Origin of the sequence: Pseudomonas sp., assembly GCF_050739775.1 — a bacterium.
Taxonomy (GTDB): Bacteria; Pseudomonadota; Gammaproteobacteria; order Pseudomonadales; family Pseudomonadaceae; genus Aquipseudomonas.
Genome location: NZ_JBOICA010000040.1, coordinates 1 through 41,441, shown reverse-complemented (window position 1 = coordinate 41,441; position 41,441 = coordinate 1). Strand labels below are relative to the sequence as shown.

At 61.4% G+C, this 41,441-nt stretch carries 38 protein-coding genes and 2 pseudogenes; 18 read left to right on the top strand and 22 right to left on the bottom strand.

Annotated elements, in window-relative coordinates; all coding sequences use genetic code 11:
- Positions 1–81: 81 nt before the first annotated feature.
- Positions 82–240: pseudogene (locus tag ACRESH_RS19525) on the bottom strand (IS5/IS1182 family transposase); the annotation flags it as partial.
- Positions 241–592: 352 nt separating this feature from the next.
- Between ACRESH_RS19525 and ACRESH_RS19520 the strand changes: the two are divergent.
- Positions 593–763: a DUF2986 domain-containing protein gene (locus ACRESH_RS19520; protein ID WP_431743513.1), complete on the top strand. Its 171-nt coding sequence runs from the start codon at positions 593–595 to the stop codon at positions 761–763.
- A gap of 237 nt (positions 764–1,000) precedes the next feature.
- Complete coding sequence (locus tag ACRESH_RS19515; RefSeq protein WP_431743512.1) at positions 1,001–1,447, top strand: NUDIX hydrolase; 447 nt, start codon at positions 1,001–1,003, stop codon at positions 1,445–1,447.
- A 57-nt stretch (positions 1,448–1,504) separates the two neighbouring features.
- Here ACRESH_RS19515 and ACRESH_RS19510 read toward each other — a convergent pair whose 3' ends face one another.
- The 6 genes from ACRESH_RS19510 to ACRESH_RS19485 all read right to left on the bottom strand — a co-directional run bounded on the left by ACRESH_RS19510 (position 1,505) and on the right by ACRESH_RS19485 (position 7,773).
- Entirely contained in the window at positions 1,505–2,569 is a 1,065-nt protein-coding gene (locus ACRESH_RS19510) for a lipocalin-like domain-containing protein (RefSeq protein ID WP_431743511.1), read from the bottom strand.
- Complete coding sequence (locus ACRESH_RS19505; protein WP_431743510.1) at positions 2,559–5,021, bottom strand: FtsX-like permease family protein; 2,463 nt, start codon at positions 5,019–5,021, stop codon at positions 2,559–2,561. The genes ACRESH_RS19510 and ACRESH_RS19505 overlap by 11 nt, the downstream gene beginning before the upstream one ends.
- The gene (locus tag ACRESH_RS19500; protein ID WP_431743509.1) at positions 5,021–5,686 is read right to left on the bottom strand and encodes an ABC transporter ATP-binding protein; all 666 of its coding nucleotides are present in this window, start codon (positions 5,684–5,686) and stop codon (positions 5,021–5,023) included. Before ACRESH_RS19500 ends, ACRESH_RS19505 begins: the two co-directional genes overlap by 1 nt.
- Positions 5,687–5,769: 83 nt before the next feature.
- Complete coding sequence (locus tag ACRESH_RS19495; protein WP_431743508.1) at positions 5,770–6,057, bottom strand: DUF3303 domain-containing protein; 288 nt, start codon at positions 6,055–6,057, stop codon at positions 5,770–5,772.
- A gap of 198 nt (positions 6,058–6,255) precedes the next feature.
- Complete coding sequence (locus tag ACRESH_RS19490) at positions 6,256–6,897, bottom strand: LysE family translocator (RefSeq protein ID WP_431743507.1); 642 nt, start codon at positions 6,895–6,897, stop codon at positions 6,256–6,258.
- 99 nt (positions 6,898–6,996) lie between these two features.
- A complete protein-coding gene (locus tag ACRESH_RS19485) occupies positions 6,997–7,773 on the bottom strand; it encodes an MBL fold metallo-hydrolase (protein WP_431743516.1) in 777 nt (258 codons plus the stop codon).
- 1 nt (position 7,774) lies between these two features.
- Here ACRESH_RS19485 and ACRESH_RS19480 point away from each other — a divergent pair, with 1 nt between their 5' ends.
- The 4 genes from ACRESH_RS19480 to ACRESH_RS19465 all read left to right on the top strand — a co-directional run bounded on the left by ACRESH_RS19480 (position 7,775) and on the right by ACRESH_RS19465 (position 13,325).
- Positions 7,775–8,833, top strand: coding sequence for a GlxA family transcriptional regulator (locus ACRESH_RS19480; protein WP_431743506.1), 1,059 nt, complete (start codon positions 7,775–7,777; stop codon positions 8,831–8,833).
- An 80-nt stretch (positions 8,834–8,913) separates the two neighbouring features.
- On the top strand, positions 8,914–9,420 hold the full coding sequence (locus ACRESH_RS19475; RefSeq protein WP_431743505.1) for a GNAT family N-acetyltransferase: 507 nt from the start codon (positions 8,914–8,916) through the stop codon (positions 9,418–9,420).
- Positions 9,421–9,761: 341 nt separating this feature from the next.
- A complete protein-coding gene (katG, locus tag ACRESH_RS19470; protein WP_431743504.1) occupies positions 9,762–11,966 on the top strand; it encodes a catalase/peroxidase HPI in 2,205 nt (734 codons plus the stop codon).
- A 420-nt stretch (positions 11,967–12,386) separates the two neighbouring features.
- Positions 12,387–13,325: a Ppx/GppA family phosphatase gene (locus tag ACRESH_RS19465; protein ID WP_431743503.1), complete on the top strand. Its 939-nt coding sequence runs from the start codon at positions 12,387–12,389 to the stop codon at positions 13,323–13,325.
- 29 nt (positions 13,326–13,354) lie between these two features.
- On the opposite strand, the gene ydiJ is transcribed toward ACRESH_RS19465, so the two are convergent.
- A complete protein-coding gene (gene ydiJ, locus ACRESH_RS19460) occupies positions 13,355–16,375 on the bottom strand; it encodes a D-2-hydroxyglutarate dehydrogenase YdiJ (RefSeq protein WP_431743502.1) in 3,021 nt (1,006 codons plus the stop codon).
- A gap of 152 nt (positions 16,376–16,527) precedes the next feature.
- Between ydiJ and ACRESH_RS19455 the strand changes: the two genes are divergently transcribed.
- Positions 16,528–17,430, top strand: coding sequence for a LysR substrate-binding domain-containing protein (locus tag ACRESH_RS19455; RefSeq protein ID WP_431743501.1), 903 nt, complete (start codon positions 16,528–16,530; stop codon positions 17,428–17,430).
- A 38-nt stretch (positions 17,431–17,468) separates the two neighbouring features.
- On the opposite strand, the gene ACRESH_RS19450 is transcribed toward ACRESH_RS19455, so the two are convergent.
- The 6 genes from ACRESH_RS19450 to ACRESH_RS19425 form a co-directional block, all read right to left on the bottom strand.
- The gene (locus ACRESH_RS19450) at positions 17,469–19,463 is read right to left on the bottom strand and encodes a peptidase U32 family protein (protein WP_431743500.1); all 1,995 of its coding nucleotides are present in this window, start codon (positions 19,461–19,463) and stop codon (positions 17,469–17,471) included.
- A 139-nt stretch (positions 19,464–19,602) separates the two neighbouring features.
- Entirely contained in the window at positions 19,603–20,748 is a 1,146-nt protein-coding gene (locus ACRESH_RS19445) for a PQQ-dependent sugar dehydrogenase (RefSeq protein WP_431743499.1), read from the bottom strand.
- A gap of 30 nt (positions 20,749–20,778) precedes the next feature.
- On the bottom strand, positions 20,779–21,069 hold the full coding sequence (locus tag ACRESH_RS19440) for a hypothetical protein (RefSeq protein WP_431743515.1): 291 nt from the start codon (positions 21,067–21,069) through the stop codon (positions 20,779–20,781).
- A gap of 111 nt (positions 21,070–21,180) precedes the next feature.
- Positions 21,181–21,636: an aminotransferase class I/II-fold pyridoxal phosphate-dependent enzyme gene (locus tag ACRESH_RS19435; protein ID WP_431743498.1), complete on the bottom strand. Its 456-nt coding sequence runs from the start codon at positions 21,634–21,636 to the stop codon at positions 21,181–21,183.
- A gap of 129 nt (positions 21,637–21,765) precedes the next feature.
- The gene (gene speB, locus ACRESH_RS19430; RefSeq protein ID WP_431743497.1) at positions 21,766–22,728 is read right to left on the bottom strand and encodes an agmatinase; all 963 of its coding nucleotides are present in this window, start codon (positions 22,726–22,728) and stop codon (positions 21,766–21,768) included.
- A 22-nt stretch (positions 22,729–22,750) separates the two neighbouring features.
- Positions 22,751–23,830 carry an extracellular solute-binding protein gene (locus ACRESH_RS19425; protein ID WP_431743496.1) on the bottom strand — a complete coding sequence of 360 codons (1,080 nt, stop codon included), beginning with the start codon at positions 23,828–23,830 and terminating at the stop codon, positions 22,751–22,753.
- A 100-nt stretch (positions 23,831–23,930) separates the two neighbouring features.
- On the opposite strand from ACRESH_RS19425, the gene ACRESH_RS19420 reads away from it, so the two are divergent.
- The gene (locus ACRESH_RS19420; protein WP_431743495.1) at positions 23,931–24,821 is read left to right on the top strand and encodes a LysR family transcriptional regulator; all 891 of its coding nucleotides are present in this window, start codon (positions 23,931–23,933) and stop codon (positions 24,819–24,821) included.
- Positions 24,822–24,852: 31 nt separating this feature from the next.
- Here the strand turns inward: ACRESH_RS19420 and ACRESH_RS19415 are convergent.
- Positions 24,853–25,050, bottom strand: a pseudogene (locus tag ACRESH_RS19415) (TonB-dependent receptor domain-containing protein); the annotation flags it as partial.
- A gap of 116 nt (positions 25,051–25,166) precedes the next feature.
- On the opposite strand from ACRESH_RS19415, the gene ACRESH_RS19410 reads away from it, so the two are divergent.
- Complete coding sequence (locus ACRESH_RS19410) at positions 25,167–25,655, top strand: LEA type 2 family protein (RefSeq protein ID WP_431743494.1); 489 nt, start codon at positions 25,167–25,169, stop codon at positions 25,653–25,655.
- Positions 25,656–25,666: 11 nt separating this feature from the next.
- On the opposite strand, the gene ACRESH_RS19405 is transcribed toward ACRESH_RS19410, so the two are convergent.
- Positions 25,667–25,921: a hypothetical protein gene (locus ACRESH_RS19405; RefSeq protein ID WP_128326314.1), complete on the bottom strand. Its 255-nt coding sequence runs from the start codon at positions 25,919–25,921 to the stop codon at positions 25,667–25,669.
- 131 nt (positions 25,922–26,052) lie between these two features.
- On the opposite strand from ACRESH_RS19405, the gene ACRESH_RS19400 reads away from it, so the two are divergent.
- Both ACRESH_RS19400 and ACRESH_RS19395 read left to right on the top strand, forming a co-directional pair.
- Entirely contained in the window at positions 26,053–26,373 is a 321-nt protein-coding gene (locus tag ACRESH_RS19400) for a DUF883 family protein (protein WP_431743493.1), read from the top strand.
- Positions 26,374–26,620: 247 nt separating this feature from the next.
- Entirely contained in the window at positions 26,621–27,628 is a 1,008-nt protein-coding gene (locus ACRESH_RS19395) for a FecR family protein (RefSeq protein ID WP_431743492.1), read from the top strand.
- 29 nt (positions 27,629–27,657) lie between these two features.
- Here the strand turns inward: ACRESH_RS19395 and ACRESH_RS19390 are convergent, their stop codons facing one another.
- Entirely contained in the window at positions 27,658–28,977 is a 1,320-nt protein-coding gene (locus ACRESH_RS19390; protein WP_431743491.1) for a Na+/H+ antiporter family protein, read from the bottom strand.
- 259 nt (positions 28,978–29,236) lie between these two features.
- Between ACRESH_RS19390 and ACRESH_RS19385 the strand changes: the two genes are divergently transcribed.
- From ACRESH_RS19385 to ACRESH_RS19365, 5 genes are all read left to right on the top strand, one after another.
- Complete coding sequence (locus ACRESH_RS19385) at positions 29,237–31,384, top strand: methyl-accepting chemotaxis protein (RefSeq protein WP_431743490.1); 2,148 nt, start codon at positions 29,237–29,239, stop codon at positions 31,382–31,384.
- A gap of 481 nt (positions 31,385–31,865) precedes the next feature.
- Positions 31,866–32,882 (top strand): ABC transporter substrate-binding protein, encoded by a 1,017-nt coding sequence (locus tag ACRESH_RS19380; RefSeq protein ID WP_431743489.1) that lies wholly within the window; start codon positions 31,866–31,868, stop codon positions 32,880–32,882.
- Positions 32,879–33,745, top strand: coding sequence for an ABC transporter permease (locus ACRESH_RS19375; RefSeq protein ID WP_431743488.1), 867 nt, complete (start codon positions 32,879–32,881; stop codon positions 33,743–33,745). Before ACRESH_RS19380 ends, ACRESH_RS19375 begins: the two co-directional genes overlap by 4 nt.
- A 46-nt stretch (positions 33,746–33,791) precedes the next feature.
- Positions 33,792–34,658: a LysR family transcriptional regulator gene (locus tag ACRESH_RS19370; protein WP_431743514.1), complete on the top strand. Its 867-nt coding sequence runs from the start codon at positions 33,792–33,794 to the stop codon at positions 34,656–34,658.
- A 110-nt stretch (positions 34,659–34,768) separates the two neighbouring features.
- A complete protein-coding gene (locus ACRESH_RS19365) occupies positions 34,769–35,686 on the top strand; it encodes an AEC family transporter (protein ID WP_431743487.1) in 918 nt (305 codons plus the stop codon).
- A gap of 52 nt (positions 35,687–35,738) precedes the next feature.
- Here the strand turns inward: ACRESH_RS19365 and ACRESH_RS19360 are convergent, their stop codons facing one another.
- The 5 genes from ACRESH_RS19360 to ACRESH_RS19340 form a co-directional block, all read right to left on the bottom strand.
- Complete coding sequence (locus ACRESH_RS19360) at positions 35,739–36,839, bottom strand: polyamine ABC transporter substrate-binding protein (protein ID WP_431743486.1); 1,101 nt, start codon at positions 36,837–36,839, stop codon at positions 35,739–35,741.
- Between the two features lie 108 nt (positions 36,840–36,947).
- Positions 36,948–38,264: a sensor histidine kinase gene (locus ACRESH_RS19355; RefSeq protein ID WP_431743485.1), complete on the bottom strand. Its 1,317-nt coding sequence runs from the start codon at positions 38,262–38,264 to the stop codon at positions 36,948–36,950.
- Positions 38,261–38,929, bottom strand: a complete 669-nt coding sequence (locus ACRESH_RS19350; RefSeq protein ID WP_431743484.1) for a response regulator transcription factor — start codon at positions 38,927–38,929, stop codon at positions 38,261–38,263. The genes ACRESH_RS19355 and ACRESH_RS19350 overlap by 4 nt, the downstream gene beginning before the upstream one ends.
- A complete protein-coding gene (locus ACRESH_RS19345) occupies positions 38,929–39,243 on the bottom strand; it encodes a PepSY domain-containing protein (protein ID WP_431743483.1) in 315 nt (104 codons plus the stop codon). The genes ACRESH_RS19350 and ACRESH_RS19345 overlap by 1 nt, the downstream gene beginning before the upstream one ends.
- Positions 39,243–39,551 (bottom strand): PepSY domain-containing protein, encoded by a 309-nt coding sequence (locus ACRESH_RS19340; RefSeq protein WP_431743482.1) that lies wholly within the window; start codon positions 39,549–39,551, stop codon positions 39,243–39,245. The genes ACRESH_RS19345 and ACRESH_RS19340 overlap by 1 nt, the downstream gene beginning before the upstream one ends.
- 159 nt (positions 39,552–39,710) lie before the next feature.
- On the opposite strand from ACRESH_RS19340, the gene ACRESH_RS19335 reads away from it, so the two are divergent.
- Both ACRESH_RS19335 and queD read left to right on the top strand, forming a co-directional pair.
- On the top strand, positions 39,711–40,790 hold the full coding sequence (locus ACRESH_RS19335; protein WP_431743481.1) for a patatin-like phospholipase family protein: 1,080 nt from the start codon (positions 39,711–39,713) through the stop codon (positions 40,788–40,790).
- A 52-nt stretch (positions 40,791–40,842) separates the two neighbouring features.
- On the top strand, positions 40,843–41,199 hold the full coding sequence (gene queD, locus ACRESH_RS19330) for a 6-carboxytetrahydropterin synthase QueD (protein ID WP_010226613.1): 357 nt from the start codon (positions 40,843–40,845) through the stop codon (positions 41,197–41,199).
- The last annotated feature ends 242 nt before the right edge of the window (positions 41,200–41,441 follow it).

Below are 41,441 nucleotides of genomic sequence, written 5' to 3'. Positions count from 1 at the left end.
TCGGAGCGTCCGAAGCGCCCTACCGATAGCGCTACGCAGAGGAACAATGCACAGGCCGGCGCTGGAAAGGAAACTGTCGGGATGGTGTTTGTCGTCGACAGCTGTTTGTACGTTGTAGCCAACCGTTCCGGTGCCTCGGCCGCTCGTGGCCATTGAGCGTGCATCTGGGTCTGTGAGCGAGATCTGCTGGTCTGGACTTTCGTGGCGCAGCGTCTCGATTTCCTTGAGTTTCTGCATCTGGCCGTGAGCGGCCCTCCGCGAAGGGCCGCTTTGGGCCGGAAGCAGCCGCTCAGACCCGGACCATTGACGAAGGCCTACGCCTGCACCAATCAAGTGGCGCGTCTCCCCGCTCACTTCCACCAAGGCATCAGGATGGCGCTCAGATCAAGGCAAGCATGCGTTACAGATTTTCCTTCGATATACCGGAGGAAGCTGGGCTACATCCAGTGCTGGGAGCCCGATCACGAAAACGCGTGGCGCAACGATCTGGAACGACACCGGAACCGACAGCCAAACCTACCTTCGCTATGAGCGCAGGGTATGATGTCCTGGCCGTGATCGCTTCCAGAGACGGCCAGCCGAGTGGGAAAACATGAATCGTCGTAAAAAAATAAAGCAGCTATTACAGGCTCACGCCAAAAAGGCCAGTGCCAAATTGGCACCGAAAAGCAAGCCTAAATACATCAGTAAAGCTGACCGATTGAAGCTGGCGACTGAATCCAGTCCGGACTCAATTATCTCCTCTGAGAACTCATCTATATAACTTTGAGCACCACCAGACCTGGCCGCTCATGGCCGATGGTATTGAGGATGAAATGGTGGAACGTCGAGCACAGACAAAGCAAACCTGATCCTATTCAAGCAGCATCGTACTGGGGCCGCAGGCGCGGCCCACCACCAACAAGCACCACGCTAACCGCATTTGCCAGCACAAGCATTTGCCTATGTGCATCCACGAACGTGTCGTCGCGCCCCTCCACTCACAAAGGGAATTTGACTCGTGTCACAGCAACGCATTCGCGCCCTCGCCCTGTGCGTCTTTCATCATCAAGGAAAGATCCTGGTCAACCAGTTTTACGACGCTGAAACGAAGCAAACCCTGTTTCGCCCTATCGGCGGTGGCATCGAATTCGGCGAGCGAAGCATTGATGCCATTGCCAGAGAAGTGCAGGAAGAACTGGGCCAGACGATCAACGAAGTTCGCCTGCTCGGTACCCTGGAGAGCATTTTCACCTATGCCGGTAAACCAGGGCACGAGATTGTCCAGGTCTACGACGCAAGGTTCAGCGACATAAGCCTTTACCAACAGCCCTGGTTGATTGGTCACGAAAGCGATGGCGCGTCATTCAAGGCCATGTGGTGTGATGGTTCAAGCTTCACGGATACATCACCCCTGGTTCCTGAGGGGCTTCACGATCTGCTCAAGGCAGTTTCACTGTTGAAATGAGATTCTGGGGCCGTTGCACGACCCATCGCAGGCAAGCCAGCCCCCACAGGATTCGCGCTAGTACCCGGTCATTTCCAGATAGCCCCTGCCGCCCACGCTCCCGCTGATACGCACCGGCCCTTCCCAATATGGGAAGCTGGTGTGCATCCACGCTTTCGGTTCCAGTGCATCGACCTGCACATCGACACCATGGCTCGGCACCTGCACCCGCCAGCGAGTGGGCATCTCAAGTCCGTTTTCCTGCTGCGTCCAGACCAAGGCCTGGAGCTGGATCTGTTCACCATGCAGCGCCTGGGCTTGCCCTTCTGCGCTGATCCAGGTGCCTGCGCGGTAAGGCATGCCATCTGTCTCACGCACGCGAAACAGCATCAGCTTCGCACCGCTGTCCAGATGCAGGGAAAACCAGTCCCACCCCGATTGCCCGGCAGCCAGCGGCTGGCTGCTCCACTCACGGTCAAGCCAGGCGTTGCCGGTGACCGCAACCCGCTGGCCTTCGCGCTCGACCTCACCGCTGACCCGGTAAAAAGGCTGGCTGTAATAATAGGACGCTTGGCCCTTGCCGGACTTTTCGCTGTAACCCTGTGCGCCGTGCAGCACCAGCGGGCCAGCGCTGAGCAGATTCAAGCGATAAGCAAAGCCCTCGCCGCTCGCGCTCATCTGCAATTGCCCGATGTCATCGCTGCCCTGCAGCGACCAGTCATTTATCCAGGCACGGAACGGCTGGGTTTCGACCCCCGCCTGACCGATGCCACCCCGCGCCAATGTTTCGCTGGATTGATGGCCGCCGGGTCCGGTCAGTGCCGCATGCCCCATCCACAGGTTAGGGCTGCTCCAGTCGGCTGTTTCCGGACCGGTTCGCAGCGCTGAACGGAACAAGGTCCACTGCGCCCCCCACTCACGTCCCTGGCTGTCCTTGAGATTGGCGGTGACGTACCACCACTCGATGCGAAAACCATTGTGGGCACCGTGATCGAGGGGAAAGACCAGCACATGATTGCGCGTCACCTGCTCGAAGGCGCCAGCGTCCTGACCTAACCCGGCAAAACTTTTGCGTGCTGGCTCAGGCTGATCACAGCCGCCCAGCAGCAACAAAGTAATTAGCACGCAGGTTTCAGGCTTCATCGGCAAATTGCCTCAACAGTTCGCTCGGCTGGCGCCGCGCCAGTTGCCACAACGGCCAGGCGCTGGCCAGCAGGCTGGTCAACACCCCGAGCAAGGCCAGTTGCAGCAGTTGCCCGGGAAACACATGCAGCGGCAAGCGCCAGCCAAACGCCTGCACGTTGACCACTGCCACCAGGCACCAGGCGAGCAGCAACCCCAAGGGTATCGCCAGCAGCACAGTAAGGCTGCTCAACATCAGGGTTTGACCGAGCGACAGCCAGACCAGTTGTGTGCGCCGCACGCCCAGCGCCCAGAGCGGCGCCAATTGGCCCAGGCGGCTCTGGCTCAAGCTCAGCAGGCTGATGAACAACGCGATGCCAGCAACCCCGAGGGTCAGGCTGTTGAGTGCGGAGGTGGCGGCAAAGGTGCGGCTGAAGACTTCAGTCGACCAGCGCTTCAACGTGGACTGCTCGACAACGCGACTGTCGTCCAGCGCAAAGCGTTGTTGCAGTTCAGTCTTGAGTGCCGGTACACGCTCGGCAACCAGGCTCAGGCTTATAGTACTCAGGCGCGCCTCTGGCCAGTGCCTGCGTAGCCAGTCGGCGTTGACCAGCAGATGGCCCCTGGGATTGCCATAGTCGGCGTATACACCCACCACGGTCATGGCTTGCGCAGGTTCGCCAGGCAACTGCAGGCTGTCGCCCAGTTGCACGCCCAAGCGCCGGGCCAACTGTTCACTGAGCATGACCGCGCGACCGCCCGCCAGTTGTTCCCAGGCCTGCGTGCTTTGCTCCAGCAACGGCCAGCGTGTGCGGTAGCCGGGATGATCGATGATGCCTTGGACCTGTACCGGCCACTCCTGCAGCTGTAGTTCAAGACGCCAGCTTGGCAGCACCGCGGTGATTGCCGCTTGCTCGCCGAGCCAAGCGCTGATCTGCAAGGCCTGCGTGGTATCCCGGGGGGTGACATAGAGGTCGGCTGCCAGGCGCTGGTCGAGCCAGCCGGTAAAGGTCCTGCGAAAGCCCTCGGTCATGCTGCCCACGCCGACACTGGCGGCCAGGGCGAGCAGCAAGGCCATCAGCGCCAGACTCAGCGCGGGCAATTGTTGGCGACTGTCGGCGATGAACCACTGCGGCAATGGCCGACGGCAGAAGCGCGCCAGCCAGGCCAGCGCGCCATCGAGCAAGGCCGGCAACAACAGCGCTGACGCCAGCAGCAGCGCAGCAAGCAAGATGAACGCGCTGGGCAGGCTGGCGCCAAATCGCCAACAGGCGAGCGCCACCAGCAGCAAAAGCCCTGCCGCAATCGCCTGGCGTCTCAACCACGGTCCTTGGGCCAACCGCCAGGCCTGGGGTTGCGCCAGGACCAACAGCGGCAGACGCGCAGCGCGCAGCACACTGCTCACCCCCGCGAACAGGGCACCGAGCACACTCACCACGACCCCCGCCAGCCACCACCAGGCCGGCAGGCTCAACTGCCCGGCGACCTGCGCAGCATACAAGCCGCGCAAGCTGGCAGCGAAATCAGGCAGCAGCAAAGCCGCCAGTACATAACCACTGGCAACCCCGGCCAAGCCGCCGAGCAGCGCGAACACGCCCAGCTCCAAGGCCAGGCCGATCAACACGGTTTTCAAGCTGACACCACAGGCACGCAGGGTCCGAATCAGTCCACGGCGCTGCTCCAGTGCCAGGCCGATGGCGGCGTGGGCGATAAACAGCCCGACGACGAAGGCCAGCAGGCCGAGCGCCGTGAGATTGAGGTGAAAGCTGTCGGTCAGGCGCTGCAGGCCACCGTCGTCGCTGGGCGGTTGCAGTTTAAGGCGGGCGGCAACATCGGCGGGCAATGGCGCCGCATCACCCGCCAGCAGCAAGCGCGACAACTGCCCTGGTGCGTGCAGCAGCGCCTGGGCATGACCGATATCCACGACGATGACGCCCGGGGCCAATTGCGCCTTGAGGACGAAGGGAGGCAACACCTGCCCTTCACTGCTGACGGCTTGCTCCGCGGCGCTCATGCCCAGTTGCTGCAGCGTGTCGGGGCCAATCCAGGCTTGCCCTGGAGTGCCGATAAACGCCTGCAGGTCGAAGGCTTGCGCCAGGGTGCCGGCGACGCTCGTTGCCGGTGGCAGACTTAACGGTTCGATGCCAATCAGCCGGACCGTCAGCGGCTGCTCCCCGGCAATACGCAAGCGGCCTTCCACTACCGGACTTACCGACCAACCAAGCTGGCGCAATTGCAGGTACAGCGACTGGCCGAATCGCTCTGCATCGCGTGCCACCAGTTGCGCTTGCACAGGCCCCGCCAACACTGCACTGGCACGGGCGTAGTCGCTGCGCGCCTGGCTGTTCAATGCCTGGACACCGGTCCACAACGCCGTGGCCAGCCACAGCCCAGTGAAAATGCTGAAAAACTGCAAGCGATGGCGCCGCCAATGGCTCAGCAGCGCCTGCAAGGTAATCAGCAGGGAACTCATCAGGCCTTCTCGACCTGTACGCGACCGGCATGCAGGAAACAGCGCTGTTCCAGTCGCGCCGCCAGGCGGCGGCTGTGGGTCACCATCAGCAGGCTGCTACCGGCATCACTGACCAGTTGCAGCATCAGGCCCAGCACTTCATCGCTGCTGGCCTCGTCGAGGTTGCCGGTGGGTTCGTCGGCCAGCACCAGCGCAGGTCGTGCCGCCAGCGCCCGACCGATGGCGACCCGCTGTTGCTGACCGCCGGACAGTTGCTCCGGGTAACGCTGCAACAAGGCCGCCAGCCCCAGGTGTTCGCTCAGATAATCCAGCCAGCGCCGATCGCAGCGGCCGGCCAGCCTTGCCTGAAACGCCAGGTTGGCCTCCACATCCAGGCTGCTGATCAGGTTGTATTGCTGGAACACCAGACCGATGCCTTCCCGGCGCCAACGCGCCAGCGCAGACTCCGAGCGAGCGCCGAGGGGCTCGCCGTCGATCAGGATGCGTCCGCTGTCAGCGCGGTCGAGGCCAGCGAGCAGATGCAGCAAGGTACTTTTACCGCTGCCCGACTCGCCCATCAACGCCAGGCTGCTGCCCTGCGCCAGGCGCAAGTCGACGCCCTGCAGCACCGGCAACGTGCCTTGGGCGGTGATGAACGACTTGCGCAACTGTTCGACGACCAACATCAACGGCTATCCCTTACGAAACCCACCCATCGCGGACCTGCGGCTACAATTGCTCCTCTTGCCGCAGCGGCGCATGTCGAGGTTCAGGTGGCCATCTGGCTGAGCGTCGCTTGCAGCAACGGCGCGGTTTGTTCGTCCGTCATTGCCGGGTAAACCTGCAGGGTCATCAGGTCGCTCCACTCCAGGGCCCATTTGAGTACCAAGGTCAGGTCATCACTTTCGACCACTGCAAAGCCCTGGAGCTGTCCCACGGCATGCCAGCGACCGTGTACTTTCAGGTTCGGGGGTGGAGCGCCGCCGGTCTGAATGAAGCGAGCCATGGCGGCATTGCGATTTTCCGGGGTGATGGTCCAGTGAATGATAAAGAGCATGTGGCACCTCCCGATAGAGATCGGCACCTGTTCAGCACGCCCATCTGCAGGGCGCCGAGGCCACAGATGCGTGCCTGTTACCTACCCATGTTGCAGTTCGCCAACCACGCCTGAAACGAATACTTCAACCAATAGGAATAGCAGTGTTCTCAGGCTTTGCACGTTTGTAGCGGTCGCTCGCAGAACGCCGCTACCACACTATGCACCCTGCCGACGCATCGTGAGGATGGCTGTCCCGAAGAAAATGAACGTTGAACCCACTACCCGACTCACCCACAGCGAAAACCGTGGCTGAGTCAGTACGCCCTTGGCCCGGGAAGCAAGCGCGGCATACAGGCTCAAGGAAGCCAGCGACAACCCCATGAATATCGAAGTGAGTATCAGAAACTGCGGCAGCAATGCTGCACCCTGGTCAATGAACTGTGGGAACAGCGCGGAGAAAAACATCGTCGCCTTGGGGTTGGTAGCCGCGGTCAGGAAGGCCGACTTGTACAGTTTGAGGCGTGATGGCTTGCTCGCTTTGCCCTGGGCCAGGGCAGCGTCCGCCAGCATCGGACTCTTCTTGAGCAACTGCTTGGCACCCAGGTAAAACAGATAGCCAGCGCCGACAATTTTCACGGCGTTGAACAGCCATTCAGAACTGGCGAGCAAGGCGCCCAGGCCCAGCATCGCTGCTGCCGACAGGCAGAACAGTCCGCACGCATTACCCAGGGAAGACCACAGCGCGGCGCGCGGACCAAAGGCCAAGCTGTTGTTGATCGCCATCAATGTGGCAGGACCTGGACTGGCGATGGCAATCGCCGCAACCAGCACATAAGCGAGAATCGAGTGAGCATCCATTTTTCAGACTCGAGCGTAGGAAGGCGTTGCATGTTACAGGGACAACCTCGAGGATTCACGCCAAACCGAGCCCAGCTATTGGGCTCAATGTTGATTCCTCTAACTCAAGTCCAGCACCTGCCCATCGAGTGGAATCAGTAAACGCTGCGCGACACCCGCCCCGGTCGCCGCATGAGCCAGCCCATCACGGGTGACGGGACAATGACTGATGGCTTCCAGGTGGTTGGCGACAACGGTCCCCAGGCTGAGCCGGGTGAACGCAAGCACATCATCCACACCCATGATGATGTGGTTACCGACGTCGAAGCGTGCGCCACCGGCAGGCACCACGCTGACCTGAGGCTGATGCTGCAGCACGAAGTCGCGAACGGTGGGGGTCAGCAAGGTGTCGCCCGCCAAATAGAGGCTGGGCTCACCGCAAATTTCGATCAGATAGCCAACGCCATGCTCCATCAGCCTGCCGATCAGGCCCTCCCCGTGGGTGCAACGGACCGTGCGAATCCAGCCACCCAGGAACGGGCTCGGCGTCTGGTGATCATCCGGCAGCGCCTGGACGTTCAAGCCCTGCTCGACCAGATAGGGCGCGTCATGCGGCGTGCAGATGACTGGAATCTGCCGCGCCCTCAACCAGCGCTTGGCCGCCCTATCCAAGTGATCAAAGTGCCCTTTCTGGCAATGGGTGATCAGGCAGTGGGTCACCGACTCCAGCGCTTGCGCCGCTGCATCCGGCAACTCGACCAGCGGATTTCTCTGCCGTGCGCGAAACACCCGCAGCGGGGGCAGCTCGCCTTTACGCGCCAGCATCGGATCGACAAGGACGCGATAGGAGCCCAGTTCGAGAATGATCGTCGCGTTGCGAATCTGTTGAATCTTCATCATGAAACCCTCCTCAGGTGTGGCCTCATGGTGCCAATTCACAACAGCGGCCATAATGGCAGAATCAGACACAATCAATTCATTTAGTGCCATGCCCAACACACTTCAGATCGGTCTTGTGCTTTTCCCCAACTGCATGCCCGCAGGGCTGCTCGCCTTTGCCGACATGCTGCATGCGAGCAATCAGCGCAGCGGACTCGCGCTCTTTGAAACGCACTTTATCGGCGTGCAAAGCGGCCCTGTCGAATGCGCTCACAGCCTGGTCTTGCAAGCCACACACAGCATTGCCGAGTGTGCGCTCGATGCCATCCTGATACCTGGCTTCTGGGCGCAATCCGCGCACGATGTCGAGGCAACCCTGGCGGCCAATGCCGACCTGCTGACTGCCCTGGCAAGACTCGACAAGCGCTGCAAGCTGTGGAGCTACTGCACGGGGGTCTGTCTGGCAGCCGCCAGCGGGCGCCTGAATGGTCAACCGGCGACCGTCACCTGGTGGCTGGCAGACAACCTGCTCAAGCGCTACCCAAAGGTCGGCTGGCAGAGCGAGAAAAGCAGCATCTTCAACGAACGCAATGCTACTGCGAGTGGGGTCAACGGCTACCTGCCGATCGCCCAGGCGCTGATCGAACGGCAGGTTAGCGCCGACATATTCCGCGACCTCACCAAGCTGATGGTGCTCCCGCGCCCGGCACAGTCACATGACGCGTTCCAGGCCATCAGCCTGATCGAACAACCCAGTTCGCTGCTGCGGCGAATGCACGCGCTAGTAGAAAAGCTGCCCGCCGAGCAGATCACCGTGCAGAAACTCGCGCACCAGTTGGGCATGTCCGAGCGTACGCTGGCACGCAAGGTCAGGAGCGAAACAGGCGTCGCCGCGGCTAGCTACGCACGTCGTATCAAACTGGGCCAGGTCGCTGAACGCCTCACCCTGACTTCAGCCCCCGTCAGTACAATCAGTGCCGAACTCGGCTTCAGCAGCGACTCGAACATGCGCAGAATGTTCAAGGAGCTGACGGCCTTCACTCCAGCGCAATATCGACAGCGTTTCGCTCGCTATTAGTGCAAACCGCTGCTTTGGACAGGTTGCCGGAGCGCAGCTTTGAAAAAGTCATCTCGCCCCACAGCAGAGCAAAGATCAACATGAACATCACCATTCGCAATGAACAGCCCGCAGACCTCGACAGCATTGAGCGCCTGACCGAAGCCGCGTTCCGCAACGAAGAGCACTCAAGCCACACCGAGCATTTGATCGTCAATGCCCTGCGAAAAGCCAATCAGTTGAGCGTCTCATTGGTGGCGGTAGAGAACGGCGAAATCATCGGCCACGTTGCCCTTTCACCCGTCACTGTGTCGTCGGGTGCAACGCACTGGTATGGCCTGGGCCCGATCTCCGTACGGCCCGATCGTCAAGGGCAAGGTATTGGCTCGTCGTTGATAATGGCCGCGCTGGCTGAATTGCAACGCCTTGGCGGTGTGGGTTGCGTGGTATTGGGCGAGCCTGGCTACTATGGCCGCTTCGGCTTCGAAGCCCACCCCGGCCTTGAGCTGCCTGGCGTCCCCCATGAGTACTTCCAGGCGTTGTCGTTCGGCAGCGCTTTACCAACAGGTGTCGTCAAATACCACGAGGCGTTTGAAGCAACGGCTTAGCTGAAGCGCTGGGGCTGACTGAGAGAGCCACTCTATCAGCCCTCAATACTACCGCTATTAGCCCTCGCTCTTGCCCCCGTCTAGCCTATATTTATCGCTGCACTGATCCGGCCGGATGGCTTCTGGGAAGGCGGTAACAAAGCGGCTACAGCCGTCTCTCCCGCAGTGGTCCACCTGGCCGATGACGAGATTGCCGCTACGCTGAACTGTCCGTGATGGCCATCACCGATTCGTTGATCGAACCGCTGGCCTTGAACCGATGTCATTGATTTCACTCATCTCTACCCGGTTGATAAAACGGGTCGGATTGTGGGGTGAGTCCATCCAGAGGTGAAACAGTCATGTCAAACGAGTCGAAATGCCCGTTCAATCCTGCCGCTGGCGGCGGCACCAGCAACCGCGATTGGTGGCCCGACCAGCTGAACCTGAAGATCCTGCACCAGCACTCGTACCTCTCCGACCCCATGGACGAGGACTTCAACTACGCCAAGGCGTTCAAGAGCCTGGACTTTGCCGCCCTCAAGCAAGACCTGCGGGCGCTGATGACCGACTCCCAGGACTGGTGGCCCGCCGACTTCGGCCACTATGGCCCGCTGTTCATTCGCATGGCCTGGCACAGCGCCGGCACCTACCGCATCGGTGACGGCCGCGGCGGCGCCGGCTCCGGCCAGCAGCGCTTCGCTCCGCTCAACAGCTGGCCCGACAACGTCAGCCTCGACAAGGCCCGGCGCCTGCTCTGGCCGATCAAGCAGAAGTACGGCAAGAACATCTCCTGGGCCGACCTGATCGTGCTCACCGGCAACGTTGCCCTGGAATCCATGGGTTTCAAGACCTTCGGCTTTTCCGGTGGCCGCGCCGACGTCTGGGAGCCAGATGAAGCTGTGAACTGGGGTGCCGAGAGCGTCTGGCTGGGGGGCGATATCCGCTATGGCAAGGAAGCAGGCCGTGCTGCCCCTTCAGAGCGCAACCTCGATAATCCGCTGGCCGCAGTGCAGATGGGCTTGATCTACGTAAACCCAGAAGGCCCTGAAGGCAACCCGGACCCGCTTGCCGCAGGCAAAGACATTCGCGACACCTTCGGCCGCATGGCCATGAACGATGAAGAAACCGTGGCCCTGATCGCCGGCGGTCACGCCTTCGGCAAAACCCACGGCGCCGGGCCCGCTGACAACGTCGGCGCCGAACCGGAGGCCGCCGGCCTGGAGGAACAGGGTCTGGGCTGGCGCAGTAAATTCGGCAGCGGCACAGGCGCCGACGCCATCACCAGCGGCCTGGAAGTAACCTGGACCTCAACCCCCACGAAGTGGAGTAATGAATACCTGGAAAACCTCTTCGGCTTCGACTGGGAACTGACCAAGAGCCCGGCCGGCGCCCATCAGTGGAAGCCGAAGAACGGCGCAGGCACAGGCCAGATCCCCCACGCCTTTGACCCTGCGAAAAAACAGGAACCGAGGATGCTGACCACGGACCTGGCCCTGCGCTTCGACCCGATCTACGCGCCCATCGCCCAACGCTTCAAGAACAACCCCGAGCAGCTCGCCGACGCCTTCGCCCGCGCCTGGTACAAGCTCATCCACCGCGACATGGGCCCGCTGTCGCGCTATCTCGGCCCGGAAATGCCCGGTGAAGAACTGCTGTGGCAAGACCCGGTCCCTGCAGTCGAGCACGCCCTGGTCAACGACGCTGACGTCGCCGCGCTCAAGGGTAAGGTGTTGGCCTCGGGCCTGTCGGTGGCGCAACTGGTGTCCACCGCCTGGGCAGCCGCCTCGTGCTTTCGCGGTTCGGACAAGCGCGGTGGTGCCAACGGTGGCCGCCTGCGTCTGGCGCCGCAGAAAGACTGGGAAGCCAATCAGCCGGTGCAACTGGCCGCGACGCTTGGCAAGCTGCAAAGCATCCAGAACGACTTCAACGCCCAGGGCGGCGGCAAGAAAATCTCCCTGGCCGACCTGATCGTGCTGGCCGGTAACGCAGGCGTGGAGCAAGCGGCAAAAAACGCTGGCCACAACCTCAGCGTACCCTTCTCCCCAGGCTGTACCGACGCCTCGCAGGAGCAGACCGATGTGGAGTCTTTCGGTTTACTGGAACCGGTTGCCGATGGTTTTCGCAACTTCATCAAAGCCGGGGTCAAAGTCAAACCCGAGGCGCTACTGGTCGACAAGGCGCAACTGCTGAACCTCAGCGCGCCGGAGATGACCGTGTTGATCGGCGGCCTGCGGGTACTGGGCAACAATGTTGGCCAGAACCCACAGGGGGTGTTCACCAAACGGCCAGGACAGCTGACCAACGACTTCTTCCAGAACCTGCTGGACATGAGCGTGGAATGGAAGCCGACCTCCAGCGCCAACGACAGCTATGAAGCCCGCGACCGCAAGACCGGCGAGTTGAAATGGACCGGTAGCCGCGTCGACCTGGTGTTCGGCTCCCATGCCCAACTGCGCGCGCTGGCCGAGGTGTATGCCTGCGACGATGGCAAGGACAAGTTCGTCAGGGACTTCATTGCTGCCTGGAGCAAAGTGATGAACCTGGACCGTTTTGACCTGGCGTAAGAGGAACGCCGTCGTCTGACAGGGCCACAAAAAACGCCCCGACCTGGATGTTCAGGTCGGGGCGTTTTTCTTCTGATCCGTATTTTTCTACGCCATCTGCATCTGTAATGAAAACCCTGACACTCGGACAATGAAGCCCCTACAAGGCACCTTTCACGGCGTGCCTGGTCAGGTGGCTGGGTGATCTGCAGCGCCTGTTGCCTCTTTCCTGTTCAATTCGGAGTTCATATGGGCAAGCTTGCGTTTTTCGTGGTTGGCTTTCTGGTGCTGGCCATTGGTATTGGCGCGTTAGGGACGATTTCGCCGTTGTAAGACACCGACGGCGCCTGCCGGGGCTGTCATCTTCGCGTCATTGATCGGCTGGCAAGATCATCGCAAACGCTTCAGAGCGCAGACCGATGAACCTGCAAGGAACACTCGATGAAAGGCGACACCTCCCTGTTTGCAGCCATTGACCTGGGGTCCAATGCGTTTCGCATGATGATCGGCCAACCGGTCAAACGGAACCGGCAATGGGTGATCGAGGAAGTGAAGTCCTTGCGCGAGCCGGTTCGCCTGGCAGAGGGCCTGCACGGCGGCGCCCTGGATGACCTGGCGCTGGACCGAGGCTGGCAGGCACTCGCTCGCTTTGGCAAAAAGCTGCGCGGCTTCGAGCCTGGACGCGTGCGCGCAGTAGCCACCAGCACCGTGCGTGAAGCCGCTAACGCCAAGCGCTTCCTGAGCGATGCCCAGCGTCATCTGGGCTTTCCCATCGATGTTATCTCCGGCGAGGAAGAAGCCCAATTGGTGTATGCCGGTGTCAGCCATCGCATCCCTGATGCCACGACCATGCGCCTGGTGGTGGACATTGGCGGTGGTTCCACCGAGTTGATTCTGGGCCGGGGTGACCAGGCACTGCTGACCGAAAGCCTGACCATCGGCAGCGGCACCTGGAGCACGCGCTTTTTCCCCGGCGGCCGTGTTTGCGCCCAGGCCCTGCTAGCCGCCGAGCGCACCGCCACCTTGCAGTTCGAGAAAGTCGCCCGCCGCTACCGCCACCTGGGTTGGCAGCAGGCCATCGGCTCGTCGGGCACCGCTCGAATGCTGGCCAAAGTACTCAGGGCCAATGCCTTGAACGACTGTGGCGAAGGTGGCATCACCTACCGTGGCCTGTTGCGCCTGTCGGTGCTGCTGCTTGAAGCGGGGCACGTGAACAGCACCCGCCTGGGCGGCCTGCAGCCCCATCGCCAGAGCGCCCTGCCGGGCGGCCTGGCGATCATGCTGGCGGCGTTCAAGGCGTTTGGCATCACCGAGATGATGCCGTCCGAGCCGGGGTTACGGTTTGGCGTGCTGCATGGGTTGATGCTCAGCCGCGCTTGACCCAGGCAGACAACAGGCAGTAACGCCCCTCAACCACTGAGCTGCTGCAACAGCACCTCCAGCGGATGGCGCAAGGTGCGATCCGCCTGGCGCTTGACTTGGCTACGGCAGGAATAACCCGTCGCCAGCGCCTCCCCTTCCTTGTCCAACTTGCCCGCCCAGGACTGTTCGAAGATGGTCTTCGAAGTTTCCTGGTTGCGCGCTTCGTGGCCGTAGGTGCCGGACATGCCGCAGCAGCCGGTGGCTTCGGTCGACAGCTTCAGGCCCAGGCGCGCGAACACCTGCTCCCACTGACGGGTGCTGGCCGGAACGTTGGTCTTCTCGGTGCAGTGGGCCATCAGGCGGTAAGTGGTGGTTGCCCGGGTCGGCTGCTCGGGCAGTACCTCCACCAACCATTCCTGCGGCAGCAAGACTTTCGGGCAGTCGCCCAGGCCCGGGACCTTTTGATACTCCTGGCGGTACACCAGGGTCATGGCCGGGTCCAGGCCCACCAGCGGCACGCCGCAGTCGGCCAGGGCGCTGAGCTGGCGGGCATTGCGAATAGCCGCCTGGTTGAAGGCGCCGAGGAAGCCCTGGACGTGCAGCGGCTTGCCGTTGGCGCTGTACGGCGCCAGGTAGATGCGGTGGCCAAGGCGATAAGCCAGATCAATAAAGGCTGCCAACACCGGGGTTTCGAAATAGCGCGTGAAGGCGTCCTGGACCAGGACGATGCTGCGCTCACGCTGGGCTGGGGTGAGTTCGCGCAGGGCCGGGATGCTGGCCATGCGCACGTTGCAACGGGTCAGCGTGGCCTGCAGGTTGTAACGGCTGATCAACGGGCTGTCGAGCATGCCGACATGGCGCTCCAGCAGATTGCTGACCCACTTCGAGCCCATCACGGCGTTGTACAGCCCTGGCGCATGAGCCAGGTACGGAATGCTGAATTCCAGCGAACCGATCAGGTAGTCACGCAACGGCCGCTGGTAGCGCCCGTGGTAAAGCTCAAGGAAGCGCGAACGGAATTCCGGCACGTTGACCTTGATCGGGCACTGGCCCGCGCAGGACTTGCACGCCAGGCAACCGGCCATGGCGTCGTAGACTTCATGGGAGAAGTCCGCTTCGCCCTTGTTGCGCGACAGGTTGTTGCGCAGACGCACCGGTAGGCCTTTGAGCCAGTTGATCTTGCCCTGAGCGGTGGCCAGCACATCGATGTTAGCGGCGCCCTGCAGGCGCAGCCATTCGCGGATCAGCGAAGCGCGGCCCTTGGGCGAGTGCTGACGTTCGCGGGTAGCTTTCCACGACGGGCACATGGCGTCGTTGGGGTCGTAGTTGTAGCAGGCGCCGTTGCCGTTGCAGTGCACGGCGCTGCCGAAGCTTTGCCACACACGCTCGTCGATCTGCCGGTCGAAGTCGCCACGCAGCGGCGCTTCGTTGACTTTGACCAGCCCTTGGGCACTGTCTGGCGGGGTGCAAATTTTGCCAGGGTTGAGCTGGTTATGAGGGTCGAAGGCGCCCTTGAGCGCTTGCAGCGACGGGTACAGCTCGCCGAAGTACTCCGGCACGTATTCCGAACGCAGGCCCTTGCCATGCTCCCCCCAGAGCAGGCCGCCATAGCGCAGGGTCAGCGCCGCCACGGCATCGGAAATCGGCTTGACCAGCGCCGCCTGGGCCGGGTCTTTCATGTCCAGGGCCGGGCGCACGTGGAGGACACCGGCATCGACGTGGCCGAACATGCCGTAGGCCAGGCCATAGCTGTCAAGCAAGGTGCGGAACTCAGCGATGTAGTCAGCCAGTTGCTCTGGCGGTACTGCGGTGTCTTCCACGAACGGCTGCGGACGCACTTCGCCCTCGACGTTGCCGAGCAGTCCCACCGAACGCTTGCGCATGGTGTAGACCCGCGTCACCGCCTCGGCGCCTTCGGCCAGGGTGTGGCCCAGGCGCTCGACGCCTTTGTCGGCCTGCAGGTGGGCGACAAAGGCCTGCACCCGTGCATTCACTGCTGCCGGGTCATCGCCGCAGAATTCCACCAGGTTGATGCCCAGGGTCGGGCGCTCGGCGTCGGCTGGGAAGTATTCGGCGACGCTGTGCCAGACAATGTCTTTCATCGCCAGCATCAGCACCTTGGAGTCGACCGTCTCGATCGACATCGGCTTGTGCGCCATCAGCGCATTGGCGTCGCGCAAGGCGTCCATGAAGCTGGTGTAGCGGACGTTGACCAGTACCGCGTACTTGGGGATCGGCAGCACATTGAGCTTGGCCTCGACCACATAGCCGAGCGAGCCCTCGGCGCCGCACAGCACACTGTTGAGGTTGAAGCGGCCTTGCTCGTCACGCAGGTGCGCCAGGTCGTACCCGGTCAGGCAGCGGTTGAGTTTCGGGAAGGCCTGCTCGATCAGCTCGGCCTGGGTTTCCTGGATCTGCCGGGCGGTGCGGTACACCTCACCGGCACGGCCGGGTTCGGCACAGGCCTGGTCCAGTTCCGCGTCGCTCAACGGCCGGGTGTGCAGGCGTTGGCCACCCAGCAGCACGCTGTGCAGTTCCAGCACGTGGTCACGGGTTTTACCGTAGGTGCAGCTGCCCTGGCCGCTGGCATCGGTGTTGATCATGCCGCCGACAGTGGCGCGGTTGGAGGTGGACAGCTCGGGGGCGAAGAACAGCCCATGGGGCTTGAGCGCGGCATTGAGCTGGTCCTTGACCACGCCGGCCTGGACCCGCACCCAGCGCTCCTCGACATTGATTTCGAGGATGCTGTTCATGTGCCGCGACAGATCGACGACGATGCCGTCGGTCAGCGACTGGCCATTGGTGCCAGTGCCGCCACCGCGTGGGGTCAGTTTGACCTCTTTGAAGCGCGGCTCAGCCATCAGCGTGGCGATACGCGCGACGTCCTCGGCGTCTTGGGGGAACACCGCGGCCTGGGGCAGGCGCTGGTAGATCGAGTTGTCGGTGGCCAACACCGTGCGGGTGGCGTAGTCAGCACTGAGCTGGCCACGGAAACCGGCAGCGCGCAGGGCCTCGAGAAAGTCAGGGTAAAGCGTGGCCGGCGCAGTGCCGGTCAGTCGGGCGATCATCGGGGGATGGCCTCATTTATGTCAGGCTAATCATGAATACTTGCTGAAACGGTATGGTCAGTACACCGCCAGGTAGTGGATGATGCCAATGATCCCGCAGCCTTTAGCCAGGCACAAACGGAAATTCCCGCAGCCTTTGATGACTTTTACGAATGAATTACCGCAACCTCACCCCCTCCATGTCCTTGCTCCTCGCCTTTGAAGCCGCGGCGCGCCATGAAAGCTACACCCGCGCAGCGGTAGAACTGGCGTTGACCCAGAGCGCCGTCAGCCGTCAGGTCCAGGCTCTGGAGCAGCAACTGGGAGTGACGTTGTTCCGCCGCGAAGGCCGCACGGTCAAGCTCACCGATGTCGGACGCCTGTACCAGCGCGAAATCAGCGAGGCCCTCGGCCGTGTGCGTAGCGCCACCCTGCACGCCATCGCCCATCAGGCCGGCGGTGGCAGCCTGCGCCTGGCAACCCTGCCGACCTTCGGCTCGAAATGGTTGTTGCCGCGCCTGCATGAGTTCTACCGCAGTCATCCCGAGGTGCTGGTGCACATCAATTCACGGATTGAACCGGTGGACTTCGCTACCAGCGGCATCGACGCTGCCATCGTGGTCGCCACCAGCGACCTGCCGGGACTGATTTGCCACCGCCTGCACGCCGAGGAACTGATGGTGATCCTGTCACCGAGCCTGGCTGCCAGCCAGCCAGCCTGGAGCCCGAAGGACATCAGCCAGCAGGTGCTGCTCAGTGTCGCCAACAACGCCAATGCCTGGGGTGAATGGTTTACCCACCACGGCCTGGCACACCAGGCCATGCGCCTGGGGCCGAGCTTCGAACTGACCTCGCACTTGATCCAGGCGGTACGCGCCGACATCGGCATCGGCCTGGTGCCACGCATCCTGATCAGCGACGAACTGGCCAGTGGCGAGCTGAGCAGCCCCGCCCTGCCCTTTGCCAGCGCGCGCAGTTACTACCTGGTGTATCCGCCGCGCAACCAGGCGCTGCCGGCGCTGGAAGCGTTCCGCAGCTGGCTGTTGGACAAAGCGGGGATGGAACTTCGCGGCTGAGGACGAGCGCGACGCGCTAACGTCGCGCTCGTGGTCACTCAGTGTGGGGCGCGGGGGATGGTCTTGAGCAGGTCTTCAGGGCTGATGTGGCCGACCACTGACTGGCTGCCAGGCTGCGGCAGATCGAAGATGTGCCCCTTCATCTTGCCGATCACGTGCATCTCGCAAGGCTTGCAGTCGAACTTCAGCGTCAGCACCTCGTCACCGTGTATCAGTTGCATCGGCGCAACCTTGGTGCGCACGCCGGTGACACCCTTGGCCTGTTTAGGGCAGAGGTTGAAGGAGAAGCGCAGGCAGTGCTTGGTGATCATCACCGGCACCTCGCCCTTCTCTTCGTGGGCCTCATAGGCCGCGTCGATCAGCTTGACACCGTGACGGTGATAGAAATCGCGTGCCTTCTGGTTGTAGACGTTGGCCAGGAACGACAAGTGCGATTCCGGGTACACCGGTGGCGGAGTGGTTTCTGCCTTACGCCCGCCGCGTGGGTGAGCCTTGATGCGAGCGTCAGTCAGCGCTTCGATCACTTCGCGACGCAATGCCTTGAGCTGCGAGTTGGGGATGAAATACGCCTGCGGCGCATCCAGCTCGATGGCGGTGGCGTGGTATTGGGTTGTGCCCAACTGGCCGAGCAGGTCGTGCAGTTGCTCCAGGGCCTGTTCCGGCTTGTTGGCCACACCGAACGGACCGTCCAGGACAACGCTGGCGCTAACGCCCTCTTCGCTGGTGGCAGTCAGTTCCAGACGCTCTTCACGCAAGCGCGCGACCCATGCCAGGCCAACACGGCGCTCGGCGGAAGTCTTCTGCAGGGCTTGCTGCCAGTTGTGGTCCAGGTTACGGCTCAGCGGATGGTTGGGCCGTAGCTGGTACATCCCCTTGGGCATTTCGTTGGGTTCGACGCGGTAGCGGTAGCGCTTTTCGCCGTCTTCATCGAACTCGCCCTTGGGCTCGGCGATGTTGGCACGAAAGCCCACGACTTCACGCTTGACCAGCACATTGAGGCCGTCGCCGTTGGACAGCGGCTCATGGGTAACGACCTGCAGGTCACGCTTGCCGACTTTCTCCACCACGCCCACTGCCAGACCTGTAAAGGTCGGCGAGTCAAAGGCGCCGATGTCGATCTTGCGCTCACTGACGAAGTAGTCGGTGCTGCCACGGTGGAAGGTCTTGTCTGGATCGGGTACGAAGAAGTGCGCGGTGCGGCCGCTGGACGCGCGGGCCAGGTCCGGGCGGTCTTCGAGGACTTCGTCCAGGCGCTGGCGATAATAGGCCGTGATGTTTTTCACATAACTCATGTCCTTGTAGCGCCCTTCGATCTTGAACGAGCGCACACCGGCTTCGACCAGGGCGCGGATGTTGGCGCTCTGGTTGTTGTCCTTCATCGACAGCAGGTGCTTTTCATAGGCGATCACGCCGCCTTTTTCGTCCTTGAGGGTGTACGGCAGACGGCAGGCCTGGGAACAGTCGCCGCGGTTGGCGCTACGTCCGGTCTGAGCATGAGAAATATTGCACTGGCCAGAGAAGGCCACGCACAACGCACCGTGAATGAAGAACTCGATCGCCGCATCGGTCTCGTCGGCGATGGCACGGATTTCCTTGAGGTTCAGTTCGCGAGCGAGGACCAGTTGCGAGAAACCGGCCTGATCGAGGAACTTCGCCCGCTCCAGGGTGCGGATGTCGGTCTGGGTGCTGGCATGCAGCTCGATGGGCGGGATATCCAGCTCCATCACGCCCAGGTCCTGGACGATCAGCGCGTCGACACCGGCATCGTACAGCTGATGGATCAGCTTGCGGGCCGACTCCAGCTCGTTGTCGTGGAGGATGGTGTTGATGGTGGTGAACACCCGTGCGTGGTAGCGACGGGCAAACTCCACTAACTGGGCGATATCGCTCACCTCGTTGCAGGCATTGTGGCGGGCGCCGAAGCTTGGGCCACCGAGGTACACGGCGTCGGCGCCATGCAGGATAGCCTCACGGGCGATGGCCACATCGCGGGCGGGGCTGAGCAGTTCCAGGTGATGCTTGGGTAAGGACATGTTTTTTTAGTCAGGCTTGTCACGGTCAAGGCGCGCATTGTAGCGCGAAACGCATGACCGGCACCCCTGTACTGCCCGGAGGTGCCTACCTATCACCGGAGCGGCGGTGCGACGACTCGACTTGCCCCGCGATAGGGCCCTACAGATCCAGCCCCACCTTCAGCAACGCCCCATCCTCGGCATCCGTCAGCACGTACAGGTAACCATCCGGCCCCACCCGCACATCGCGAATCCGCGCTTTGAGTTCCCCCAGTAGACGCTCTTCATGAACCACCTTGTCCCCCTTGAGTTCCAGGCGAATAAGCTCCTGCGCCGCCAAGGCACCAATGAACACGCTGTGATCCCAGGGTTTGAAACGCGGATTGTCGTAAAAAGCCATGCCGCTGATGGCCGGCGACTTTTCCCAGACATGGTGCGGATCGACCATGCCATCCACGTGCTCACCCTTGGCTTCCGGGATTGGCGTCAGCGAATAGTTGATACCGTGGGTGGCGACCGGCCAGCCATAGTTCTTGCCAGGGTTGGGCAGGTTGATTTCATCACCGCCACGAGGGCCGTGCTCGTTGGTCCAGAGCTCGCCAGTCCAGGGGTTGAGCGCCGCGCCCTGCTGATTGCGGTGACCGAATGACCAGATCTCCGCTCGCACGTTACGCTGCCCGACAAAGGGGTTGTCTTTAGGTACCGTGCCGTCCGGGAGAATGCGCACTACTTTGCCCTGAAGCTTGTCCAGGTCCTGGGAAGTGGGGCGCTGGTCGTTCTCGCCCAGGGCGATGAACAGGTAACCGTCACGGTCGAACACCAGCCGCGAACCGAAGTGATTGCCCGTGGACAGCTTGGGCTGCTGACGGAATATCACGTTGAAGTCTTCGAGCTTGCCCATGTCGGCAGACAGGCGTCCACGACCAACTGCTGTGCCAGCCTTATCGTCATCACCGGCTTCAGCAAAGCTCAAGTACACCAGCCGGTCCTGCTGGAAAGTCGGCGACAGCACCACATCGAGCAAGCCGCCCTGGCCTTGGGCCCACACCTTGGGTACCCCGCCAAGCGGCGCACCGACCTTGCCCTCGGCGCTGACGATGCGCAGGTTGCCGGGCCGCTCGGTTACCAGTATGCCCTTGCCCTCCGGCAAAAAGGCCAGGGCCCAGGGGTTGCGCAGGCCTTCGGCCAAGGTGCTGACTTTGACGCTGCCATTCTCGCTTTTGAAGTCGCGCTCGGGGGCGGCATGGACCTGCAGCGGCAACAGCGCCGCAGTCAACAGCGTGAGTAACCAGGTGCGTACAGGCATCGACGATTCCTTCCAGAGAGGGCCCGCCAGTCAAGGCGTGCGGATCGACTCGCGAGGTGGCCGGGAGGGTTCCAGGCGCGGCGTGATCTGCTCGCGACGTATTGTTTGACCATTGCCGACACCCCGGTTCTCAAGAGTCGGCAGGCGCGGATTGGGCTGGGTTGTAGGTCCGTGCACCGGCGGCGTGGCCGGCACACTGCCCTGACGACTGTTGGGGTTGACCCGACGAATCGGATTCAAGCGCGGGTCTGGCGAGTCGTTGCCAGCAAGGACAACAGCTGTCGCCATTGCTGCTGCCGTTGGCAACGCTGTCGGTGCCATGTACAGAAGTACAGCCAGACATGCCAGTGCAGGTGCGTTGACGTTCACGACCAGTCACCTCTCGCCGTTGGCGAAACTCATTAGATACCTGTCATTGAACCGAGGTTCGAATCAATGCTCCAGTGCGTTGTCTTCTGCAAAGCTAATTTCGGCATAGACACGATCAAGCACTACATACAGGTCATAGTGCACGGCAAAACGTACCAATTTGTCCAATGACGTTGGGGTTAATACCCGGGCCGTCGGATTGTTTGGCGTACAACAGACGAGCAATTTGGCCGCTCGGGCCTGATGCGGATCAATGGCTTCCAGCCTGGGTTGGCCGGCCTGATCGTAGTCGAAGCACGTCGCCTGCGCGCCGAGCAACTGCGCACAGCTTTCATAAACGGTATAGCCCGGATTGCCGAGCAGCAGCGTGTCATTGGGCTGAAGCTGGGTGAATAGGCAATGGAAGATGCCTTCCATCCGGTAACTGTTGTAGAGCGCATAGATGCTCCTGGCGAACTGCACTGTCCATTTTTCCAGGAGCGTGAGAATTGCTTGTAGGCCTGTACTTTCATCCGACATCGAGTTTCTGCCCTAGCGCACAAAGAGTGCACTAGGGTCGCCCAGAGAAATCCCACTCACTATCAGACCGATGCGATGACGTCCTACAGAAACCCAGGCGTCTATGGACAGACATCAACACAATCCCTGTCAGACCATCGTCTTGTGCCGCGCGGTATACAGGCAGAGCATCTCCATGGCCAACGTCGCCCCGGCCAGCGCGGTGATATCGGCATGATCATAGGCTGGCGCGACTTCCACCAGGTCCATGCCCACCAGGTTGATACCGCGCAGACCACCGATAATCTCCAGCGCCTGCACCGTGGTCAGCCCACCACATACCGGGGTACCGGTACCTGGCGCGTAAGCCGGGTCGAGGCAATCGATATCGAAGGTCAGGTATACCGGATGGTCGCCCACCCGCTGACGGATCGCCTCGATGATCGCCTGGCAGCCACGCTGGTGCACCTGGCGCGCATCCAGTACGGCAAAGCCCTGGGTGTCGTCATTGGTGGTACGCAAGCCGATCTGCACCGAGCGCGACGGATCCACCAGGCCTTCGCGAGCGGCGTGCCAGAACATGGTGCCGTGGTCGACGCGCCCGCCACCCTCCTCGCACGGCCAGGTGTCGCTGTGGGCATCGAAGTGGATCAACGACAGCGGGCCATGTTTGCGTGCATGGGCCTTGAGCAGCGGGTAACTGATGAAGTGATCACCGCCCAGGGTGAGCATCGCACAGCCGGCTTCGAGGATATGCTCGGCATGGGCCTGGATGCTGTCCGGTATCGTCTGTGGGCTGCCGTAGTCGAAGTTGCAATCGCCATAGTCGATCACCGCCAGGTGGTCGAACGGGTCGAACTCCCACGGCCAGTGACGGGCCCAGGCCTGCTGCACTGAAGCGCTGCGAATGGCCCGCGGGCCGAAGCGTGCACCCGGGCGGTTGCTGGTGGCAGTGTCGAACGGCACGCCGCTGACCACTACGTCGACACCACGCAGATCGCGGGTGTAACGGCGGCGGGAAAAACTGGTGATACCGGCGAAGGTATTTTCGGCGACGGTGCCATACAGGCTGTCGCGGGTCATGGCCTGGTCGTTGTCGGGGGCGAGATCCATCATCGGGCTCCTTTCTGGGTTGTTATTGGCGACTACGGAAAGCAGTCCACAGGCGGGTGCGCTGGCGCATGTCGGCCAAAGCCATGCTGCGGTCGGCAAACAAGCGGGCGCGCACTTCGCTTGAGGGGTAGATATCCGGGTCGTTGCGCACCGCCTCATCCACCAGTGCCGTAGCGGCCTGGTTAGCGTTGGCGAAGAACAGCGTGTTGGTCAGCGGCGCGACCGAATCGGGGCGCAGCATGAAAGCAATGAACGCGCGCGCCGCCTCCGGGTGCGGGGCGTCCTTGGGGACGACCAGATTGTCCTGCCAGATCAGCGTGCCCTCGCGGGGAATCCGGTAGACCACCTGGTACGGCTTGCCGGCCTGACGGGCCTGGTCAGCGGCCATGGCGGCATCACCGTTGTAGGTCAGCGCCAGGCATACGCTGCCATTGGCCAGGTCACTGATTTGCCGGCCATTGGCGACGTAAGCGATGGAGGGCTGCAACTGCTTGAGCAGCGCCTGAGCTGCGGCCAGATCATCCTTGTTGCGGCTGTAAGGGTCTTTGCCCAGGTAATGCAGGGCCACGCCGATCACTTCCTGGGGCGAGTCGGACATGGCAATCCCGCAATCCTTGAGTTTGCTGGCGTACTCGGGCTTGAACAACAGGTCGAGGCTGTCCAGCGGCGCATCGCCGACCCGCTGGCGTACCGCCTCAAGGTTCATCCCCAAGCCCAGAGTGCCCCAGGTGTACGGCACTGCGTACTGGTTGCCGGGGTCTACCTCGGCCAGTTTGGCCAGCAGGTCGTTGTCGAGGTTGCTGTAGCCGGGCATCGACTGCGCCTGCAGGGGCTGCAGCGCACCCGCGGCCAAGGCCCGGGCGAGCAGACTGGAGGACGGCACCACCACGTCATAGCCACTGCCGCCAGTGAGCAACTTGGTTTCCAGTACCTCAGTGGTGTCGAAGGTGTCGTAGCGCACCTTGTAGCCGGTTTCCTTTTCAAAGCGCTGCAAGGTCTCTGGCGCCACATAGTCGGCCCAGCTGTAGAGATTGAGCACTTTCTCTTCGGCGTGCACCGGCAAGGCCAGGATCAGGGGGAGTAACCACAGGGATGTACGCATGTCGGGCACCTTTATCAGTGGATGCCGCCAGCATGCACGCCGTGTTACATTACTAAAATGACAAGTTACTTAACCTGACATTCATCTGGAGCAATGTTTGATGCTCGGACAACTGCACGACCTTGACCTGCACCTGCTGCGGCTGTTCGTCACTGTAGTCGAGGCTGGCGGCTTCAGTGCCGCCCAGGGCGTACTGGGCCTGAGCCAGCCAAGCATCAGCCAGCAGATGGCGCGCCTGGAGACACGCCTCGGCTATCGCCTGTGCAGCCGTGGCAAAGGCGGTTTTGGCCTGACTGCCAAGGGTGAGGTACTGCTCAAGGCTACGCGGGAGTTGCTGGTGCAGATCGAAGCCTTCCGCCATCAGGCCAATGGCGTGGCCGGACGGTTGCTCGGTGAGGTGCGGGTGGGGATTTCCGAAGCCCAGGACAGCAGTGTGACCCTGCGCCTGGCGCAAGCCATCGAGCGCTTTCGCCAACGTGACGAATCGGTACGCCTGGAACTGGTCAGCGCCATGCCCGCCGACCTTGAGCGCCTGCTGCTGCTGCAGCGTCTGGACCTGGCTATCGGGTATTTCTCCGGCAAACAAGCCGCATTCGACTACACGCCGCTGTTCGAAGAGACCCAGCGCCTGTACTGCGCCAGCCACCATCCGCTGGCCAGTCAGGCTCAGGTGGGCCTGGAGGTGCTGCTGGAGGCCGACCAGGTCGAGCACCCCTACCGCTTTCTGGAAAGTCCTGATCCGCTCAGTGGCGGTCGTGCTTCGGCGCGGTCCGAGCAGGTCGAAGGTGCCCTGACGTTCATTCTGTCCGGGTGCCATATCGGCTACCTGCCCTGCCACTTCGCCGCGCCCTGGGTCGAGCGCGGGCTGTTGCACGCACTGGACCCGGCGCTGAACTTCCAGGTGCCCTTCGTCCTGGTCCGGCACCGCGCCCAGGTGCCCAGCGACGCCCAGCAAGCCTTCAACGCCGACCTCCTGAGCGCGTTCGCCTGACTCAGTAAGCCACCGACCAGGTCAGGGTGGCCATGTCGGTATAGCGCCAGCCCAATCCAACTTGGCGGCTCTTGATCCCGGCCAGCGGGTTGTCCTCGACACTCAGGCCGGGCTTGCCGTAAAACTTGGCCGGGTCCGGCAGGTCGAAACCTTCGCCGTAGTTGGTCCAGACCTGGTGACCGTTCTTGAAGTCATAGAGGGTGCCGAGGCTGAACAGCTTGGCCTGATAGGCAACGGAGGAAAGACGTTAATGAGAAACAGTATCGTTAAAATCAGCAACGGCTTTCAACGTCGTCGTGCATTTGCCACACTCGGACCTCATTGCCTGCCTATGGAGCTGCACTCATGATCCGTGGTTACCGCCACCTGTTGCGCCTGAGCCTGACGCTGGCGATGCTTCTGGGCCTGAGCGCCTGCGCCCTGTTTCAGGCACGTGATCCGGTGACCATCAGCGTGATCGGCATTGATCCGCTGCCCGGCCAGGACCTGGAGCTGCGCATGGCGGTCAAGATTCGCGTGCAGAACCCCAATGAAACGCCGATCGACTACAACGGCATTGCCTTGAACCTTGAGGTCAATGGCCAACCATTGGCGGCGGGAGTGAGTGATCAAAGCGGTAGTATTGGCCGCTTTGCCGAAAGCGTACTGGTGGTGCCGGTAAGCATCACCGCCTTCTCAGTGCTGCGCCAGGCTGTCGGCCTGAGCCAAGTACAGAGCCTCGACGGCATGCCCTACGTGGTGCGCGGAAAACTGGCCGGCGGCGTGTTCGGCACCCGGCGCTTCAGCGACAGCGGTCGCCTCAACCTGCCACAACCGGCCAGCGCCCCCTGGTAGAAGCAATGGCTTTACTTGGCTGCGGCCATCAGCTTGTTGACTTCACTGCGCACCATGTTGGCGAATTCGGGCGGCGACATACCGTCCAGTTCGGCGCGTACCCATTCCGCCCACTTGCCCTTGCGCCGGGGCTTTTCGGCGATCAGCCGGGCGGCTTCGCCCTTGGCCTTGCCCAGGTTAGTCTGCCAGAGCTCGAACAGTCGCGCTTTCTCGTCCTCGATCTGCGCCCGTTCGGCGAAGCTCTTGTTGGCCAGATTGAAACTCATGAGGGGTGTCCTGCCGCTGGAAAATAGGCGCTATCTTACACTGTAGCCGCAAGGGCCCGGCAAACCGCTGCAACTTTCCGCGCCCGTCGGTATCCACTGTTCAATGCCCATCAATTGACGAGGAAGTGTCCATGGCCAGGAAAACCACCGTGCAAGCCGATGCCGAGCAAATCAAGGATCAGGTGTTCAGCGAACTGCAGGCCTTGATCGAAGAATCGGAAAAACTGCTGCGCAACAGCGCTGCACTGGTTGGCGAAGACGCCGAAACCCTGCGGGCTCAGGTCGGACTCAAGCTCAAACAGGCTCGCGAAGCGATCGCTAGCGTGCGCAGCAAGGCACAGCCGATGGTCGACGCCACTCAGGACTACATAGGTGGCCATCCGTGGCAGACGATGGCGATTTCAGCGGGATTCGGGTTGCTGGTGGGGCTGTTGCTCGGCCGACGCTCTTGAACCATCGCGCTCACGCGACGTCAGGCTGTCGAGCGCCGGCTGAACCGCCTCCAGAGGACGAACCGTGACCGGCAGTCGGCTGCGGTTGCACTGCTTACCCCGTCATCAGGCGGGGTATAGCTGCGAATTCAGTGCTTTTACAGGGTTTTTCACGGTTAAAAATCTTACAACTGATAGTCATTCGCCATTATCTCGGGTTCTCGCCGCCTACGCTGCAAGGGTAGAATAGGCAAAACCGGGAGTCTCGATGAACCACACCAGCCGCAGCGCCGACGAATACGATGCCATCACTGATGCCGCCGCGCACTGGTGCCTGCGTTTGCACGCTGAAGACTGCACGACAGCCGAACGCCAGGCATTTGAGCAATGGCTGGCCGCCGATCCTCTGCATGCCCAGGAATACCAGGCCATGCAGGATATCTGGCAGACCGCCGATCATCTGCCACGCAGCGCCACACCCGGCAAGGTCATCAGCCTTCCCCAACGGCGTCGAAACGCCTGGCGCCACTATGCCTCGGCCGCCGCCATTGCTCTGCTGGCCCTGCCGGCAGGCGCCTGGATCGGCTGGGAGCAAGGCTGGTTGCCCAACCACTACCAGCACCTGGAAAGCGGCAGCGCTATCCGCCATGTAGTGCTCAGCGACGGTAGCCAGATCGAGCTGAACCTGGGAACTGAGTTGCGCTTCAGCAACTACAAGGACGAACGCCGGGTCACCCTGGTCAAAGGCGAAGCCTTCTTCAAGGTCCAGCACGACAATCAGCATCCGTTCGTGGTCCATGCCGCCCAGGGCCAGACCCGGGTCACTGGCACCCAGTTCAACGTGTGGAAGTATGAAGATCAGGTCAAGGTGACCCTGGTCGAGGGTTCGGTGTTGGTCAGCAGCGACTCGGGCGACGCCGATGCCGGCTATCGCCTGGGCCCAGGTATGCAGGCAAGCTACCAGGCCGGCGACTACGAACCACGCCTGAACCAGACCTACGCCCACGACACCAGCCTGGCCTGGCGCAATGGCAAACTGATCCTCGACAACCTGAGCCTGGCCCAGGCCCTACCGCAGATCAACCGCTACCTGGACCAGCCACTGCTGCTGGCTGACGAAAGCACCGGTGGCATTCGTATCAGTGGTATCTACGACACCCGTCAGATCAAGCGACTGGTCAGCAATCTGCCCAAGGTGTTGCCGGTTTACCTGACTCGCACCAAAGACGGCAATATGCTCCTCAACCGCATCTCGCCACCGCCTGCACGGGGCTGAGCCTACGCTCAGCCCCGCTTTCCTGCGTTCTACAGCATCATTGCCGCCAGCCAGCCGAACGCCAGTAATGGCAGGTTGTAGTGAATGAAGGTCGGCACCACAGTGTCCCAGATGTGATGATGCTGGCCATCTACGTTCAGTCCTGAGGTCGGACCCAGGGTCGAATCCGAGGCCGGTGAACCGGCATCCCCCAGTGCGCCAGCGGTACCGACGATGCATACAGTGGCAACCGGATCGAAGCCCAGTTGCACGCACAGCGGCACGAAAATCGCGGCAAGAATCGGCACGGTGGAAAACGACGAGCCGATGCCCATGGTTACCAGCAGGCCTACCAGCAACATCAGTAGTGCGCCGACACCCTTGCTGTGGTCGATCCAGACCGCCGACGTCTCGACCAGGCTCTTGATCTCGCCGGTAGCCTTCAAGACCTCGGCAAAGCCGGAGGCGGCAATCATGATAAAACCGATCATGGCCATCATCTTCATGCCTTCGGTAAACAGGTCGTCGGTGTCCTTCCAGCGCACGATGCCCGACACCGAGAAAATCAGAAAGCCGACCATGGCGCCGATGATCATCGAATCCAGCCACAGCTGAATGATGAACGCCGCGCCAATGGCAACTCCGGCAACCAGCAGGGTCAGCGGGTTGTAGCGCACCGCCACTTGCTCGACCTGCTCGATTTTTTCCAGGTCATAAACACGCTTTTTGCGGTAACTGAAAAACACCGCCAGGAGCAGACCGAAGAGCATACCCGCGGCCGGAATGGCCATGGCGTGAGTGACGTTGACAGCACTGACATCCACCCCGCTACGGCTGACGTTGGCCAGCAGGATCTCATTGAGGAAGATGTTGCCAAAGCCCACCGGCAGAAAGATATAAGGCGTGATCAAACCAAATGTCATCACGCAGGCCACCAGGCGCCGGTCGATCTGCAGCTTGGTCAGTACGTAGAGCAGCGGCGGCACCAGCAGCGGAATGAAAGCGATGTGGATCGGCAGGATGTTCTGCGAGGAAATCGCCACCACCAACAGCAAGCCGATCAGCAGCCATTTGACCTTGTCGCCGTCGGCATGCCCCTGCTGGCCAACCATCGCCAGGGCACGATCGGCCAGGGCATGGGCCATGCCGGACTTGGCAATCGCCACGGCGAAGGCGCCGAGCAAGGCATAGGACAAGGCAACCGTAGCACCACCGCCCAACCCACCGTTGAACGCCTTGAGCGTGCCTTCGATTCCCAGGCCGCCCACCAGCCCGCCAGCCAGCGCGCCGACGATCAGGGCGATCACCACATGCACGCGGGACAGACTCAATATCAGCATGATGCCGACCGCGGCAATTACTGCATTCATTCCTGTGACCTCTAGAAACCAGACAAAAAGCGACCGATTCGGCGACAAACTGCCCGGGAGCAGTGGCCGAACGACGGGTATTTTTATGGAGGGCGCACACTCTGAAGCAGGCCCTCGCGCTTGTCAAAGTTCACAGGGCTATGCGTGTCGTAGGAATGAACGAAAACGACGCATTTAAATTGATCGTTTGAATAAAGAAAACGGCGAGTCCGCCGATAACGTCGGCAGCCTCAATCTTTTTGGATCAAAGGACTTCGCCATGTCGTTCAGACAACTTTCCATTCAGTGGAAAATCACCCTGCTGGCCGGTTTGTGCCTGGCCAGCATCGTTACCCTGCTGGTGGGCCTTTCGTTGTACCGCATGGAGCAAAGCACGGAGCTGGTCAAAGCCAGCAGCATGCAGATGCTCACCGAAGCGGCCCAGGGACGTATCGAATCCCAGGGCGAAGTCCAGGCCTTGAACATCCGGCGCCAGTTCATGGATGCCTACCAGTACGGCGCAGGTTTCGCCCGCCAGGTCCTGTTCCTGCGTGAGCAGGCCGAAAAGCGCTTTCTCGATGCCTTCGACCTGCGCGAAGACCTGACCCGCCAGGTGCGTGCCGCCTTACAGGCCAACCCCGACCTGCTCGGCCTTTCGCTGGTGTTCGAGCCCAACGCGCTGGACAACAAGGACGAACTGTTCGTCAACCAGGAACAACTGGGCAGCAACGAAAAAGGCCGCTTTGCGTTGTACTGGTCGCAACCGACCCCCGGCCAACTGACCTCCATGGCCCTGCCGGAAAAAGACATGGCCGATACCAGCATCGGTCCCAGCGGCGAACCGGCCAACACCTGGTCGGTGTGCCCACGCACCACACGCAAGACCTGCGTGATCGAACCCTACTTCTATGAGATCGACGGCCAGCGGGTGCTGATGACCAGCATCGTGTTCCCGCTGATGGTCGCCGACAAGGTGGTCGCCACCCTGTCCATCGACATCAACCTCAACAGCCTGCAGGCCCTTAGCCAGCAAGCCAGCCGCAACCTCTACCAGGGCCAAACCCAGGTGAGCATCCTCAGCCCCGTGGGCCTGTTGGCCGGCCATAGCCCGGACGCCGGCAAACTGGCCCAGCGCCTTGACCAAGTCGAACCCGAGAAAGGCGCCGAACTGATCGGCCTGCTGGCCGACAACACACCACTGCACAGCATCCACCATGAACAGCGCCTGAAAGTGCTAGCCTCCTTTGCCCCGATCCCAGGCGGCAAGGCCTGGGGCGTGCTGCTCGACGTTCCGCAGAGCGCCCTGACCGGTCCGGCCGAGGCCCTCAAGCAGGAGCTTGACCGCAGCAACACCAGCGGCACCCTTATTGAGCTGGGCCTGGGCGGACTTGCGGCCATCGTTGGCTTGCTGCTGATCTGGCTGATGGCCCGCGGCGTGACCCGACCGATCCTCGGTGTCGCCGCCATGCTCAAGGACATCGCCAGCGGCGAAGGCGACCTTACCCGTCGCCTGCACTACGACAAACGCGACGAACTCGGCGAGCTGGCTGGCTGGTTCAACCGCTTCCTGGACAAGCTGCAGCCGACCATTGCCGAGGTCAAACGCTCGGTCCAGGCGGCCCGCGACACTGCCGACCAGTCCTCGGCGATTGCCAGCCAGACCAGCGCCGGCATGGAGCAGCAGTACCGCCAGGTCGATCAGGTCGCCACGGCATCCCATGAGATGAGCGCCACCGCTCAAGACGTTGCCCGCAGCGCCGCGCAAGCCGCCCAGGCGGCCCGCGACGCCGACCAGGCCACCCGTCAGGGCCTGGCGGTTATCGACCGCACCACCACCAGCATTGATACCCTGGCAGCGGACATGAGCACCGCCATGGCTCAGGTCGAAGGCCTGGCCGACAACAGCGAGAAGATCGGCTCGGTGCTGGAAGTCATCCGCTCCATCGCCGAACAGACCAACCTGCTGGCCCTCAACGCTGCCATCGAAGCCGCTCGTGCCGGTGAAGCTGGCCGCGGATTCGCTGTGGTCGCCGATGAAGTGCGCAACCTGGCCCGCCGCACCCAGGAATCGGTGGAAGAAACGCGCCAAGTCATCGAAGAGCTGCAGGCCGGTACCCGCGAAGTAGTCGGCGCCATGGACAGTAGCCATCGCCAGGCGCAGGGCAGTGTCGAACAGGTCAGCCAGGCGGTCACCGCCTTGCAGCAGATCGGCGATGCGGTCACCGTGATCAGCGACATGAACCTGCAGATCGCCAGCGCCGCCGAAGAGCAAAGCGCCGTGGCCGAGGAGATCAACAGCAACGTGGCGACCATCCGCGACGTAACCGAGTCGCTCTCCGGCCAGGCCAACGAATCAGCCCGGGTCAGCCAGTCGCTCAACAGCCTGGCCAACCAGCAGCAGGGGCTGATGGACCAGTTCCGCGTCTGACAGTTTTGCCCGTGGAGCCCTTAACAGGCTCCACGGACACACTGGCACTGGTGGGGTGGCACCTCACAACTCATCCCGCTCAGAATGGAACTTGCCGCCCCCAGGATGCGGTTCAGCAAGACCAGCGCCTCACCACCACTGCGAAAGATCGACGCCATAACCACGCGTGAAGATCTCTGGCGATGATCTCCTTGTCGGTCAATGTGATCCGAGGTGTGATGCGGTAGGTGCCTGGCACCTGTTCGGACCTCAAGGTCACCGGACAACCGTGGTCCCTCAGGGCCTACATCGATACTCATCGGCAACCTTCCTTGTGCGGCATCAAACGCCCCCATGGCGCACTTTCGCCCCTATCTTCTTCAGTCGGCACGCCGGTAACACAGGCCGAAGCTTTCCCGTTGCCCGGTCCCAGCCGGAACAGCTCGAACCACGTCGTCTACACTTGCCCGAACCCAAGGACCGGCACACCGACGAGGCCCCGATGAAAAAAATTCCAACGCTGCTGGTCGGCCTGCTGCTCGCCCTGGGCCTGGCCAGCTCCACCGCCACGGCAGCCAGCGGACCAGCCACCCCCATCCACTTCGGCGACATCACCTGGGAAAGCGGCAGCCTGACCACCGAGATCCTGCGCCTGATCGTCGAGAAGGGTTACGGCTATGCCACCGATACCCTCCCCGGCAGCACGGTCAGCATGGAAGTGGCCCTGGCGCGCAACGACATCCAGGTGATCGCCGAAGAGTGGGCAGGTCGTAGCCCGGCCTGGATCAAGGCCGAACAGGCCGGTCAGGTGTTCGCTATCGGTGACACGGTAAAAAACGCCGATGAAGGTTGGTATGTACCTGAATACGTGATCAAGGGAGATCCTGCTCGCAATATCAAGCCCCTGGCCCCGGGGTTGCACTCGGTGGATGACCTCAAGCAGTACAAAGCAGTCTTCAAAGACCCGGAGACACCTGATAAGGGCCGTTTCCTCAACAGCCCCAGCGGCTGGACCTCAGAGACCGTCAACAGTCAAAAACTCAAGGCCTATGGCCTGGACAACGACTACGTGAACTTTCGCAGCGGCTCCGGTGCCGCCCTCGATGCCGAAATCACTTCGGCAATCCGCCGCGGCAAGCCGGTACTGTTCTACTACTGGTCGCCGACACCACTGATGGGGCGTTTCTCGCTGGTACGCCTGGAGGAGCCAGCGTTCAACGAACAGGCCTGGAAGACGCTGACCGATGCCAGCAACCCTAGCCCTCAAGGCACTCGATCTCTGCCGGCGAAACTTTCGATTGGTATCTCCGCGCCTTTTCGCAAAGACTACCCACAACTGGTCGAGTTCTTCGCCAAGGTCGACCTGCCCATCGATACCTTGAACAAAGCCTTGGCGCAAATGAGCGAAAAACGCGAGTCCCCCAAGGATGCCGCGTTGAAGTTCATGCGTGATCAGCCGGCCATCTGGAAAGCCTGGCTGCCCGCCGACGTCGCCAAGCGCGTCGAGGCAGGCTTGTGAGTGGAGGCTTTCCAGAAACCCTACACTTCTCCTTCGCCGACAGTGTCAACCGCTTCGTCGATTGGCTGGTTCTGGCCTATGGCGACCAGTTGCGCAGCGTCTCCGACGGCCTTTTGCAATTGCTGGTCGGTCTGGAAAACCTGTTACGCGCAACACCTTGGTGGTTATTGCTGCTAGTTGTCGCACTGCTCGCTTGGCATGCCAGTCGCAACCTCATTCGTGCGTTGGCACTGACGAGCTTGCTGTTTTTTATTGGCGTGATCGGCCTTTGGGACAAACTCCTGCAAACGTGCGCCCTGGTGCTGGTGAGCACCGGTCTGTGCATCCTGATTGGCGTACCCATCGGCGTATTGCTGGCCAGCCGCCCGCGGGCACGCCAGTTGATGATGCCGGTACTCGACGTCATGCAGACGCTGCCCAGCTTCGTCTACCTGATTCCGGTGCTGATGCTGTTTGGCCTGGGTAAGGTCCCGGCAATTTTCGCCACCTTGATCTACGCCCTGCCTCCGCTGATCCGCCTGACCGAGCTGGGCCTGTCACAGATCGATCCCTCCCTGACCCAGGCCGCCCAAGGGCTGGGTGCCGGGCGCTGGCAGCGCCTGCGGCGAGTCATGCTGCCGCTTGCCATGCCGAGCATCATGGCAGGCCTCAACCAGTCGGTGATGATGGCCTTGTCGATGGTAGTGGTCGCTTCGATGATCGGCGCACGGGGCCTTGGGGAAGATGTACTGGCGGGGATTCAGACATTGAATGTCGGCAAGGGCGTAGAGGCCGGGTTGGCGATAGTCGCCCTGGCCATGGTGATCGACCGGATTACCCAGGCCTATGGACAACCGAAGCCTGGCGCTTTCAATCAACGTTGATCGACGCCATGATGAACGCCCATCCTTCCACAATCGGAGCCCGAGTTTGTCGCTCAAAGCCCTGCGCACCCTGGTCACCATCGCTCGCCATGGCACCTTTGCCCGGGCAGCCGATGTCCTGAGCCTGACACCCTCGGCGGTCAGCCTGCATATCCGCAGCCTGGAGGAGGAGCTGCAGGTCAACCTGTTCGACCGTAGTCGGCGCCAGGTCAGCCTGACCGAAGCCGGGCATCTGGCGGTCGAGCGGGCCGAAGGAATCCTCGCAGCGTATGACGAGATGGCTGACGCACTGGTTAGTGGCCCGGGCCTGCGTGGCCGGTTGAAAATCGGCGCCATCCAGACCGCCCTGGCCGGGCGCCTGCCCGCGGCGCTGGTGCGGATCAAGGCAGAACATCCACATCTGCATATCAGCGTGCTCTCGGGGATGTCCGCCGAGCTCGCCCGACGCGTCGAAGACGGTGACCTGGATGCCGCCATCACCACCGAACCTGTGCCGCCCTACCCGGCCAACCTGGACTTCACCCCGCTCTACCAAAACCGCTTCTGGGCCGTTGCCGGTCCAACCTTTGCCGGTGCCAGCCTACGGGAACTGCTCGCTAGCCAGCCATTCCTGCGTTTTGACAAACGCGCCTGGGCCGGGCGCATCATCGAGCAGGAGCTGCGCAAACAGCAGTTGCCCGTAAGCGAGCAGATGGAACTGGACAGCCAACAAGCCCTCACCCACATGGCTTCGATGGGCTTGGGTGTGGCCATCGTACCCCTGGCCGATGAAGACTTGCAGCGCCTGCCCGCCGTGACCTTGCTGCCCTTCGGCGAACCGCAGCGCATACGCTATGTCGGCCTGCTCGAGCATGCCAGCAGCCGTCGCCGACACCTGACCGCAGTGCTGAAAGGCGCGCTGGGCCAACCGTGAAGTTTTCCTCAACAGTTGATTGAGAAATCAGCGTTTTTTTCTTTCAGTGCCACAGGCTAGCCTGATGTCGACTCCTATCTGGGAGAGCGGACTGAAACGGATAACATCTGATGCTGAACTTGATCCTCGCCACCATTGTCCCCATTGCCTTGCTGATTGCGCTGGGCCGCTGGCTGCGGGTCCGTGGCTTTCTTGGCGAGAGCTTTTGGCCTGCAGCCGAACGCCTGAGCTACTTCGTGTTGCTACCGGCGCTATTCATGCATGGCCTGGCCACCGCTGACCTTACAGGCCTGCCAGTGTTCGACATGGTGACTACCCTGCTGCTCTCGACCCTGATTGGTGCCACCTTGCTGGTGCTGTGCAAGGGCGCAATCACCAGTGACGGCGCCAGTTTCACCTCGGTATTTCAAGGCAGTGTGCGCTTCAACAACTACATTGGGGCGACGCTGGCCGCCGGAATTTATGGCACCGGGGGTATCGCCCTGGCTGCCGTGGCCAATGCCGCCATCGTACCCGCAGTGAATGTGTTGTGCGTCATGGTCTTTGCCCGCTACAGCGGCACGCGCAGTTCGGCCAGCGCAGTGATCAGGGCGATCTGCAGCAACCCGCTGATCATCGGCTGTGCCGCCGGTATAGCCCTGCGGGTGACCGGGATGGGGCTGCCAGCGGGCATCGAACCAACCCTCAAGGCGCTCGGTCAGGCAGCCTTGCCGTTGGGCCTGCTGTGCGTCGGCGCAGCGCTGGGTAGCAGCGCCCGGGGACTTGGCCCACGTCCGCTGCTGGCAGCCTCGATATTCAAGTTCGTGGTGCTGCCACTGACGACCTATGGGGTCTGTCGAATAATCGGACTCAACGGCCAGGCGGCAATTGTCGCCATCCTGTTCCAGGCCCTGCCGACCGCTTCGTCCTCGTATGTGATGGCCCGGCAAATGGGTGGTAATGCACCGCTGATGGCCAACATCATTGCCTTGCAGACCTTGCTGGCGGCACTGACGCTACCTGTAATGCTGAGCCTGCCCCTGGCTTGAGCCTGAATGCTGAAACGGCGGCGCGGTCCCTATGCGCCGCACACCGTAAAGGTTACTTATCCGACTTGATGCTGGTCCAGACGCGGGTCCGTACGCGCTCCAGTTTCTGCGGCAGGGGTTGCACCACATAAAGCTTTGCCAGGGCTTCGGGGGTCGGGGTCAGGTTCGGGTTACCGGTGATTTCGGGGTTGATCAGCGCTAGCGAGTCTTTGTTGGCGTTGGGATAGCCGAGAAAATCACTGATCGGGGCGATGACTTTCGGGTCCATCAGGTTGTTGAGAAACGCATGGGCCTCGTCGACATTCTTCGCGCTTTTCGGAATCGCAAAGGTATCAAACCAGATGGGCGCCCCCTCTTTAGGCAATCGCCAGTCTACAACCACGCCATTGCCTGCCTCCTTGGCGCGGTTGCCAAACTGGTAAAAGCTGCCGGAGTAGCCGATGGCGACACAGATATCACCGTTGGCGATGTCGGTCATGTATTTGGCGGAGTTGAAGTACGTGACGTAGGGGCGAATCTTCAACATCAGAGCCTTGGCTTTTTCGTAGTCATCGGGGTTCTGGCTGTTCGGATCCAGGCCAAGGTAGTGCAAGGCAATGGGCAGAATTTCCGAAGGTGTGTCGAGCATGGCCACACCGCAGGACTTGAGTTTCTCCATGTTTTCGGGTTTGAACACCAGGTCCCAGCTGTCCACCGGCGCCTGTTCGCCCAGCGCGGCCTTGACCTTGGCCGGGTTAAAGCCGATCAACACCGTGCCGTACATATAGGGCACGCCGTACTGGTTGCCCGGGTCGTTGCGGTCGAGCAGCTTGAGCAGTACCGGGTCCTGATGACGCCAGTTGGACAACTTGCTCTTGTCCAGTTTCTGAAAGACCCCCGCCTTGATCTGGGTATCGAGAAACTGGTTCGAGGGCACTACCAGATCGTATCCCGAGTTGCCGGTCAGCAATTTGGCTTCCAGGGATTCGTTGGTGTCGAAGGTGTCCCAGGTTACTTTGATGCCCGATTGCGTGGCGAAATCCTTGGGCACGGATGGCAACATATAGTCCGCCCAGTTATATACCCTCAACTCTCGCACTTCAGCATGCACGGCGCCGGCCAACAGCGTCAGTGCCCCTGCGCTGACAGCAAGCATACGTTTCAGTGTGGCCATGGATTATTCCCCCAAGTTTGACCTTCTGATTCTTGCTGAGGGGTTTACCGGATCACAGTGTATGGTTGGCCAAAAAGAGATCGTAATGGCCAATTTTCGTGGACAGTGTTAAGCCCTGCGCGGCAACTCGATACTGACCCGCAACCCGCCCAGGGGGCTGTCCTGTAGCGTCATATGCCCACCCCAGACCTCGACAATGTCACGCACGATGCCCAATCCCAGGCCATGGCCATCGACCTGTTCGTCCAGCCGGGTACCGCGTTCGAGGACTTGCTGGCGATCAGACGCCGGAATGCCCGGCCCATCGTCGTCAATGACCAGCAGATAGCGTTCGGATTGTTCTTCAATACTCAGCTGCACTTCGCTGTCAGCCCATTTGCAGGCGTTGTCCAGCAGGTTGCCGAGCAGTTCGAGCAGGTCTTCACGGTCCCAGGGCAACAAAAGTCCGGATGGCACACGCTGACTGAGCTCCAAGCCTTCGCCGTGGATCATGCCCAGGGTCGAAAGCAACCCGGGTAGCTCGGCATCACAGTCAAATTGCGCACCCGGCAAGGCATCGCCAGCCAGTCGGGCGCGATTGAGCTCACGACTCAGCCGCTGCTGGATCTGTTGCAGTTGCTCGCGCAGTTGTACGCGTACCTGCGGCGCGTCCTTCAGCTGTTCGCTGGATGCCAGGCTCAGCAACACCGCCAATGGCGTCTTCAGCGCGTGCCCGAGGTTACCCAGGGCATTACGCGAGCGGCGCAGGCTGTCTTCAGTGTGGGCCAACAAGTGGTTGATCTGTGCGACCAGGGGTTCGAGTTCACTAGGCACTTGGGTATCGAGCTGCGAGCGTTTGCCTTGCTGCAACTGAGCGATCTGTTCGCGTACGCGCTCAAGCGGGCGCAATGAACGGGTGACGGTGATGCGCTGCAGCACCAGCACCAATATCAGGGCAACCAAACCCAGACCCAGGCCGATCTGCTGCATGCGGCGAAACTGATCGCGCACCGGGGTGTAGTCCTGGGCGACGCTGATTGAAATTGGCTGCCCAAAGCGTCGGTAATCGCTGCGCAACACCAGCAACTGCTGGTTCTCTGGGCCGAGTTCCAGATCGGTGTGCAGGCCGCTGCTGGCGGGTGCAGGCATGTCCAGGTCCCAAAGTGATCGGGAACGCCAGCTGCCACCGTCGAAATCGATGCGAAAGTAATAGCCGGAGAAAGGTCGCTGGTAGGCCGAAGAAAGCCGCCGTTCATCCAACTCAAGGCCCGATTGCCCGCGCACCAACGCGATCAGCAGGTTTTCGCTTTCCTTGCGCAAACCTGTCTCCAGGTAGCGCTGCAACCCCACCTCGAACAACCACAGGCTCAGCTGTGCCAGCGCCAGGCCGACCAGCACCAGTACCGCAATCAGGCCAAGACTCAAGCGTGCCTGGATCGACTTCACTGCGCACTCCCGGCATAGCGGTAACCCTGGCCGCGGCGCGTTTCGATGACGCTGCGGCCGAGCTTGCGGCGCAGGTGATTGACATGGACTTCCAGCACGTTGGAATCACGCTCGGTCTCACCGTCGTAAAGGTGTTCGGCCAAGTGACTCTTGGACAGGATCTGCTGTGGGTGCAGCATGAAGTAACGCAACAGGCGAAACTCTGCGGCGGTGAGCTGGATATCGACACCCTCGCGGGTCACGCACTGACGTCCTTCATCCAGCTGCAGGCCGGCCGCCTCCAAGGTCGGCTGATTGGCCAGGCCGCGAGCGCGACGCAGCAACGACTGTACACGCAACAACAGCTCTTCCGGATGAAAGGGCTTGCTCAGGTAATCGTCGGCGCCGGCTTTCAAACCCTCGATGCGCTCAGCCCAGGAGCTGCGAGCGGTCAAAATAAGCACAGGCGTTGCCAAGCCACTCGCGCGCCACTGGGCCAGTACTTCAAGTCCCGGCAATCCGGGCAAACCAAGGTCGAGAATGATCAGGTCATAGGGTTCGCTGCTGCCCTGATAGGCCGCGTCACGGCCATCGGCCAGCCAGTCGACCGCATAGCCCTGGCGTTGAAGATTCAGGGTCAATTCATCAGCCAGCGGGACGTTGTCTTCGACCAGTAACAGGCGCATCAGTCATCTTCCTCGTCTTTGAGCAACGCTCCATTGGATGCATCGAGCTTGATCTCGCGCACTACACCTTCGGGGGTCAGCAACTCGACTTCGTACTCATAGCGGCCGTGCTTGTGTTCCAGCTCCGCCTCCAGCAGTTTCGCCCCGGGATAGCGTCCCAGGGCGTCATTGAGCAACTGCTCCAGCGACAGGATTACGCCCTGCTGTCGCAGCTGCAGGGCTTCGTCCTGATCTAGGTCACGGGCCGATGCCAGCGAACAAAGTGCCAACAGCGCAACGAGAACGGTCTGTGCTGCTCGCATGCAAAAGCTCATTATTTGTCCTGGACGTCCTTGAGGATTTCACCGGTCTTGGCGTCCAGGTCCACGTCCCATTCGACGTTCTGGGCATCATGCAGGTCGACCTTGTAGACAAGGCGGCCGTATACATCTTCAAGCTCGGACTCTTTGATCGTGGCCCCTGGATGCTTGGCCAGCGCTTTGGCGTTCAAGTCGTCCAGGGACATGATGGTCTTGTCCTGAACCAGCTTGGTAACTTCATGCATTGGGATGTCTTTGGCCAGTGCGACATTGGCGCTCAGGGCAAGGGCAGCGGTAACAAACAGGGCAGTCAGCGTTTTCATGGTGTCTCTCCGTTGAGATCAATAATGTTTCTACGGGGCCTAGATTAACCAACTGAACTTAATTGAAGCTGAAAACAACTGGCGACATGATAGCGCACCCCCGCCCCACAACCGGACCACTGTTCTTTATAATTGCCGGCTCCAGACAGCGAGGCCCGTATGAGCGCAATCCATATCAAGTACCCGGCCCTGACCATCAAGGCCGGCAGTCGTGCCTTGCAGCGAATCCGCGAATGCGGATTGCAGGCTGTCGATGTGGGTGTGCTGCCGGGCGCTGCAGGCGGACCCAAGGCCCTTGGTATTCAGGGCCTGGACCTGGCGTTGTTCGGTCACTGGCTGCCCAGCGCACCTCGTGAACGGGCACTGATCGGTGCGTCCATCGGCTCCTGGCGCTTCGCCAGTGCCTGCCTGCCCAACCCGGCCGAGGCCCTGCAGCGCCTCGGCCAGCTTTACACCGAGCAGGACTTCGCCAAAGGCGTAAGCCAGGCCGAGGTCAGCCGCAGTTGCCAGCGCATGCTCAATGAGTTGCTGCAAGGGCGCGACGCGCAGATCCTCGAAAGCCCTGACTACCGCCTTAATATCATGGTGGTCAAAAGCCATGGACTGCTGGCACATGATCATCGCGCACGCTTGGGAATGGGCCTGTCTTCAGTGATCGCCGACAACCTGATCGGGCGCACCCGACTGGCCCGCCACTTCGAGCGGATCATCCTCCACGATGCCCGCAGTAACCCGCCACTGCAGCCATTGACCGACTTTCCTTCACGCTGCCTGCCGCTGGATGTGGCCAACCTGCACCATGCCCTGCTCGCCTCTGGCTCAATTCCGATGGTGATGGAGGGGGTTCGCGATATTCCCGGCGTTGGCCAGGGCACTTACCGTGATGGCGGCCTGCTCGACTATCATCTGGACTTGCCGTACCAGGGCGACGATATCGTGCTCTACCCACACTTCACCGATAAGGTGATCCCTGGCTGGTTCGACAAGGCCCTGCCCTGGCGGCGCGGTGATGCCCAACGCTTGCGAAATGTCCTGCTGCTGGCGCCCTCGGCCCAATACCTGGCCAGCCTGCCCTATGGCAAGTTGCCAGACCGCAACGACTTCAAGCGCTTCATGGGTGACGCGGGCAGCCGTCAGCGTTACTGGCACAAGGCAATGTCCGAAAGCCAGCGTCTGGGCGACGAGTTGCTTGACCTGATAGAAACCGGCAGGCTGCACGCGCAACTACAACCGCTGTAACGACCATACTGGTAAACTGCTCATCAGCATTGGCTTTCAGAGTTGAGACATCGTGGAAATTTTCAAAGAGTTCACCTTCGAGTCGGCACACCGTCTGCCGCACGTTCCTGAAGGGCACAAGTGCGGCCGTCTGCACGGTCACTCGTTCAAGGTTGCCCTGCACCTGACCGGCCCACTGGACCCGCATACTGGCTGGATTCGCGACTTTTCCGAGATCAAGGCGATCTTCAAGCCACTGTACGAACAGCTGGACCACAACTACCTGAATGACATTCCTGGCTTGGAAAATCCTACCAGTGAAGTGATCGCCAAGTGGATCTGGGACCAGGTCAAGCCGTTGCTGCCGGAGCTGTCCAAGGTGCGCATTCATGAGACCTGCACCAGTGGTTGCGAGTATTACGGCGACTGATTCGGTGTACGATGTGATGAGACCACCCTGCGGGGTGGTTTTTTTGGCCTGGAGTTTGTTGCTTGAAGGGTTGAGGCATCTGGGTCGCGGGGCAAGCCCGCTTCCCCACGATAACGGCCAGAAAAGACAAAACCCCTACCTGCATGCGCAGATAGGGGTTTCGGAATTTAATCTTGACGATGACCTACTCTCACATGGGGAAACCCCACACTACCATCGGCGATGCATCGTTTCACTACTGA

What these genes read in the sequence shown, in the direction of transcription:
- ACRESH_RS19520 (WP_431743513.1), top strand. Translation starts at nt 593, where the DNA reads ATGAATCGTCGTAAAAAAATAAAGCAGCTATTACAGGCTCACGCCAAA.
- ACRESH_RS19510 (WP_431743511.1), bottom strand. Translation starts at nt 2,569, where the DNA reads ATGAAGCCTGAAACCTGCGTGCTAATTACTTTGTTGCTGCTGGGCGGC.
- ACRESH_RS19505 (WP_431743510.1), bottom strand. Translation starts at nt 5,021, where the DNA reads ATGAGTTCCCTGCTGATTACCTTGCAGGCGCTGCTGAGCCATTGGCGG.
- ACRESH_RS19500 (WP_431743509.1), bottom strand. Translation starts at nt 5,686, where the DNA reads ATGTTGGTCGTCGAACAGTTGCGCAAGTCGTTCATCACCGCCCAAGGC.
- ACRESH_RS19495 (WP_431743508.1), bottom strand. Translation starts at nt 6,057, where the DNA reads ATGCTCTTTATCATTCACTGGACCATCACCCCGGAAAATCGCAATGCC.
- ACRESH_RS19490 (WP_431743507.1), bottom strand. Translation starts at nt 6,897, where the DNA reads ATGGATGCTCACTCGATTCTCGCTTATGTGCTGGTTGCGGCGATTGCC.
- ACRESH_RS19485 (WP_431743516.1), bottom strand. Translation starts at nt 7,773, where the DNA reads ATGAAGATTCAACAGATTCGCAACGCGACGATCATTCTCGAACTGGGC.
- ACRESH_RS19480 (WP_431743506.1), top strand. Translation starts at nt 7,775, where the DNA reads ATGAAACCCTCCTCAGGTGTGGCCTCATGGTGCCAATTCACAACAGCG.
- ACRESH_RS19475 (WP_431743505.1), top strand. Translation starts at nt 8,914, where the DNA reads ATGAACATCACCATTCGCAATGAACAGCCCGCAGACCTCGACAGCATT.
- katG (WP_431743504.1), top strand. Translation starts at nt 9,762, where the DNA reads ATGTCAAACGAGTCGAAATGCCCGTTCAATCCTGCCGCTGGCGGCGGC.
- ACRESH_RS19465 (WP_431743503.1), top strand. Translation starts at nt 12,387, where the DNA reads ATGAAAGGCGACACCTCCCTGTTTGCAGCCATTGACCTGGGGTCCAAT.
- ydiJ (WP_431743502.1), bottom strand. Translation starts at nt 16,375, where the DNA reads ATGATCGCCCGACTGACCGGCACTGCGCCGGCCACGCTTTACCCTGAC.
- ACRESH_RS19455 (WP_431743501.1), top strand. Translation starts at nt 16,528, where the DNA reads ATGAATTACCGCAACCTCACCCCCTCCATGTCCTTGCTCCTCGCCTTT.
- ACRESH_RS19450 (WP_431743500.1), bottom strand. Translation starts at nt 19,463, where the DNA reads ATGTCCTTACCCAAGCATCACCTGGAACTGCTCAGCCCCGCCCGCGAT.
- ACRESH_RS19445 (WP_431743499.1), bottom strand. Translation starts at nt 20,748, where the DNA reads ATGCCTGTACGCACCTGGTTACTCACGCTGTTGACTGCGGCGCTGTTG.
- ACRESH_RS19440 (WP_431743515.1), bottom strand. Translation starts at nt 21,069, where the DNA reads ATGGCACCGACAGCGTTGCCAACGGCAGCAGCAATGGCGACAGCTGTT.
- ACRESH_RS19435 (WP_431743498.1), bottom strand. Translation starts at nt 21,636, where the DNA reads ATGTCGGATGAAAGTACAGGCCTACAAGCAATTCTCACGCTCCTGGAA.
- speB (WP_431743497.1), bottom strand. Translation starts at nt 22,728, where the DNA reads ATGGATCTCGCCCCCGACAACGACCAGGCCATGACCCGCGACAGCCTG.
- ACRESH_RS19425 (WP_431743496.1), bottom strand. Translation starts at nt 23,830, where the DNA reads ATGCGTACATCCCTGTGGTTACTCCCCCTGATCCTGGCCTTGCCGGTG.
- ACRESH_RS19420 (WP_431743495.1), top strand. Translation starts at nt 23,931, where the DNA reads ATGCTCGGACAACTGCACGACCTTGACCTGCACCTGCTGCGGCTGTTC.
- ACRESH_RS19410 (WP_431743494.1), top strand. Translation starts at nt 25,167, where the DNA reads ATGATCCGTGGTTACCGCCACCTGTTGCGCCTGAGCCTGACGCTGGCG.
- ACRESH_RS19405 (WP_128326314.1), bottom strand. Translation starts at nt 25,921, where the DNA reads ATGAGTTTCAATCTGGCCAACAAGAGCTTCGCCGAACGGGCGCAGATC.
- ACRESH_RS19400 (WP_431743493.1), top strand. Translation starts at nt 26,053, where the DNA reads ATGGCCAGGAAAACCACCGTGCAAGCCGATGCCGAGCAAATCAAGGAT.
- ACRESH_RS19395 (WP_431743492.1), top strand. Translation starts at nt 26,621, where the DNA reads ATGAACCACACCAGCCGCAGCGCCGACGAATACGATGCCATCACTGAT.
- ACRESH_RS19390 (WP_431743491.1), bottom strand. Translation starts at nt 28,977, where the DNA reads ATGAATGCAGTAATTGCCGCGGTCGGCATCATGCTGATATTGAGTCTG.
- ACRESH_RS19385 (WP_431743490.1), top strand. Translation starts at nt 29,237, where the DNA reads ATGTCGTTCAGACAACTTTCCATTCAGTGGAAAATCACCCTGCTGGCC.
- ACRESH_RS19380 (WP_431743489.1), top strand. Translation starts at nt 31,866, where the DNA reads ATGAAAAAAATTCCAACGCTGCTGGTCGGCCTGCTGCTCGCCCTGGGC.
- ACRESH_RS19365 (WP_431743487.1), top strand. Translation starts at nt 34,769, where the DNA reads ATGCTGAACTTGATCCTCGCCACCATTGTCCCCATTGCCTTGCTGATT.
- ACRESH_RS19360 (WP_431743486.1), bottom strand. Translation starts at nt 36,839, where the DNA reads ATGGCCACACTGAAACGTATGCTTGCTGTCAGCGCAGGGGCACTGACG.
- ACRESH_RS19350 (WP_431743484.1), bottom strand. Translation starts at nt 38,929, where the DNA reads ATGCGCCTGTTACTGGTCGAAGACAACGTCCCGCTGGCTGATGAATTG.
- ACRESH_RS19345 (WP_431743483.1), bottom strand. Translation starts at nt 39,243, where the DNA reads ATGAGCTTTTGCATGCGAGCAGCACAGACCGTTCTCGTTGCGCTGTTG.
- ACRESH_RS19340 (WP_431743482.1), bottom strand. Translation starts at nt 39,551, where the DNA reads ATGAAAACGCTGACTGCCCTGTTTGTTACCGCTGCCCTTGCCCTGAGC.
- ACRESH_RS19335 (WP_431743481.1), top strand. Translation starts at nt 39,711, where the DNA reads ATGAGCGCAATCCATATCAAGTACCCGGCCCTGACCATCAAGGCCGGC.